The sequence below is a fragment of the Enterobacter sp. CFEC122 genome, from assembly GCF_052983755.1.
Genome location: NZ_JBRIQR010000034.1, coordinates 1 through 46666, shown reverse-complemented (window position 1 = coordinate 46666; position 46666 = coordinate 1). Strand labels below are relative to the sequence as shown.

Sequence of the window (46666 nt, the reverse complement as noted above, 5' to 3'; positions counted from 1 at the left end):
AAAGTTTGATCGAACAGCCAGTAATTCGTTACGGAGGTAAATCATTCTGGGATGAAAAAGAAACAAGCGATGTGTTAAGCCTTATGGCCTTTTTCCGACAATCAAATGATCCTCGCTTAATGAAGAGAGTATTGGCATTGTTTGGAGAACAGGAATCAGTTTTGGATGAAGTGGCATTGAGTATGAGAGGAAGAAAAGTTACTTTTGGCGACCTTGCCATCCCGGAGGACAGTTCTCTCGAAACAAAAACATTACATTCAAACTTCGTGCGCTTTACCCAGGAAAGTTCTGATAAAGTTGAGATAGCAAAACGTTTCGCCAACCTTACGAAATGGATGGAATCGTCGTCAATCAAGATGAGGAGTAATAAAGGTACAGCAACCTTAACAAAAATTGCTTTAGACACTTGTAAACAGTGGGCAGAAAAGACTGGTTGGATGAATATGATAAATCGTGCTGCTGCAATGTCATTAGGCCCTAGGAAGAAGGACGAGGAATACAGCCCAGAGAAAGTAGTCCTATCAACCTTGCATGGTTCAAAGGGTCTTGAGTGGAATAAAGTAATAATAATGAGTTGTAATGCGGATCAGATACCAAGTAAAAGATCAGTTGGGGAGGAGGCAATAGAAGAAGAAAGACGTTTGCTTTATGTTGGATTTACGCGTGCAGAAAAGCAACTTTTTGTAATGTGGTATGGTGATCCTTCTTTCTTTTTAAGAGAATGCAGTGAAGAAAAGATAAAAGAAGCAGCTAATATTCGAATTTCTCCACTTTATACAGAATAATTCGATATGGGCATTTACTTATGCTTAAAGCTATAGTATAAAAACAATGAGCTTAAATATCAGCTCCCAAATTTGAGTAACTTTGCTTAAAGTTACTTTCGCGTTAAGCGTTGATTTAGCCGTGAAAAGCGGCCAGCTTAAACAAGCTGTAAGACACCACCGGCAAAATGTCACCTTTGTCGCTGGTGCACTTCCCATGCCTGCAAAAGGCAATCTGAATTTACCAAACCGTAACTAATTTAGCTCCTCCTGGGGCTATTTTTGTTGCGTACTTCTAATGCCAGATAGTATAAATCAGGCGGTTCATAGCTTACGGGAGATGAATGACAGGCTTTGCCTTCGTGTTGAAACAAAAATTTGTTTCTTCCTTCTTACTATATATAGGTGACCCCAAATGTCTAAAAATAAAGCTCGCAGTAAAGCCCTTCATCAAACCTTTAGTGAAATTATTCCAGAGATGGATAAGGCGCTAAACAAACAGCTCTTAGAAGTTCTGATGAAATATACAGAACGTGATAATGAACTGATTGTTATTTTGAATGAGGACGGCCCAAATATCATTGAACTTAAGTCTCTTAAGCCTGTGTCTTTGTTGGCCGAAAAGCTTTCTGCTTATTCAAGCTATTATCATGTGGATGTTGTGGAGCTCGTGGTCAAGAAAATTGATTTCGAAGGAGCTTATAAGCTTCTTAAAGCTTCCCCAGATGTACCACTTTTTAAAAGCTTAACTGAACTGGATAAATATCTTGTTGAGGAGTTTGAAAAATACGGATTAAATTCATTTCTTGACGTGGATAATCTGGATTACTCACTTGAAAAAGCCAGTGAACTCAAAAATGAGCAGTTAATAAATTGGGTTTCGGACATCATTTGCAAACGTGAAAAATTAACTTTACGTAAGCGTTTTGATGTCGCAGTAAAGGCCCACTACGAAAATGTAGAAAAAATGTATGATACCATTCGTCCGTTAATGAAAAAACTGGGTTTCCCAGAAGATCTCATGACGCACACCTTTAGTGAGTTAAGCGTTTTTGAAACTAAAGGATGGGACCATGCAATAAAATCGAAAATTGAGACTCTCGCTAAGCGTGAAACTCAATATTTAGATGATGCGGCTAAAGCAGAGAATCGACGTCTTGTAACAGAGAAGTTGGAGAACTCTTTAGCGATTGCACCAACTAAACCAACAAGAAATTGGTTACATATTGCCGGAATTGCCTGTTTGGTAGTCTGCACGTTCATGTATGTAACTAATAAATTTATTTAATCCTGTTAAGGGGGAACCCTAACGGGGCTTCTCTTTGAACAAATCGAGGAGCGGAAAATGTCATATCTTGAATATATCAATGAAGTAAAAGTGTCCGGGATAGTTATCAGTGCTGTGGAGAAAAAAATGACTGACCAGAGTATAGGTTTGTTAATAAAGCTCAAAAATAGGATGAAGACAGAAGTTGATGGTGAAATCACTGAGAGAGAATTTTCAGTTCAAATCAAGGTGTCGCCTGAAATGTATTCAACCTGTTTCACTGGTATAAATCAGGGTGATGAGTTGATGGTCTCCGGTTATATTGTTGTCGATACTATTATGATTGAAGGGAGAGAACATCCTCTTGACTACATGAGAGTGGTAGCAACAAGTAAGTTGGCTCACATACCTAAACCTCTAAAAGGTTTTGGACAAAGTAGCTTTAATCAGATCTGACATTAAACCCACCCTAAAGGGGAGAAATCCCTTCATGGGATTTCTCCTTTTGGAGTCCCCATGAAACAAAAATTTAGGGCTACTGCAATAAGTAGTAATCAACTTAGTTTTTTTTCTATATTCGATATAGATGAAGATGAAATAACGCAAATAGTTGATTCACCCAAAGAGCATTTAAATGATGCATACACGTCCGGATTAAACTTTAAATCAGATGAAAGTAACATTTCTGAGATAAATTATGATTCTGAAAGGCGTGAAAATCACCTTTATGAAAAATCCAAATTACTTAAAAATCAGATTTTGCATACAATTAATTTTGCAGCAGAAACAGATTATCTATATTCGGTTGAAGAATATAACCCAGATTTGGGTGGTCTGGTAATAGAATGGACCCCTGAGGATGTGTATGTTGTTTTTCTATCCGCTATGGAAGAGTCTTTGGAAATCATTAAAGAACTAGTGTTGAGGAGAAAGTTATTCTTCAAAGATGACAATGGTAATATCACAGTGAATCCACTTTTAGAAGCTGAAACACGGTGGTATATGTCAAAATCATTTGAATACACTTGTTTATCTCATGGACTTGATGCATGTGAATTTAGAGCGGAATTAAAATCATGGCTCTATTATCATTCGCATCGTTCGATTAGTGAAAACACGAAATTAGCTGAATGCAGGAATGATGATGAAATCATTTTGCATGATTGCAATGACGATATGGGCTGGGACATCTTCTTTGATCAGGATTATTTAATGTCAGAAAAAAAACTGGCTGTTAAATGGACTGACAGGGAAATTATGGATGTTTACATAAAAGCTTTTAAATCCACATTAGAGTTGTTTGACGAGCTTGTTTCATGTGATCTGTTAACTAAACGAAACGCTTTTGGCAAGTTAGAAATAAATCCAATATTCGAAAATCATTTTGAATGGATCATGTCTGAAGCTTTTGAAATAGTGGGAAATCATCTTGGTTATAATGTGCCTCAAATCAGGAAACTGATGGCAACTATTTGCCAAATGAATCTCAAATAAAATGCCACTGGCAAACATCTGCCAGAGGGCGGTGTTTGCATTTTACCGGAGTTAAAAATGTCTAATGCCGCTATGAAGTTAAATGAAACATCTTCTGATGCTTATGAAAAATTAGAAGCTCTTCTTTCCCCGGATGTTATAAAGTTAAAACATTATGTGGATAAAGGTGAGTATCTTTTAGTTCTAGCAAAGGACCTTTTTGGTATTCCAGAAATGGATCCAAAGATGGCTGTGCCTGTTTTCAAAACTAAAACCTCGTATCGAGCTCCGCTGAACAAAGACTACATACCAAATCCCCGAATACTTGAACAAGTGGTTAAACTGCTTATCAGTCCGGATATAGATTTAAGTGTGTGTCTTAAAGGTGAGTCCGGTTCTGGCAAGACTGAAATGGTAATGTACATTAGCCACATGATGAATTGGCCGCTGACAATTAAGCAGATCAACAGCAATATTCGAGTTGATGAGCTTGAAGGTGAGCGCAGTCTTAATGGTGGTAATACAGGTTTTGTACACAGCGATTTGGTAACGGGATTTCGTAATGGTCACCTCATTCTTCTGGATGAAGTGGACAAAATCGATCCTGATACGGCAGCAAAACTTCACATGCCCATTGAACGTAAGCCCTGGTCACTCAGTGCTAATGGTGGTGAGGTTATAACTGCTAATGGCTACACGCGATTTATTGGTACTGCAAACACAAACATGAGTGGAGGCGCTCGCCGGTTCGTTTCTTCTCAACGTCAAGATGCAGCTTTTATAAAGCGGTTCTTGATAGTTGAAATGGTGAAGCCCGACAAAGTTGCTTTAACCAATGTGCTTACTAAACGATATAGCTCTTTGCCTTTTCAGGTCATTGAGAAGTTCGTAAGAGTAGCGATTGCAGTAAATGACTCTGGTACAGAAGACAGTGTGATGGATATTCGTCAATTAGTAGCTTGGGTTGGCACGTCGATGACGTTAAAAACCTTTAGTCTTCTTGACACTTTCAAAATAGCTTTTGCTTCTGCTTTACCTTTACATGTGGTCGATCTTGTTCTTCAAGCTATAGATCTTTCTCTTGGCGAAGACAAGGATAAATCGCTGGAGTATTTCACAGCAAAAAAGTCGAGTTAGATGGGATTTGTTATGAAACCTCTGATATTTGTATCTCAGAGTTATCCCATCTTGAATTTAGTGCGTTTTTAAGTACGGATGGTGCTGCTACCATTGCTATAGCAAAAAACGGAACTAATTTTACTGGACTTATGCAACTGAATAACGACTATTCTTTATTGTTTTATCATGATGGTAAAATAAATATGGAAGGTATAATTAAAGAAATGGAATTAAAAGGTTATATGTATCAGGGAGCAATGGGCAATGATGATGTTGCCGCTGAGTTTCCCGGTATTCTTTTAATTGCGCCAGAGAAGCTTTAATATCAACCCTATCGGGAAATCTTTCCCGTTGGGGAGGGTTTCCCCTTTTTTTTGGAGAAACCCATGACTTTAAATACTTCAATGCTTAACAAAGTATCTGCAAAACAAATCTCTGAGAATTTTGCAAAATCATATCCAGATTTACTGGAAGGTGCAGTTATAACAAAAATTGAAATAAGTGGCTGTCAAGGATCGCGTCGAACCGATAAAATCGATTTGTCTTATGATGGAGATGATATTACGGATCAAAAAAGCGTATCTAAAAGCGAAGTACGTTGGATTGACATAAAAGCCCTTAGCTTCAAAAGTACGATTACCAGCAGAATATCAACCCTTTGCTCACGCTTGTGCATCCGCTATAGCAATATGTGGATTTTACCAGTTTCCAGTATGGAAGAGTTTCTGGAAGGGGCCCAAGAGATTGAACGAGAGTTTCAGGCAGGTATTCAAAACGTTGTAGACAATTATGAGATGCATATTGAGGCTGAAAAAAATAGAAGCCCAAGAATGTCTTCTTTGATTGATCAGTTGAAATTAACTAAAGATGATTTCATAAAATCCTTTAGATTTAATATTGCTCACTTTATTCCTTTTACGCCTATTAGCGTTGAAGGTGATGAAACCCAGGACTACTATCAGGAACAATTGATAACAGATCTGGCAGAAGAAGCAATGAGGGTTTATGAAAAAATTAGTAAAAATAATAATTTGCGCTCAAGTACTATTGACCGACTGAAGCAAATGCAAAATAAGATCATTAGCTTCATGTTTATACATAAAGAGGCGGCAGTACTTGCAGAAGCTATAAAACACATAATGAATAATTTACCTAAAGGTGCCATTTCTGAACCTCGCGACGTTGCGGTGTTACAGCAGTGGTTTTATTTCATGAGTGATGCTTCAATGTTAAAGCGTATTATTTCAGGAGAGCAAAAGGTTACTGACTGGTTGGAATCTATTACCAGATCATTTAATCAAAGCTCACAAACAGAACCGAACGCGCTACAGAACACAGGTATTGAAGCTATTTTAGATTCAACAAATGTGTTTCAGGTTGAACCTGTCGTAGAGAACGATATAAAAAACAGCACGTTTTCAAACACTGATTCTGTAGCTGAACCTGAGAAATCAGTTTCGCAACAGGAAGACAATGCTGAAAATGGTTTTGATATCGAGCTCAAAGGCTGGTAACTGTTTGCTTTATTAAAAACCCCAGATGGGTACTTCACCATCTGGGTGAGTACCCCTTTTTTATAAAGAGGTATTCTATGAAATTAGATCTTAAATCATCGCCGCGCCATATTAAGCGTTTACAGAATATAGCAAAAGTCATTAGCGGCTTAGGCGATGTAAGAGTTGTAATAGACGACAATACCAAAGGACCGTATTTTGATCCTGTCAATAAAGTTTGTGTTTTACCAAACGGCGATTATAGCGATGATGACTTTGTCAGTCTGATTGAAGGTTTTACCTGTCATGAAGCTGGTCATGGTCGCTATACCGTCAGTGAGGTTTACAGTGACGCCTTTAATAGTGTTCTCATGTCATCTGAAGGGTTTACACGCTTCGATGACGGAATGAATGCAGAGTTTGAGAGCCTCGCTGAGAAACGTAAAGCTTATAGCAGGGCAAAACGTCTTACCGGGCTTATAAATCTGTTCGATGATGTACAGATGGAAGAGAAGGTTGGTAACGATTATCCGGATGCAAAGCGGCGGCTTGCAGCCACTTACGCACTGATGGTTAAAGCCGGAAGGATGACTCCTGATATATCTTCTCGTCCGGAAAATCCTGTCCTATTTATTGAGTGGTATCTGCTTAACTCATTGCGAGTAAAAGTCCTTCAGCAGGTAGGTCACAAAGAAACCCTCGATCCGTTTTTTGACTATGCCCAAAAGATACTTTCTCCAGTAATTTCTGATGTTGAGGAAATTTTTCATGATGCTCTTGGTTGTGAAAATACTCAGGGCTGTGAATCCCTTGCTCGTAAGACCCTGGCTCTTTTAGAGAGACTGCGGGATGAGGCAAAGGAACAACAGCAGCAGACAGAGCAGGAGGAGCAGGAGGCATATGATGAATCCGAGACCGATACCGATACCGAATCAGAAGATAAATCGCTTACGTCGACTGATAGTCGTGAGGATGATTCTGAGGACGATAGTGAAGGTCAGGCAGATGCTTCCGATAACGCTGATCTTGCTCAAGAGGGATGTTCTGAGCCTTCAGAACTTGCTGAAGATAACGAGGGAAATAATGAACCCACCGGTGGCAATCCCACGGGTGATAACATTATTGAAGACGATACTGATGCGATTAACCCTTCCGAGAGTGAATCAGATGAAGCCAGTTCGACTAACGTTGAAGATGAAAGTAACTTTTCATCGGCTCAATGGGAGATACTGGCAGATTTGTTGGATGCCTTTCTTAGCAGTGATGAGGATAGCGAAGATTATCACGATGCTTTGGCTAAAGAGATTGAAGGTATTGCATCAAAAGTATCCGATGACGTGAAAGCCGAATTCGGTGCTTCTGAATGGGATATCCCTGATCTCCTTATCGATTTGAATGTTTACAATGAGGCTTTGTCTCTGAGTCATTCAATCGGTAGCGACTTGTCTGTTTTACAGCAGGTTAAAATGCGTGGCCGAAACAAAACTCATGAGCGTGGAATTACCTTCGATGGAAATCGATTAATTCTGTCACAAATGGGAGTTCGTGATGTCTTCAGAGCTCAAAGCGAATCTAAAAATAGAGGGCATGTTGGCCTCGTATTAGTTCGTGATATTTCAGCGTCAATGGCTAATGATGAAAGATATATTCATGCCATTAAGTCAGATCTTGCTTTATCGATGGCCGCTGAAAGTTTGTCAAAAATGCATGTCTCCAATATAGTTTTTCCCTTCAAGGAAAGTGAATTTGAGATTATCAAAACGTTTGATCAAAGCGTTGAGGAATCTCTATCGAAATTCACTCTTGGATGTAAGGGTTATTATACCCCTACGGGATCTGCTTTAATGGCAGCTGTTGATCTGTTACTTGACAGCCAATTCGATAGGAAAATAATTTTTCTTATAACTGATGGTTATCCGAATAAATCGGAATTTACTATCGTCGAAGTTATGGAAAAGGCTAAATGTAATGGAATAGAAATCGTTGGTGTTGGTATTAAGACTGATGAAATAATTGGTTTTGAAACGGACACTTTCGTAACAGTTGATGATACTTCTTTATTGTCTATTGAAGTCAGTAAGCTAGTTCATCAAATACTTTCTTAATAAACTCTACCCAATCGGGGCAAAAAGGCCCCGGTGGGTCTTTTTGCTCCATGAAGGAATAAGGAGCAAAATATGACTCAGATAAAAACTTACCGTGTAGAACATGAAAAAGTCGGTGCGATGCATAAAGTCCGTATTTTCGGACGTGTTGGTGAAGTTATAAGCAATGATAGCCCTCAGGAAAGAATCTTCCGCGAAGTCACTATAGCGGAGGGTAATAGCCAGCAGGCTGCGTTACTTGTAGATAACTACATACAGCGTCTTGAGAATAATGGCTTCACGACTGAAGCATAAATGTTGAGGACCCCCGGGCCCTCTTTCTTAAATTCTGCGTTGTGGGTTTCTCCCTGTCTTCTGCACCGCAGAAGGCATTGAGAAACTCACAATGCCAGATAAGAGAGATCATCATGACTTATGCATCCCCGGCTCTTCGTCGTAAACCACAGGAAGTATCTGAACACTTTATTAAACTCGTTCATGCTCGAATTGCTGAAGTGTCTGGCTGGAAGTATATATTCGAAAGAATACCTGCTTTCAAAGACGCTTGTGCAAAAGCCCCGAGCCAGGTTCCTTGCCCGTTTACTGGCGCAGGGAAATCGAAGTTTCGTTTCCGGCAAAAAGACCTTTATACCGGATGTGCGATCCATAATGACTTTCCGGTAAATGAGTTTTGCGACGGAATTGATGTTCTGGCGAAATATTATGAATTAAGTAAAACGCAGACTTGCAAAAAGATTCTCTCAGATTTTTTCGGGATGGATCTGCATGCTCCGTTAACTGACGCCGACATTGAAAATGAACGACGCTATAAATCAGCAGTTCGTGCCACAGAAACTCTTGACCGAGAGGAAGTGGCAAAGCGAATGCGAAAACTTGATGTGATGTATCACTATACCGGTGAAATAAAGCCTAATACTCCTGTTGCTTTGTACCTCCGTAATCGTGGGATCTCCCGCTTACTGAGTCACTTACCAAAGGATTTAGGCTTTAATAACCGGATCTACTATTGGGATAAAGATAAGCAGAAATCGATTATCTATCCGGGAATGATTGCAATCTATCGTGACACCCGAGGTCGGCCTCTGACTATCCATAGAACATACGTAGACAAAAACGGTGATAAGGCACCTGTAGAAAATCCAAAGCTGATGATGAAGCCTCCTGCCGATATGACAGGTGGCTCAATTCAGTTGTTTGACCCTCACTATGATTCAGGTAGTTCGACCTGGACACTGGGAGTGGCTGAAGGGATCGAGAATGCGCTTTCTGTTGTAGAAGCGACTTCAACACCATGCTGGGCAGCCAGCTCCGCATGGTGCCTTGAAAACGTTACTGTTCCTGATTTTTTACTGCCTCCGCCGGATGTAAAATATATAAACTTTTATATCTGGGCGGATAAGGATATTGCTAACTCACAAGGCACTCGTGCCGGTATCGAAGCTGCTCAGCGACTTCAAAGCCGCATGGTTGAGTTTTTGGCTAAACGATATCCCGCATCAAAGCTGACAATTGAAGTCTTCGAACCAGCACAAGATATTCCTGATGGGAAAAAGGGTATCGACTGGAACGATGTTCTCCAGTTAACAGGGCAGGATGGATTCCCGATTCACTGGGCTCCTGAATGTCTTAATCAGCTGTAACAACGATAACTCCCCCGCATTTTGCGGGGGGGGTTATCTTATCAATATTATTTTTTAAATTGTATTGATAAGATAACCGCTTTCCTTCGTGATAATTACCTGCCTTTAAGGTCTTTTCACGGCTGAGATGCTTGCTCAGTTAAATAAATGTGCGGTACTACTGGCTATGGTCGGTTGTATGACATGGTTATTCCATAAACTATTAAAACCCATAACGGGAGTATTACCGTTATGGTGATGCTCGTCGTTTTACATCGGAGAGCATTTTAATGAATTTTCAAACTAACGAAGTTTTTAATAAATTTGCTGCTGTTATAAAATCGCGCATCGTCAATGAACCATCGTCATGCTATTTGCTGCATGATAATGAGATAGATATAACGATTTTGAAACATGGCATATTAGAAAATGACAGAAACCTGTTGTACGTAGTTCGTCCTTCAGGAACGTGTTTGTTGCGTTGTGACAAATATTTCTATCCGAAATATTATCTTCGTTGCCGTGGAGATTATAAGTCATTCATATATGTCCATCTTGATCTACATAGTGGTGAAGCTAAAGAAATCACATGGGAGCAAGCAGACGATATGCTGTCTAGTCCAGGAAAACCCCCATTAAAAGGAAATCTTGGACGATTTGAGTATATAAAAGTTGTGGTTGAGGACCTTCGTATTCGAGGTTACGCTGATTATCTTCCTGCGTATAATCTTGATGACCTTCGCCGTTTTGCCTTACAGGACGACCGCCCATCCCTTGTCAGATACATTGACAATGTAATGGCAACGGTCTGATTGGTTGCTAATTGATTTACATATTTTCCCTGATGGCCAACCTGCATCAGGGAGGCCTCAATAACGACTGGAGGCTGTATGAAGTTAGCTACGGACCTGGTAAAAGCTATTTTGATTAGAAATGGTGTTGAACCAGTAAATATAAGCGAATCATCTAAATTATCTTTGAAACAACCACTGACAGAACTTAAATTCAGTTTATATTTGCGAACTGAGCATTTATCTCACTTCCTACCCGGTTATGTTTATTCTATAAAAGAATGTCCACTGTCATATGACATCGGGATCGAAATTCAGAAAATCTTCGAAAGTTTACATTTGTTAAACGAAGAATTTGAATCCCTCGGTTTTGTTTCTGTATGGATAGAAATGCATCAAAGCATTTTTGAACAAAGTCGGTTTAAGAAAAGTAACTTTACTTTTCGGGAGGAAGAGGTCGAGCTTGCTAAAGGGCTTGTTTGTTCTCACAATTCACAAATAAGTAATGCGGCTTATTTCTGGCTTCAGCACTTTGAGGAGTTTATGATTTATGTTCGTAATAAGCTTATCGACCTCTTTCGAGAGGCCTATGACCTGATCCTTGGAATGCAGCAAGTATTTTTCATTCGGGAAAAGGAAGAGCTGTTGAAAACTATAAGTTATGGGGATGACCTGTATGAGGTGAAATTAATGGCGGCTGAGCTTTACTCTATCGAACAGAACTTAAAGTGTTCTGAATCGATAAGTACAAAATCTCAAGCTTCGGCATATATTAACCGCATCCGTGAGTTTGTGCGTTCGGGGTGGAGGCAGGGCTATATAGTCTGCCATCATAAGCGAAGTAATCAAATCTCATCATTGTCATTACCGATGTACTTGAAAGATACGTCAGGCCGAAGTGCTCGAAAGCGAGTAAAACGTCTTATATCTTCTACAGTTTGTGGTAGAAATAAAGATTTAGGTCTTACAGATTTTTAATTAAATTATACCCATGTGGGGATCACACCCCATATGGGAGTGATCCCTTTTTTATTGAGAGAGGATCACATGAAAATTATCGAAAAAATCATTAATGCCTTTTTGGTTGTTCAACATAAAAAAATACAGGTTAAAAACATTACATTTTTAGACAATGGGCAGGGCATGTTCTCTGGTATGTCTTTTGATGCTGATGTTTCACTGGAGTTTATGTATGAATCAGCAAAAGCATATAGTTCTTGTTTCTGTGATATTCCCTTTCCAGGTTTTGAAGATGCAAATCTGGAGGAAATTACGAAATTTCAATTAGATGCTTTGAAGCAAAGAAAGAATCATTCTTTCATTGTTAACCATTTGAGGTTTCCTATAGTTTTAAGGGAAGGGTGCAAAATCGAAAGAGGAGAAGTCTATTCAATTTCGAATTGCACTTATAATAAAGAAAGATTGCAGTATCTTTTTTCTCAGGATATTTACGGTAAGTTGTATAATTCCTTAGAGAAAGAATTAAGCTCGTTTTTCTCATTTATCAATGTTGAGGTGCACGAGTTGTTAAAAGATGCTGTATGCTTTGCATTAAAAATCCTGAATAAGATATCTTTGGATACACCTGAAAGACTTATTAAAGCTTTTAATTATCGTGACTGGTATTGTAGTTACGATGTTGAGCTTTTTAGGAAAGGCTTACCTGGTCATATTCTGGAAGAGCTCATTGCTCCAGATATCTTACTTTCAGACCTTAACGGTTGTAGAAAAATACTTAGAAATGCAAAACGATTTCTAAATGGACATACAAAAACCAATTGTGTTTATATTAAATATGAATGGTGGTTGGGGCCTGTGGATACCTCACACTCAGCTAAGTTGATGTCTGACAAAGAAATTAACAACCGAAGTGACTTGAAGAATTTTTCAAAGGTCTTTTTCAAAGAGTGTTTAAGTTCTGGTAAGTCGGAATATGAAAACCATCTTAGTGAAAAAGAACATGCGCTTCGCTACAATTATTAATTAAAATTATTTTCTCCCATAGGGATTTCTCCCTTTGGGAGAAATCCCTCTATTAAGAGGGTATTTAAATGAATGCGATACAAAAGTTAGTTGAATCTATTCTTGTTAAAATGGGTTTTGTTGGCGCTGTAGTGGAAAATATATATTTGGATTCAAAACCATTTCGGCATATTCGATTTGTGGCTGATATTCCAGTAATATCTTTTCTACCTCATTTGGTGAAATATCTTAAGGGCGCAGACCATCTTTACTGTGGTAACGATGATTTGCATCCTCTTTTCATTTATTTTTCCGAAGCGGCTACATTAAAAGCAGGCCCTGTAAATCTCGCGAACTTTCGTTTTGAAGTTTCTATAGCTTCAACTCATTTACGACTGGTCTCAGAGAAGCCTGATTTGCTTATCAAAGGATTTAACCGGGATAATCTAGAATACGTTTATTACCGCTCAGATTTGGCCTCTAAGGATCTTATACTAGGCCTTGTTGAACACGGTTCTCCTTTCATAAAACATCTACATGGACTTATACAAAAGCGAATTTTAAACGAGTTCTCTCTGATTTTTTCTGTTCTTGAAAAGATTTTAGAAAGCGCGAAGCCACAAATTCTTGCTTGCTTCCATAGTGTTGATTATGAAATGAACGTAAAAATAATAGCCGAAGCTATACCTGAAACTGTATCTAATCAGATAGTCACATCTGATTATATAGTTAATTCTATATCAGATGCGGACAAGTTTATAAATCATGTTCGTCGCTATTTAGCAGGCAGGGTAATGAAGAGGCGGATATACGCTGAATTAGATGTTTGTGAAGAAACATCAAATATTTCACTAGTGAACTTAGGATGCTTTACGTCTCCTCTGCTCGTTACGGAATATCAAATGTTTAAGCCACACTCTTCAGGGTTATATCGAAAAGCTATAAACAACTCCTTAAAACAGTTCAAACCAGAAATGCATGTACCTTCTGAAGAACTCTTTTATAATTAATCTAACCCATCCGGGAACTTGCTTCCCGGTGGGAAGCACTTCCTTTTTAGTCATGAGGTAGTGTAAATGTTTAAAGAATCTGACCACGTGGAATTTGTTAGTGCCTTTCTTTATCAAAATTTAGGCCTTAATGTTCCCGCTGACGATATAACCGTTCAATTATCTGATACTTCGTTCGACAAAGTAACCTTTGATTACGATGTAGATATCGATAATTTAAATTGTATGTTGGATCTCTACATATCTGAACTAATAAAGCACAACGCATCTTACTCCGATTCTATTCTTTTGAAACAAAAAATAATTTATTTTCTTGGAGTATTTAAGAATTTCGGATTTTTTACGTTTGATATTCGCGGATATAGTAATACTTTAAGCCCAGTTAAAGTTATTGATATTGTTTCAATGATTATTAATGACTGTGAAGAGTTATCTAAAGCTAATTCTTCTACTGATGCTATAAGAAATCTTTATCTCGATAAAATGAAGGTGGATGGGAAAGTGTTAGTTGCGAAATTTGCACTTAAACAGTTTTTTCATTCCGACTTTGGTGACTTTATCTCATTTGTCGAGAAAAGAATTACAGATTGTCTTAATGAAACTTTAAGGATTATCAAAGCTGTTGAACATGGCTTTGTACGTGTTGGGCAGCATAAGATTAATCGCCGTATTAATGATGACTTATAGTTATGCATTGATTTCAATACTGATGATTATCCGGCAAATATGCCAGATATATATATTAAGTTTAACGATACATTTGATGGGAACGGGGCGTTATATTGTGACAATGATGCCCTCATATCCCTCTATACCGATGTTGCTTCAATTATCAATGTGCCGGTGATGATGGAAGTAAGATTGATCAATAAAAGAGGGCGTGTTGTCTGTGATTCTTCGCATTCAACTTACGTATCTCTCGAAAGTAATGACCGATACAGAGTAACTGATCGCACATTACTAATAACTGAAGCTTTTGACGATTTTCGTAACGCGTCTCAATGATCCTTTTGCTTCAGTCCAAAAAAGTAACTTTGGTTGGCTGAAGACACTTGTCTATGACAATGTAAAATCTGTCGCTGGCATCTTCTTTTAGCTTAACCAAACTTTTATCTAACCCAGTGGGGAAGTCGCTTCCCTTCTGGGGCACTTCCTCTCAAATTTGAGGTAGTGTATATGACACATTCATCTGATGATAAAAACTATGTCCGAGCAGTTCTGAGCTATCTTGGCATAGATTTTGATGAGGCGGATATAGTATTAAGTGTTTGCCATTGTCAAAGTGACGAGCTTTCTTTTACCTGTAATATCAAAGCTATTGAACTCAAGAATGCTGTTGATTTATATGTCGATAGTATCTCTGAGAATGAAATAGAAGCTTTAAACAGAGAATCTTTAAAATCTCGACTCTGTTACTTTCTTGAGGTGTTTGACGCAGTCTCTGGTCAGTACCTTGAGATTTCAGGAAAACACTTTGCAACTAGCCGTTTTGAATATGATGATGTTTGTAGTGAAGTTCTTAGCATGTCTAATGATGTTTCTCAGTCGAAAGGTTATGACCGGGATGAATATAACAGACTGATGCAGGTTGATGGTCAGGTTATGATTGCCCGTTTTGCTTTGCAACAGTTCTGGGATACTCATTTTATTGGACTAATAACATTTGTATCTGAGTCTATAACATCGAGCCTCTATAAAGCTTATGAAACTTTTAGTGATATAAGTTTGGCTTGCTATAAACTGAGTGAATATTCTTATTCACGCTCTATCAACAGTGAATTGACCCTTAATATTTCACTTAAAGAAAATGACTTCTGTGAGGACCTATCTGATTGCTATATGGAAGATGAGGCTTTACCTTCTGGTAGGGTAATTTCTCGACACAACAATGACTCCATAATAAGTATTTATGAGAGCTATGCTGCGGCTTCTTATATTCCGATGATTGCATCTTTGGAAGTCGTTGATGAATACGGCGAAGTGGTTACTGACCTCTGCCATACCGTTTATGTTTCAGAGTTAACCGGTGGGCGGATTAAAATCCACGACCGTAATGACTTAGTATCTGAAGTTTTCGATAACCTAAGAAATTTAAATCTTGCAGTTGGAGATTCAGTTTCACAAGCTGCTTGATTCTTTCCCTGATTTTGATTTTTTCTCACATACTCTTATGGCACGGTTTCCGTGCCTTTTTTTTGCCTCGCTTACAAGCGTCTACTCCTCTTCTACCTATCCCACCTTACATCACCACTTAAAATCTATCTTTCTAATTCCATTATCCTTTTCGTAGCCTCTAATGCTCTGGTATGAACATACTCTTTAAACTCAAAAAAGTGCTATTAACGAAAAAAAATCCCTAAAGAGATTTGTATACTGTTCTCAACCAAGGAGAGCTCATGAATGAACTAAAATCCAAAAACGAGAACAGTACCAAAAGCAACTTTCCCCCGGTTGATAATCAGTTTTGCTTTTACCATGTTGATTTCAGCATAGAACGACTACTTTCAACGGCCGAGGATCTCCAGCTTGAGTACATCTTCCAGAAACCTGGAAGTGAAGTAAGAAAGGATTTGGTTGAGCGATTCGAACGTGGAGAGCGCTTTGTTACAGCTTCACACTGTGACAATTTCTGTGAAATCCTTGGTTGTCAAGGCCATCAGGAAAATGCATAAACCCATAAACCTACATTTCCACTTTTAAGGATGTTCACTAAAGAATGATTGGAGAAAGTATTTTTGACTGGGTAATTTACGGAATATCCATTTTGATATTTGCCTCAGCACTAATTGAAGGAAAGACAACTCGCTACCCAGCACTTTTTTTCTATGGGAGTTTAATTTTAATGTTAATCCTGATAGTTGCTGGAGGCCTTAACTGGTGGTTCTACAGGTCAAAATATGGCGCAGTAATCGTTATCTTCACAGTGGTCTCTTTACTGATGACTCGATTCCGCCTGGTCATATATAAATTAAGATTAAGAAAGTTAGTTTCAGAAATCAGATTTCGTATAAAAACGGGTTTTCGTATAATTCTTGTTTTGTCGGATAATGAGGATGAGCGTAATGTTCTGCTGTCTATGCTTAGCAACGTATTGCCAGAGCAAACGCTTATTCACACGCGTGATGCTCTCGGACCTCATTCAGAGCCTATCCTAAAAGCTCTTGAGCTACATCATCAACAGGGAACAGGTTACATACTCGTCTGTGAACAACAAATCTCAGCGCGTACGTGGTTGAGTATCGTAGAAAATGGGAAACCTGATACATCTATAGCTGTTAATTTTCATTCGATCCCAGAAATGGAGTGATTTTTCAATGAGTAGAACCGTTTCACAAAGTGTCACAGAAGATTGTCTTTTTGATACCCGCACACAAGTCAGATTACAACTAAGTCGAAGCGTTCATAAAACGCTGGCATCTGCTAAAGAAATTTTACAGGGAAGGGGGGTTGATTCGGTCTCTATTGAAGATCTTGTGCGAGCCTGTCTTGAAGAGAACCAGCCAATTGATCTAGCCTCACTTTACCTTGAAAATCTCTTAAAACAGAAAGGTACCAGCATTTGCGATTTTTAGTGTTTTCAAACCTATTAGATAAAATGCCGGTTGTGTTTATATAACATCAATAATTTCATGCAACAGGTAAAACATGAGTACTCAAAAGCAACTTTCCAGAACTACCGGCACTGAACGTATGTTTAAGGAAGAGCTGGCGTTATCCTTAATTTGTTGGGTTTTCACCAGTCCTTTTACCAACTGGACCGATAAAGTCTTCAGTGGTATTGAAGTTCCGTCTGAAGGACCGTCATCATTACGGGGTGAGACAGAAAAATTCTTTCGTTTTGTCGTTAATGAAGAAGGCTACGACGCAGGAAGGGCTGCTATTGGTCTTGACCTATGTTGTTTTTCACTTCCGTTGTGTTTGTTCCCGGACGCTGCCCTGTCTGAGGAAGAGGTTATGAGTAAGTTAACCGGAGAAGTTATCCATGGAATTCTTCTTTCCTTACCTGAGTTTATTGATATGCCAGAAGTGCTCGCTTACCAGGTCAGGGATGAAATTCTTGCTTTTAACACTCGCTGTGGAGACGGGATCTTTCATGGTTGGAACACGGCTTCAGAATTGTGGAAGTTTGAAATCTTTCCCCGCACCACCATCATGATGCAGCATACTTCGGCAATACATTAAAATTAGGCGGGGCAGAATGCATAAAAAACTTTTTCTTCTCGAATGGAAACCCTGTCAGAGCCGCGTATGGGCCGGTTGGATGGCCCTGTGGTTGACTATCAGTTTTCTGATGTTATCTGCCTTGCTTATGACAGATCATCTCCTGAACAAAGTCATCCTGCCGCCAACATGGTTGTTGATCTGGTTTTCGCCAATGCTGGGGTTTTTGATAAAAGTTCGCGTCGTCGAAACTCAACATTTCCTGGAGCATGACCTCTGTGTTGCAGGTTTCTCTTTTTACCGCTGGAAGAGGTTAGTTTCTCCCGGGCTTTGGTCAGTTGACTGTATAAATGGTCGTTTTCGCCTCAATCGGATCACCCAGGTGGGTAAGACTATCCACTATCCATGGCGTCTCCATTATCATCCTTTGTTCATGAGCCCTATCGAACATAAATCGCATGCTGTGAAAGCTGTTTCAAAATGACTTCTTTAGAGGTTTACATGACATTTATGTTCTGCAAGGTCAGCCTGGGCAGCAAAATTGATTGGAAATAACATGAGCCTGGAGAAACGTATGAGTTATGACGATTTGCCCTATTTTCGTGACCAGATTCTGGAACGCATCGACTCGCTCAAGTGTTTTCTTTCGAACACCCCCCCGATGATGGCAAACCTGATGACTGTCTCCACCGTATCTAGAACAGAAGAGCGCTTGAAGCAGGTTAAACCCATCAGGGTTAGTATTAAAGACGATGCTTCGGTTGAGGAAATTATTCAGGCACTTACTGACATCTGTGTGGATGACATAGAGTCATTAAGTCATGATTCCACCAAAGTAACCACTAAATACCCGGGTCTAATCATTGTCCCCGAAAGAGCAGATCTTCTCGAAAGCTTGATCACTTCTATAAACGAAGCAAAAAATGATTTTGCTGCGGCAATGAGGCGTATCGATAATAAAAAGAATGTCCGTTTTGATAAAGTGCACAAGAAGCTCCCGGGCCTTGTCGCTATGCACTCAACAAGAAATATCCTTTTCATCAAGTCCCAGCTTAAAAAAGTTACTTTTTCATGGCGGCTAAACCGAAACCAGGAAGTTAAAACAGCAGAGCAACTTGTGAGTTTGTTGGAGCGCAGGAGAGCCTCAGAAGTAAAAAATGTAGCAACTACCAATTTGAATGTCGTGTCTAATATCGATAAGGCTTTACACCGTCTTGAATTTCACCCACTGAAGCAGGGCGAATCTTATCGCCTTTGTCGAACTAACTCTTTCCCTGTTCCGATTGCTCACATTTTTGCATTTAGGCCTGAAGGGCAGGAACGAAACGGGAATAAATATGCTGAGACTGATTATTCAGTAGTAAAAGCATCCTTGCCCATTTTCGCAGCAGGCAACATACCTCAATTAAAAACGCTCTCTGACTGGGCTCCTGAAAACAGCCAGGGTCCGTCCAACCAACGGAAGCTGAGCCTGAAATATACAGAACTCGTGCCGGGGGCTGAGCTGGGCATTTTCATTGTCAGCCCCGAAAATTAAGGAACAACAATGCAATGGATTTCCACAGCCAGCCAGAAAATCGATGAGCGTCTCTATCGTGTCTGCGTCTGGGTAAAAAAATATCACGCTGATGCGATTAACCGCGTTGTGCTAACCGTTGATCTAAGTAAAGCCCGACATGACCCTGACGAGGACCAGGTAAGAGCAGAGCTGCTGTGCGGCCATTATTTTTTGCTTCGTAAGGAAAACGCTTCGAACTCTGCGCCTGACGATCAAAAGTTTGCTTTCCTGCCTGACGGGCGCAATCTGTGTTGGCAGACCGCAACCCCGGTGCTTCAGCATCTCCTACTCAATAAAAACGTTCCTGAGTCGCTGAGGTTGCTTACGGACTACATACATATGCGTCTGGCCAGGCTGACAATGGTACCTATGTCCGGAACCATCATGAACGAGGCTCTGCTGGACAGCATCAGCTGGGTTAAGGTGGATTTGACCTACTTCTGGCAGTACGAACAGCTCAGCTCTCATCTGGGACCCATCCAGATAACCCACAAGGCACTTGTACGCTTCGGGCACCTGGCAAAGAATGATGAAAACTCCAGTGCCATAAGAATTCTGCGTCAGCGTCTGTCTTCAGAATTCTTACAAGAATTTCAGATGGCTGAGGATGAGCTAAAGCGCAAACAGTCGTTGATGGGCACCATGGACGTGAAAATGCTGTTTCATGCTCATTACCCCAGCCAGAAGATGCTGGTGGCTCGATATAAAAATGGTTGGGTAATGGTGGATTGTTTTCTGTTTCACCATACCAAACCTAAGAAAAAAGCAAAAAACAAAACTACTGTGGCTAAGCCTCAACTTAAACAGACTAAAAGAGAAGGGAGTGAAAATGGAACTGGGCATTATGGTGTGCATCGTGTTGTTACTCTCAGTGGCGGCGGCGTGGATCAGTAATAAGACAGTTGATTTGCTCGAAAGATTCTATTTCAAGCGTCCGCTGAGCATGGAGTACGCGGCATGGCTACGTGTAATGTGTGCAGGCTTGTTATTAGTTTTTATTCAGGTTGCTCCCCAATTTACACTCCTGTATACCCTTAAACTTGTCACGCTTATTAATCTTGGAATCCAGACAATGAAATTAAATGGCGTGTACAAATATAAAAGGACGGGAATTTTGCCTCCGGGAGGGGCACTCTCTAATCTCACCAGACTTAACCCGTTCAAGAAAAAATAAAGTTATGCGCCCGTGAGGGCGCTATTCATCAAAGGCATTTCGCATAAGCTTGATCATGGCTTTTTTACCAGCTTCAATATTGCGAATGTAGCGCATAACCATTTCTTCATTCGACCAGTTCCCCATTTCCATAATCTGTGGTAGCGAGTAACCTTCAATATCCAGCTGTATCGCACCGCCTACACGAACGCTGTGCCCTGTCCAGTAACGGGTTTTAGTCTCATTTGGATAAAGCTCATTCCACATTTCTTTAAATGCCCGTAAAAGGGAATTTTTGCTGAGCATACCGGCATCGTCCACAGTGTCTTCCTCATCTTCATCGTTCAGAAGACTTTGTTTAGCACGGTAGGGCAGGTTATGCCGTTTAAGAAGCTCAGATAGCTCATTCCCTTTACTCCGAAGCTTCCAGCCGGGTGGCATATAGCCTGTATCATGGAAATTTACGGCCTGGAAAAGGTATTCATCCGGATGACTGTGCTGATCCATTTTCACAAGGTTCATCAATCTCAAGAGGCAGTTAGTTAACTGACGTGTCAGCCGGTAGGTAAGAAGTGTACTGATGTTCGTTTTTGTACGGTATACCGTCAGGTTAAATTCACCGGTCATACTATCCAGAGACAGATCTTTCAGACGTATACGGCGAATTTCGGATGAACGGAGCAGTGTTTCAAAACCTGTCCAGATCAGGCACAGGTCACGAAGCTTACGAACTGAGTTTGTAGTACTGCGTAACTTTATCAGAGCCTTGAGATCGCCAATAAGAAAGGGAGTTGCCTGTTTAGTCGTCTTTCGCTTCCGGGCTTCCGATTGTTTTAAGGCTTCCAGCATGTACCATGCTTCAGACGTAATAATCCCGGGCAGGTTAAGCCCTTTTTTATGGATACTGTTTAAGGCCTGAAGACAGCTGTTTATGCTGCTTCGTGACAATTTGCCTTCAAGATGCCCCATAAACGCCAGCAGAGCTTCCTCAGACACGGGGAGCGAACTTACTGGCCAGTCTGTATGCAACCGGGCATTCGCCTGATACCATTCGTTCCATACTCGTAGCCAGTGCAGATAGGTTTTAGCTGTGTTGTATCTCAGATGGGAAAAGTAACGGATCAAGCGTGAAAGCTGTTTATCATGGTTGCCGAACGTTTCCAGCTGCTGATGCAATTCGCTTTCCGAAAACTGTCTGATCACTGATTGATTCTTCATCCTGCTCACCGGGATACACTGGTTTTATTTACAGTCATTTTAGCACTCATGTACCTGGTTATGAACAGGGTGGAAACAACGAAAAAGGTTGTGAAATCGTTAGGCTTAAGTGAAAAATGATATTAAGATTATCCCTGGCCAGTTGAGGCCTGTCTAAAGAAGGTTGATTATGTCTGACACAAAGCAGTCTTATTTAATGAAATTCCGTAAGTGTAGTTCGTTCGAAACGCTCGAAAAAGTATTTGAAAGGTTATGTGAAAAAAACTCGGGTGTCGCCTCTCTTGAAATTTCTGGTGCTTATGATCATCGTAAAGCTGAACTGACAATGAAAAAGTTATATGACAAAGTTCCTGCGAGTGTGTGGACCTTTGTTCGCGAGTAATTATTGATATTGGCACAACAAAAAGACTGTGTCTGGATTTGAAAATAGTTTATGCCCCTTTCGGGGCTAAAGGCACTGTAATAGCCTGTCTTTTTAACTTTCTTATTAAGTTCGGAGAAAGACTTTAATCATAAGCCAAGCCCACTGCTAAATACATCCGATATTCTCCTTAATTTTAGAAGTTGTGATAAAAGTTACTTTACCTAAACTTCTCTCTCCATATTTGTAAGGCTCTCATTTGATTCTTGTCAAACATTAATCTGGAAAACTAAAAAATCATTTCTTTTAATTCGTTTTACAGAAATCCTCCTCCGTTATTTCGGATATAGTTTGAATAATTATCAAAAACGGGGTGCAGCCATGCGTAAGAGTTACACATTTGGTATTCCATTTGGACTCCAGAGAGAATCAGGACTCTTTTTAGATATTACAGAGGTCAGCCGGGGTATCGACTGTAACTGCATCTGCCCCGCTTGCAAAACTGATCTGTTAGCAAAGCAGGGGGAGGTCAAGCTTTGGCATTTCTCACACAGTACTGCTGTAGCCGGTGACTGTGATGGTCTGATGGAAGCCATCCGGGGAAAAATTATTGAAGTCATCAACGAGCACCAGGTTCTTGGTTTCCCAAATCTTCTCGCTGGCGACGATGGTGGGCCGGTTTCACTGAATGAGGTTATTGGAAGCGGCAGTATGTTCGGAGGCACAGCTGATCTGTTCGTAAAGGTTAATGATTTATGTGTGGCCGTCTTTCTGGACAGGGATCGTAGCATTTCTGCGAAGTTAACCTTTGACCACCTTCATCCTTCCGAAAGAGTTGCCGCATTGCGTATCGATCTTCCAGATATTGAATATGAAATCAGTCAGGTGCAGCTCGGGCGACGTAAAACAACATACAGTGAGTGCATTGAAAGCCTGATCATTGATGAGACCAGTTCCCGGGAATGGCTATATCATCCATTAATGCATGAACTTGAATCTGAACCTCTTCAGGAGTATCGGGGACGGGAGCCTTCAGAGGAAGGGCCTCTTCTTCAGCGCCTTGCTGACTGTAAGATGAAATTGCCTGATATCCTTCCGGGCAGTCATAACGCGTTAGTCAGGTTACAGCAGGATACGATTGTATGTCTGTGTCGGTTAACGGTTCGGGCTTATGACATCGCTCAGACCGATGAATTTCCTTTGTTCCTTCGCTATTTCAGGTTGCACTGCCTGGAAAACAGCGAACATGTCAGTTACGAAAGACTGATCTGCTGGCAGGAAATGATTTCAAAAACCCAGGAAGGCCAGTCCTTGACACAAAACGAACTTGAATATCTTCATGAGATTGTCCGCATCGCCTTATACAATCACCGGCTTAACAATGTCAGTATTTCAGATGTTAAAAACCATGACACAGGAAAGGAGAGCGGCAGGGTAGAGCCACAAAACTATTCACTCTTATAAATAAATTGGGCTTTGCGCATTAAACCCTTGCCGCAGGAGGTGTACCGCATATCCGGCACAGACAGTCAGTTTTTCTGGCAGCTTAAATTTGACACAGCTTAATATAGTGATTCATTAAACAGGTTCAGTATGCTGCCAGAACGTTTTAGTCGTTATGGGCGTCCGTTAGTTTTCTACTAACTGAACGACGACCAGCCTGCCGCCTTCCTCCTTTGACAGAACAAACTGAGCGTTATTCGTCAGTTCAATTTTTTCCCCAATGGCAATCTGTCGTTTATCCGGTAATGACATAAGCCCATTTATGCCTTCATTTACTAACCACCACTGATCGTTATGGAAAACAAAATACCCAACTCGTTTCCTTTGCAAATCGGTTGTACGCTCATTTGGCGCAATGAGGCGATTCACATGCCACGCATAGATTGACTGCCCGCTCCACACCATCAACCGGTGGTCGTCAGGACGATAACTGCCTTCCTTTCGGGAAGAATATAAATTTAGAACCGGTAATTTACCCTTGTATGGCGTACCGCAGTAGGGACAAACCGGCTTTGTCTTACCCGAGAAAACGTACCATTTCTGTTCACACGCCTTGTTCTGGCAGGGCTGTATCAGATCGACTGTTTTAACCAGGGCGCTTTCCCACTCATCGGCGGTCGGGCGTTTAGTGGCATCGTGTAAGCCATCTATAAAGGCGCGCTCAAACAAAGGTGTCAGATAAGGGCCCATGATGGTGTAAGGAATTTTCTCCGGGTCAGCCCAGGGCAGTGAAAAGGACGATAGCTGACTGACTTTGACTGCATTGCTTTTGTCTGTCGGATGTTCAATGAAGAGTGCCTTCTCACCCATAGATAAGGTCTCATCACGTACTTCATCCGACATGTCATGTATTTTTCCGCCACGTAGCGGATGACGGAAGAACAGATACATGTAGATAAGCACCGACAGCGCATGACGGTCAGTAGTAATGCTTGGCAATACGCGGTTCGGATCCTCTTTGGAAAGATGACTGGTTTTCACCACTTCCGGAGCGATAAAATCCGGGGTGCCCACCACGTCGGGAGGATACTTTCCAGGGACAACCAGGCCGTCTACGTCAATGATGCAGGCATGTCCCATTTCTGGATCGATAAGCACGTTTTTATAGCTTAGATCGCTGTGACAGAGACCTGCCGCATGCATCCTTCTGACGGCTCTTGTCAGCAGCAGACAGACCTTGAGATAGGTAAGCGTATTGCCTCGTTCACGTGGGTCGAGAAATTTGTTCTGGTTGCTGGCGCTGGCAAACCATTTGCCTTCCTTTTCACGACCTTTTATGCCAAGAAAATCATCGTTTTTAGAGCCGTATTTAAAGAAAAAGTAGCTTTTGTAGGTTGGAACCACGATGCCGATTTTATGCCCATGCTCAACAACATGGGTCGGCCAGCAAAACAGGTCCTTCCAGTATTCACCTCCGGACTGGCCAAAAATGTTTTGCCTGTAGCGTCCGGTGATCATATCAATCCGATCCCGGGCCTGCTCGTTCTGCGGTTTATGATAAAAAGCGACGACGTATGATTTATCAGGCGAAAAGTAAACATCCTTCATCGAGCCCGAACCAATTACCTCGTCAACATACTGGACTGTTTCGCCGTCCTTTGTTTTGCACGTAACGATATTTGCCATATTGATCACCGAAAAAGCGTATCCCTTACCACAACACCGCAATAGTGCGGTCATCATGGTTCCCTGTGGAGAAAAAGTTAAGCCAGTCGCCTAACCTCTCAGGCGCAATACTGGCGTCTGTAAGGACAGGGTTGAGCTCATCAACGAGACGGGTCCATTTTTCGTCACTGCGAAGCCCATTATCCGTCTCAAACAGAGGGTCTGAGACGCCGTCTGTCATGAGGATCAAGTGAGATACATCATTCCATTTACCCACGCTGATGCGGCCGCTAAACGAGGGGTCTGCGATAATGCTCTGGTCAAGGAAACGGGTTTGTCCTGCGTATTCTCCGCTATCGGGATTTCCCAGTATCCTGACTTTACCGGAAGGGCTGTATGCACCTATCGCACCATCACCAAGCCAGAATGCAGTCGCAAACAGCTCGTTATCAGTTCGTAGCGCTACAGTTGCCAGAAGGGTTGTTGAATAGGATTTCACAGGTTGTTCTGCACAAATGGCTTCGTTCTGGATACTGTTGACCGCGAGCGTAGCTGCCTGTTTAAAATGATGAAGCATGGCGTTTATTGTTGCCTGCTGATCGCTCCCTTCCCACGCCGTGATGTGCTGCTTTAAATGGACGCCTTTCACACCACTGAGCTGATTTAAAAGGTAATCGCCAGCCGTTTTGACTGCAATCCGGGAGCCTTCCCGGGAATTTACCGCACTACCGGCTCCGTCTGCGACCAGCATGACAGACCATCCTGTTTCCTGGCAGTGGTTGATGTAGAAGTCGTCATCTCTGAAGCTTCCGGCATGCTCATGAGAGCGTCCCCGGCGACTGGCGGCAGCAATACGTATATCACCCCTGACCAGGCCAGCAGCGTCCAGATGGGACTTAGGGTAGGGAGCGTCTGCTGGTGGCTCTACCACCTTCCACAGGCTTCTCGGATCGGGATTGATTATAAATAGCTGTTTTGTTTCACATTCGTCGTGCGACGTGCATGACCAGATTACTGAAAGCTCTATATCGCCGCTTTCGGTGGGAGTACCTGTCAGCAACTCCTGTTCTTTGTCAAAAGACAGGCCAATGTTCCGGGGAAAGACAACGTCCCTGACAGTAGCCTGCTGGCCCTCACCCAGAACGATAGCAACCGGCGAAGAGAAACGTTCGCCTGCGCGGGCGTTGGGGATCGTTATTTTAGCTCTCGGGGGAACGGCAGGTGGCACAGCTAAGCTGGCCCGCTGCTGGCCTGTCGGTATCTGCCCGGGTTTTAATACCAGGGAAGACAGGTTTTCGTCTTCCCTCTGTGCTGGTTTATCAAATTCGTAATAAGGCATCAGCTTCCAGAACGGAGGATGAGGCTCATTTTCTGGCAGGGGTTGCAGTGCTGATGTATCGGTAGCGTCAATGCCCGGGTTATCAGCAACACTTACGACCGTTTGTTGCTGATCGGAAAGACTGGATGCTGACGAGGCGGCAATCTCTGCGTCGTTATCACCTTCGCTAACCCGCGCAGATAAACCCTGTGCAAGGCTCTCAATCCGCTCTTTAAGCCGCATAATTTCTTCGGTAAGGGATGGGTCCTGCGATAGAAGTAAAAGCCGCTCACCTTCAACAGGGTGGCCCAGCTCAGACAGAACTAAGCGGATAATCTTCTCTTCAAGTAAAGCATTTTGCGACATCAACCTCTCCCTCTGTTTACGTCGAAGTTAGTGTTTCCGCCATCATTGCTGAATGACAGGCCTGTTTCACACCACGGGCAGATCACGTCATCCGGGCCGTCAATACACAGCAACTTTCCGCATGAGCACAGGGCAAACGCACTGGCATTACCGCAGTGGGGGCAACCCGGTACGCCATGCAGTTCGCTGGTATTTACCTGCAAACCGGTAGCGGTGGCATCTGACCACGCAAAATAGTCCTCATCGATGGGATAGCATCCGGCAATATTAAAGCTGTTCAGGTTCAGACTGAAATCGAGCCCGGAAACCCTTGCTGGTGGCCGTTCATACTTCATCAGGTACGGACGACGGGTCTTGCTGCAACGGCCGGTAAGCGTAACGCAGTTTTCGTCGTACGCTTTTACTGGCTCGTCCTTGGCCAGCCGGACTATGTATTCAGTCTGGCTGAGCTCAGGTTGTTTGTCGTCCCCGACGCTGCGGCTGTGCGCCGTAACCGAGGCCGTGATCCATTTGATGAAGCGGGTAAAGTCCCCTTCCTGAGATTCGGTGAACAGCATGACATTCTCTGTCAGTTGCCGCAGGATATTCAGGTCCGCTGACGGCCCCAGGCCAACGGCAATGAGATTCACTTTACTCGCGTAGTGATCCTTCCAGCGCTTCACTTCTGCGGTTGTGTCGTCAGTCGGACGTCCGTCGGTAAGGAGATACACGACGGGTTTCCAGTCGCCTTTAGCCTCATGAGTGGTTTTTCTGACCTGGGTATCAATTTGCACGGTCAGCTCACGCAATGCAGCTCCAAGGCTCGTACCGCCGCCAACGGGAAGGCGGGGAGGGTAGAACGAGGCAATTTCGTGAAGAGGTACAATCGTACGGGCTACACCGGCAAATGCGATTACCGAGACCCAGGCTGTTTCAAGTGCGTGTGGATCCTTTCTTAAATCTCCGACGATCATTTGCAGACCATCAGTCATTTTTTTCAGGTTTTCACCAATCATGGACTCTGAACAGTCCAGGACAAAAAACACGGGAAGGCGTCTCATAATTTTCCTCGTACGGCTGGTACGGCCAGCAGAAAACGTTGCTGTACAGAAAGGTGCTGCCCGGAAACAGCACCTTTCTGTCTGTCAGAGCACCAGCTGGATTTCTGGTGGAGGAGGGGGAAGGGTATCAGTTCCGTTATTAATCCCCGCGCTTGTGCTGCCGGAAGACACGCTGGCCGATACCCATTTAAAGAAACCTGCAAACGCGGTTGAATCTAGCGTCTCCAGAGACACAACCTTATCGGTGAGCTGTTTTAAGTGCTCATGGCCTGCTTTAGGACCAACGGCGCAGGCAATGATGGATCCGAATCCCCGGCCGCGAATCGCTTTTACCGCTTCACCGTACGCCAGGGCATCAGAAGGGGTTCCATCAGTCATCAGGAATACCAGAGGACGCCAGTCTCCTTTGGTATCACCATCTGAGCGACGTACATCCCGTTCAACACACTGCATCAGACATTCAAGGGCAGCACCGGTGAACGTCCCGCCTGCGCTTGGCACAACGATGTCAGAAAACTGGAAGTCTTCCAGCGGCGTGAGAGGAATGAACTCACGCGCCTCATTGTCATAGGTGATAATGGAGATATGAACGCTTTCGAGGGCGTAGGGATCCTGGCGAAGAGCGCTAAGCATCGCCTGAATTCCAACGTTAACGGAATGGATTGACTCACCGCGCATCGAGCCGGATGTGTCGATAACAAGGTAAACAGGCAGGCGGCGCATCACATGTAATTCCTCAGGTGCGAGACAAACGAATCTGATTCTGAAGGCTCACCAATTGCCCTGAGTTTCCAGCCTGTAGCCTCGCGTATCAGCTCGGCAAAGACCATGGAGCGCTGGCTGGCGAAGGCGGGTCCGCCAGAAAGATCGAATCGTGCCATTTCAATATTACGGGCATCTACTGCCCGGATGAAGGCATTCTGAACTTTACCAAAGTGCTGCTGGAGCTTTTCACCATTGTAGATCTGAACGATGAACACAATTTTCTCGTACTGAGCGTCAAGGGAATTCAGGCGCACAATAATTTGCTCATCGTCACCGTCACCGGCTCCGGTTCGGTTATCGCCCGTCAGCCAGATATTGCCTGACTTATGGCGAAGGCTGTTGAAAAAGATGATATCGCCATTCACAAGCGTTGGTTTACCATTTTCCACATTGCCGAGATCGGTCACCTTTCCGGCTGAATTACACAGGAAAGCGATCACATCAAGGTCGTATTCTTCTTCTTTTTTACCAAAGATCCCGCCGAGAAAACCTTTCTTTTCCTCATTAATATCCCAACCGAGGCCGATAGTAACGGACGAGAGATCGTATTCATTTTTTTTCAGGCTTACGCCCTGGCCTTTGCTCAGACTGACAGACATGATATCCCCTTAATCAATAAAATTATAAGACCACATTTACTTCTGGCGGCGGCGGTGGCAGGTCTTCAAGACCGATCACTTCTTTTTTGCTGGACTCCACTTTCTGACTGCCTACCGAAATGCTCGCACTGACCCATTTAAAGAAAGCTTTAATCGTCGAACTGTCAGCTGTATCGAGCTGAACCACGATTTCAGTGATTTCTTTGAGGACGCTGGTATCGGCATCATGCCCGGCTGCACATGCCACAACAACGCCGGTTCTGGCCGCTTTAAAGTCATTCAGGCCTTTACGCCAGTCATCATTCGGACTTCCATCCGTCATCAGGAATACAAGGGGACGCCAGTCACCTTTAGTGTCAGCCGTCGTTTTCTGTACTTCTTTGGCAATGGAGCTGGCCGTGAGGGAAAGCGCTTCGCCAAGAGACGTGGTGCCGCTGGCTGTTAGTGCTGGCATCTGGAAACTCAGGAGGTCTGTCAGGGGGACTGCCTGTCGGGCTGAAGAATCAAAGGTGATCACTGACACGTGAGCCGTTTCGAGTGCATACGGATCCTGTTTCAGCGTGGTAAGCAGCGTCTGAACGCCATTTTTAACCGCTTCGATAGGCTCTCCGTGCATAGAGCCGGACGTGTCGAGTAGCAGATATACGGGTAAGCGTCTCAAATGTAATTCCTTCTTAAGAGATCGGAAGAGGAGAGTAGTTTCAGGAAGAGGCCAGGGTTTGTTGATTTGATAAAACGGCACGACATCTGTCGGGTGGAGATTAAATACTCAGAAGCGGCATTAAAGAAATAAGTTAACCACCATAGAATTACCGACATGTGAATGGCCTCTTATCAACAGAAAAATAATTCAGACCGGACTGGAATATAAGATTTCTGAAAAAACTCGGACAAATAAACTGTCTTATGTATGAAATTCATCATACATCACAGATCTGCATGAATGGAGTGTAAAACGCCCAAAGATTGATGTGTAGCACAAGAGGATGTCAAGACACCAGGTTTTGTAGTCAGTAAGGCGCTGCTGGCATTGCGGGAGGAGAATAGATCAAAACTACGTCACGCCAATACAGAGGTAAAATATGACAAAACCGGGGTTTTCACCCCGGTCTGAGATTTAGCGTCAGGACTTTTTAGCGCTGTATTCTTTTATCAGTTCGTCAACGGAGTGCAGAGCCAGCTTCTCTACCGCTTCACTTCGGGTCGAGCCACTCAGCGCAGCCAGACGGTCAATTTTTCTTAAGATCCGCATGCGTAGCGATAAGGACACGGCTGTTTTTTTATCCTTATCGAGTACGACCTTCCCTGTAGACTCACCGGTTTTCAGTTCAGCATTCTGTGCGAGCGCTTCATTCATCCGGCGAAGGGTCTTTTTATCCAGCTGGCCCGGATTAACGAGATGGTAGGAATGACCTGCCTTGCTGTATTTGATCTCCGCAGAATATGACTCGCGTAGCTCTTTGAGGGCCCGGGTTAATGTCGGCTCTGAGCATTCCAGACTGGTTATAATGTCGGCAGCGGAAACGGGCTTGCCGGTGCCCAGTAAGTTGGCAAGCTTAAAAATCCGGGCCTGTCTGGTATTTAATTGCATCGTAAGATTTAGCCTGCTTAAAGGGTTAGTGGTTCAATAGGCTGAAAAATGAAGGTACTGCTCATCTTTCGAATAACCGGGTGATCGCCTAACGCTTCAACCGGATCAATGTGTTCTATGCCTGCAAAATTTACTGACGACATCTGGCTGCGAGTGCATTTGCAGGACAGGATATACTCATCCTCCAGATAGCCGGTCCGCTTACTGACCCGTTGCGTAAAGCCTGACACAATCACGTTGTCGAAAGGTAGCGTATGTAAAACGATACCGACCAGGCGGAACAAGCAGCCATGGACGTGGCGGGCATAGTTTTCGCGTACGGCTTTTTGCGTCATGGCTTTTTCCGTCAGCTCCGTGCCCCGGGCATTAACGCCGTAAATCTTATCAGGGAAATCTTCAATCTCAGCTAAATCAACGTCCAGCAGGACTGCTGATAGCTCCGGCTTTACTTCAAATGCAACAATCGTTTCACGCGGCCATTCAGTTTCTGCCAGCACACCCGCCAGGTATGATTCGAAAAACGCGGCGTCTGTCCGGAACTGCTGCCGGGCATCTGCCTGAGCCGTGGCGAGCCGTTTTTCATGTTCTTCTGCTTCAAACTTCCAGTTTGCATACTGTTCGGCCCAGGCCGTCCGTTGTTGCTGGTACCGGTGCTGTCGAAGGGTATTCTCACGCTCCACATCAATCAGCTCCTGCTGCCACCGGCGAAGATTTTCGGCGTGGCGCTCAGCTTTAGCTGATTCCGATTCAAACCATTTACCCAGAAAACTAATGCCTTCGCTCTCGGCAGGCTTTTCCGGCAATGCAAGGTAGTCTGGCTTTTCTGGACGCACCGGTGCCGGAACCTGAAAAGGCGACGTTCTGTTATGCAGGTATACTGCTTCCAGCTCTGCCCAGCTGATGCCTGTTTTTGGATCCGGCGTCAGCTCGTGAATATTACGGATTGCGGTTACCGCTGACATGAGTTCAGCGGCTTCCTGCTCAAGCGCCTGTCTGAGCCCCGGGTCGGTTGCCGTCCGGTTTCCACCTCCGGAACGCGCGGCCCGGTCAAGCCGGGTACGGTAACTCAGCCCGGTACCGGGCAAGCCCAGATTGGCATAGGTCCCCCGGCTACCAAAAGAAACGGAAGCACCTCTCGGCCCGACACTCAGGCTCGGTGCACCGTTACTCAGGTTGAGGCGAACGCCAGGAATAATGTTGATCGACTTTCTGAACCTGAACCCCATTATGATTTCCTTAATGATGCTGGGTCACGGTAAGTAATCTGATTCCATCAGCGCTTTGCTCGTTCTGTAACCCATAAAAACGAGCTCTGTCCAGAATGCCAGCCGCCCAGCGGCGATGTGTGGCGGGTTCACACATTGCTCCCTGCGACTTAAACACGGCCTGGGTAGAGTTCAGGATCCGCAGAGCGTCAGAATACTCACCCTGAGTGACCATCAGCGCGTTTTGAATGACCTCTATCTGACCCGGGTGAATGGCCGTTTTCCCAACAAGCCCATGTGCCATATCAAGAGCCAGCTCTCTGGCCATAACGGCATGATCGTCAATATGCTCACATACGGGCGCGGTCAGGGCAAAATCACGCGGGCCGAAGACTGAAACGAGCATTTTGATGACGTAGCCCATCGGGCTGTCATACAGCGTCAGGTCCCGGGGGCGGCGAAGCGACACAACGTTCATAAGATCGTTGCCGCCGATTCGAAGCGCAATAATGCGGTCGTGGCAGGGATGTTCCACCAGGCGAGTGGCCAGCTCGCGCATCTGAACCACGTCAAAGACGTCTTCTGTTTCCAGCGTTGGCATCATGCACAGGTGAGTCCCGCCCATGATATCCCACCATTCAGCTAACGAACTGAGGGTAAATTTCGGCAACACAAACCCATCGACAGCGGAAAGATCATAATGCGCTTTTAACCATCTGCCCATGTCGGCATGCCGGGGGCGAATGAACACCAGAGGCCAGTCATTTTTACCCAGGCTACGCATGCTGTTACTGAGCTCGTGCAGCAGGTGCTCCAGATTTTTGAGGGCGATGGGGATGTCTGCTTCACTGACAGCATCCTCCAGGCAAATCACCAGAGAGCGCAAACCCGGGATTTTCCCGTGCAGGACGGCATCAGCAATATCTTCCCGTGTTGCAGGCATGTATAGCGTGGCTCCCAGATTCCAGGGAGAAAGACGATTTTTCATCAGAGTACCTTCTTGATAATGGTTACAGCCCGATACTGGCCGAGGGTTCCCCCCATTTCTGTAACAACTATTCCCTTTTCACGAGCAAGCCCTACAAGCAAGGCAACGTCCGGGTCGTCAATAGAACGCACAAATACATGGTCCGGTACCCGACGTAATACAGCCCGGGTTGCTTCAGCAATACCGGGTTTAATACGATTGACGCTGTCCACTTTAAATTCATCGGCCAGGAACGCGATAACGTCGCGACTTGTCTGCCATAAGACCCGGGCTGACTCCATATTCCAGCTCAGGGTAGCGAGGGATGACGGGGTTAACTTCTTACGGAAATGGGCGACGGTATCGACAAGCATCCGGCTGCATTCGAATTCACTGAGATGCTCGCAAACCATGCACCCATGTAATCCTTCAGAGGACCATACTGACCGGGAGATCAGGCCTGATACCGGCGCACCCATGATGCCAAAAGGAATGAGCCAGTCATCATCACTGGCTGCAAGCCAGGAGCAGCCACAGGGATCGGCCAGGACAACCAGTCGCGGCTGCTCAGGATAGCCCGGGCGATCTTTCAGTGCGCGTACAAGCTCTCCGGTAATTGCGCCTTTACCTGTCCATCCGTCAACAAAGACAATACCGCTGGTACCATGGCGCTCTTCAATGACGTCGAGGGCTGCACCGTCAATTCCACGATCCCGGATAATGCTGATACCGTAATGCCATGAGGTTTTCCCCATGTCACGCAGGGCCTGGTGCAGCATAACGCCGAGCGGCACGCCAGCTCTGACGAGACTGGCCAGTACAATGGGCTCATCACCGAAGCGTTCGGCCAGAGCAATAGCGAGCTGTGTGACTTCTTTTGCAAGTCTCTCTGCGCCCCGATCCAGCGCCCGGTGAAACAAATCAAGATGCCATTGTGTTGGCGCTGGCTCCTGACTGAGCATGTCCGAATAATGTTTCTTCCCTGACTGAATCAGCTCTTCTTTTTGCTCAACCGGCGTCATCTCAATGACTACCGGCTTTAGCAGAAATTCCACGTCACCGGGCTGGTATGAGCCGGTAAATGTGTCATGTGGCTGCATTTTAATTTTCTCCAAAAATTCGCTGTGAAATGGCATCTGCAAACTGACTCTGACGCGGGATGCCAAACCAGCTGCACAGTTTCATAAAACGATGATCGCTCAGGCTGTCGCCCAGACCAATTACGGGGAAGACTCCGCGTTCAGCCCGAAGTTTTTCAAGAAGCCATCTGACTGCCAGCCCTTTCTCAACCGCGGTGGGAAGCCAGGCCACGTTATTACTGTTGCGGTGGATGTAGAAGCCCTCGGTCGGAAACACCGTTTCTATCTCATCTGCAATGGCATTGAGCTCGTCAAGGCGGGTGCTGTCGCGGTGCTTCATCACCATATAAACCGCCGTTTCACCGTATTCGAAGTTCAGCCTTGCCCAGGCATTGATCCCTTTTGCGTCCATCATTTCAGTGATCAGACGCTGCATCGATGTCAGCTTTTCCTGATAGGGAGCCAGCTGGCCGAGCATATGGGCCTTCCACTCCTCGTCGGGTTTGCCTTCTGGCGTGAGAATGACGGCCCCGTGAGTGGTGATTGCCCAGGAGTGGAAAGGGATCCGTACGCGGCTGATTTCTTCAGTTCCCCGTGCGGTAACGGGTATGAGTTCAGCCTGCTCCAGGAGCCAGTCCACCAACATGGACTGTTCTTCCGTCATAAAGCTTCGTGGATTCAGGGTGCGATCAACGGCACCGGTACGGAATGGCTCCAGGGCCAGCTCGTCCACCATTTTACGACGGGTCTGAAAGAGCGTGTCGTCAAGGTCGCTCAGAACAACGGGTTTATTCATAGGTAACAATCTCCACGACGGCCGCAACCTCAGCCAGCGCTTTAAGAAGCTGCGTGTCAATACTTTCTGCGGGTGTCTCAGTACACACAAGAATGCGGTCAAACTGCTGGTGGGCGACGTTATAGACAAAATTGGGGATGCCCAGCCCGTAGTTATCCGTAAAGGAAATGGCGGACTCAATGGCATAACCAACGGCGATAGGGGAGCGGGTGGTCGATCCATAAAATGCCTGTGCTCCGGCAGCTTCGAGCCGTTCAGCAAGCAGGAACGGCTCCCAGACGAATTCCCCGGTCCCGAGAACCAGAATACGTTCCCCCTTGTGGACGGAGACCTCATGGCCGAGATCGGCCGCAGGTGCGAGCATCCCCAGTCGGCCCCAGGACTGTTTTCCCTGGATGTCCCATTCTCCTCGTGAAGTTACGTTGACTTTCGGCATGTCCGGGACAGGTGCATCAGGTAATGGGGTCCATCCCCACTTACCGCTTACAAGAGAAACCGAAGTGACTGGTAAGGTGCTGCGCTCGGACAAGGCTTTGCCACTCCAGTCGGTAAGCGTAACGGCTATAACCTGTTCAATATGTTGAAGCTTGCCGGTATTACGCAGGGCTGAAAGCAGGTTAATAAAGGTATTACCGGTGGTTGCCTCGTCATCAATCAAAACCAGCGTTCGTGCGTTGGTAACACGACGTCTTTTCTCTTCATCATCTGGCAGATAGATCAGATGATCGGTGGCGTGGCTGTGTTCTTCCTTGAACTCGCAAAGCAACGTGCCATCAACCGGGTGACGGGTAGAGGTCAGATAGACAGATTCAGGATGCTGGTGGCGCACTTCATCAAATACACCGGCCCCAAGCCCAACGGCGGTTTCAGCCATACCGATAAACAGTACGGGTCCTGTCAGTGTCGAGGGGAACTGGCTGGCAAGCTGTCTGTAGGCCTGCCGCATGACTGAGGGTGGCACGGGAATGTGCCTGCCGAGTACTTTGCTGACAAACAGAAAGGCGCGTTTCGGGTTACGTCTTTCAGCGATGTCAAACAGGTCATCGAGCGAAACTTCACCCTGGTCGCGGGTTACCTGAATCGTACCGCATGAGAGGGTACGGCGATAAATCATATCTTCGAGGATATCAGACATAAATACGCCTTAATTCAGAAGGTTAGAGAGTGATTCCGGGTATGCAATTACATCCGTAATGGATCTCACCGCAACCGGAGAAAAGGTGTTTTTAGCGCTCTGGCGCACCATATCTTCAGACATCAGACCGAGCTTAAAGGCAGCAAATAACCCAGGAAGGTTCACCCCGCTGTGAAGGGTATAACCCACCCCCCCTGACGGACGCATGTTGGTTTCAAGCAGCACCGGGTTGCCATTCACATCGTTTCGCGTCTGAACATTCACCAGCCCGTCGGCCTTCATAACCCTGGCGCAGTCACACGCCAGTTCCCAGGCGCTTCCTTCGTTTACCAGATACTGGATAACCCCTTCCTTACGGCGTCCCACGGCTGCGAGTATTTCGCCCTTATCCGCGAGGATATCGACGGAAAATTCCGGGCCTGGCAGGTACGGCATCAAAACAAGGGGTTTAAACGACTCAGCAGCTGATGCTGCTGCAATATACTGTTGCGGACTGACCAGACGATGTTCGGGATGATTAAAGACGGCCATAGGCGAAGCACTGTCATCAAAGCGCCAGAATCCCATGCCATAGATACCCGTCACCGGCTTCACGCATACCGGGCTGTCAGTGAACGGCGGGGCCGCGAGGTGTGTTTTTAATTCTGCCAGCGTATTCACCCGCCAGGATGGTACGACCGGGAGACCCTTTTGCTCCATAAACTGAGCAAAAGTAACTTTTTCGTCAGCCAGAGTTAACCAGTCGACGCCCGTTGCACCGGTAGTAAGGGTGGCACCGGTCGATTCAATGGCTGAACGGTGTTCTTCAAACCACTGGCTGTTACGGCCAGTATGAATATGGTGGATGCCGTAGGACTGAATGGTTTCCTGGATAAACTGAAGACGTTTTTGAGGATCTTCAGGTTCAGTCAAAGAATAGTCGGCAACGGAAAGGATTTCATTTCTTTCGTTACGGTGGGAGGCAAAAACGGTAATGGCAAAATTATTTTTTTTTGCAAATGATTTTACCCCCTGAATAATATCTCGCTGGGAGGATAAACCTTCCATAAACCAAATTTTCTTGTTCATTTTTTTTAATTATCCGGAACGCCATGCAAATTTATGATTGAGAAGTGAGTCTATGAGTGTCTAAGCTACATGTCAATCATAATATGATTTATAACTCCTGTGGTTATGGAGTGCGTCAGGTTTTTTGGATTCCTGATAACACATTGATATTTAAATTAAACTTAGAAAATTAACACCCTGAAAAGGATTTCTTTTTGTGTTTTTACAGAAAACTACCAAAATTTCCCTTGTCAGAGAACTTCATCATGATATGATTTTCTTCGTCAGTTACTAAATATACCTTTGATTGTCTCGGTCATTACCATTTTAAGGAATAAAACATGGTTTCATTAGTTAAGAACCAGACGGTATCACTCAGCAAAGAATCATCTGCATTAAGCCAGCTTCATTTCGGTCTCGGTTGGGATCCGGTTAAGAAAAAAGGTCTTCTTGGAGGATTGTTTGGAGGCAACGACTCAATCGATCTCGATGCTGGCTGCGTATTAATGGACAGCACCGGTAAAACAATTGACACCATCTGGTTCCGCAAACTGGAATCCACCTGCGGCGCTGTTGTGCACAGTGGCGATAACCTGACCGGTGAAGGTGACGGTGACGATGAGGTGATTAATGTCAACCTCTCCCGACTGCCTGCAAACGTTGAATACCTGGCGTTTACGGTAAACAGCTTCCGTGGTCAGTCGTTCAATGACGTCGAAAACGCGTTCTGCCGCGTTGTCGATCAAACCGGCAAAGAGCTGGCTCGCTACAAGCTGACTGAGCAGGGCTCACATACCGGGATCGTTATTTCTTCGCTGCGCCGTAATAACGGCAACTGGGACTTTACCGCCCTTGGCCATGCCTGTCGCGGCCGCACAATTGACGATATGCACTCCGATATCGTTTCAGCGGTTATTCGCTAATGAACCTGACGCCGGGGGGCAATGCCCCCGTTCCAGCCCAGGAGTTGCGGGTCCGGATCACCTCGGGCGGCCAGGTGGATGCTTCGGCGTTTCGCCTGTATGCCGACGGGAAGGTGCAGGGTGATGCGGACATGGTGTTTTATGGTCAGCCACGTAACGATGATGGTACCGTCAGCCTGGTCAGTGAAGGCCAGTACTCAACCTTTACTGTCGCGCTCAACCGGCTGAAACCTGATGTCCAGAAAATTGCGTTCACCGTGACCTGTGACGGTGGGCAGACGGTGTCCGGTCTTCGTAATCTTTCCATCGACGTGGAGCAAGGGGCTACCGGCCTGGTTAGCGGCAGTGTCGAACTGAGCGGCCGTCAGGAAGCAGCCTTAATTCTGGGTGAATTTTACCGTCGTAATAATGACTGGAAATTCCGCTTCGTTGCGCAGGGGTTCAACGGTGGACTTAAACCGCTGGCAGAGCATTTCGGCGTAAATATTGCCGACGAACCGGCTCCCGCAGCCCCGACTCCTCCGGTTGTAACCCCTCCGCCAGTTGAGACAAAAATCAGCCTGAGCAAGGTATCGCTGACAAAAGAGAAGCCTGCAATCAGCCTGACCAAACGGGATAACTTCGGTGAAATCCGGATCAACCTGAACTGGCACCGGGGCAGCGGCAAATCAGGCTTTGCAGGCATGTTCGGCTCCAAAGGAATCGACCTGGATCTGGGGGCCTTTGTTGAGCTTCAGGACGGGTATAAATCGGTCATTCAGGCGCTCGGTAATGCATTCGGTGATTATCGCGATGAACCGTATGTTCAGCTCAAGGGCGATGACCGGACGGGTGATGTATCAGACGGCGAGTGGCTGCATATCAATGGACGTGAATGGAAGCATATCCGCGAAGTGCTGATTTACGCCTTTATTTATGAAGGTGTTCCCAGCTGGGACAAGACTGATGGTGTGGTCACCATTCATGTGCCGGATCAACCGCCCATTGAGACCCGCCTGACCGAAGGTGAAAACCGTCGCACATTGTGCGCCATTGCCAGACTCGTAAACGAAAACGGCGCAATTAAAGTCGAGCGAATTAACCAGTACTTCAAAGGCCAGGACGAAATGGACCGGGCATTTGGCTGGGGATTTCGCTGGAGCGCCGGTTCTAAATAACACAGCAACAAAGGAAACAGGTATGAGCTTTTTCGACAAAGTTAAAGGTGCCATTAACTCAGGCCGTGACGAACTGACCCGCCAGGTTGGCCGTTTCAAAAACAAAAAATTCATGCAGGGCACCGTTGCTGTATGTGCCCGTATTGCCGTATCGAGTGACGGCGTAAGTTCGGAAGAAAAGCAGAAAATGATGGGCTTTCTGCGCTCTTCAGAAGAGCTGAAGGTCTTCGATACCAATGAGGTGATTGAGTTCTTCAATAAACTGGTTTCAAGCTTCGATTTCGATGTTGAAATCGGCAAGGGCGAAACCATGAAATACATCCTGGCGCTGAAAGATCAGCCTGAGGCCGCTCAGCTGGCCTTACGTGTTGGTATTGCCGTTGCGAAAAGTGACGGTAACTTCGATCAGGACGAGAAACTGGCCTCCCGCGAGATCGCTATCGCGTTGGGCTTCGACCCGGCTGAATTTGGCCTCTGATCCACATCCCTAAGGGTAAAATATGGTTTCCACACACATCGGCTTCCCGACTGAAACGGTCATTGTTTTTATTGCGCTTTCAGTCGGTGCCATCTTTATTGACCTGTTTATGCACCGTGATGACAAGCCTATTTCGCTGAAGAGTGCGGCGCTCTGGTCCGTATTCTGGGTTGTGGTTGCGATGGCATTTGCCGGTTTCCTCTATATCCACCACGGTGCTGAGGTTGCCAGTCTGTTTGTCACGGGTTATGCGCTGGAGAAAGTGCTGTCGGTCGATAACCTGTTCGTCATGATGGCCATCTTCTCCTGGTTCGCCGTTCCGGATCGTTATCGCCACCGTGTTCTCTACTGGGGGATCATTGGTGCCATTGTCTTCAGGGGCATCTTTGTCGCCATCGGTACGAGCCTGCTGAGTCTGGGGCCGTATGTTGAAGTTGTCTTCGCTATTATCGTTGCCTGGACAGCGGTCATGATGCTTAAAAGCGGTGATGACGATGATGAAATTGAGGATTACTCCCAGCATCTGGCTTACCGCATGGTTAAACGCTTCTTCCCTATCTGGCCGAAGCTCAGAGGGCATGCCTTCCTGCTTAACCAGAAGGAAGTGGATGCTGAACTGGCGAAACCAGAAAACAGCGATGTCACCATTGGCCGTGGTAAAAAAGCGGCGCTGTATGCGACCCCGCTGTTCCTGTGTGTGGCTGTGGTTGAACTCTCGGACGTAATGTTCGCGTTTGACTCGGTACCGGCAATCATTGCCGTCAGTCGTGAACCGCTTATCGTCTATAGTGCCATGATGTTTGCTATCCTGGGCCTGCGTACTCTGTACTTTGTCCTTGAGGCACTGAAACAGTACCTGGTTCATCTGGAGAAGGCCGTTATCGTGCTACTGTTCTTCATCGCGGCAAAACTCGGCCTGAATGCGACCGATCACATCTGGCATCATGGTTACAGCATCGCGGCAACAACCAGCCTGTATGTTGTACTGGGTGTACTGGCGCTGGGCATTCTCGCAAGCGTCATGTTCCCGGGCAAACCTGAATCTGAGGAAAAGGGGAGTTAATCCCCTTAAGTGTTAACCTGAACAATTACTAATCGAAGAGGTTATTTTATGAGTGTTTCTCTTTCCAAAGGCGGGAACGTCTCCCTAAGTAAAGCAGCTCCGTCAATGAAAAACGTCCTGGTGGGCCTTGGCTGGGATGCGCGTTCAACAGACGGTCAGGACTTTGACCTGGATGCTTCAGCATTCCTGCTGGCCTCAAACGGCAAAGTGCGCGGCGATTCAGATTTCATCTTCTATAACAACCTGACGTCATCCGACGGTTCCGTAACGCACACCGGCGATAACCGCACCGGTGAGGGCGATGGTGATGATGAATCGCTGAAAATTAAACTGGACGCCGTCCCGTCTGAAGTTGACAAGATCATCTTCGTTGTGACCATCCACGATGCTCAGGCTCGTCGCCAGAGCTTTGGTCAGGTATCCGGTGCGTTTATTCGTCTGGTTAATGACGATAACCAGACTGAAGTTGCTCGCTACGATCTGACCGAAGATGCGTCCACTGAGACTGCCATGCTGTTCGGCGAGCTGTATCGCCACAATGGTGAGTGGAAATTCCGCGCAGTAGGTCAGGGTTATGCTGGTGGTCTGGCATCTGTATGTGCTCAGTACGGCATTAACGCGTCCTGATCAAAAAGTAACTTTTCTACCCGGGGCTGTTAATGCAGCCCTCATTCAACTGTTTGCAGGAGCTAAAAATGGCAGTTTCTCTCGTAAAAGGCGGCAATGTATCTCTGACCAAAGAAGCACCAACCATGAATGTTGCTATGGTTGGCCTAGGCTGGGATGCCCGTGTAACCGATGGTCAGGGTTTTGACCTGGACGCTTCCGTGTTCGCAGTAGGCGAAGACGGTAAAGTGTTGTCAGATGCGCATTTCATTTTCTTCAATAACAAAACCAGCCCTGATGGCGCGGTAGAGCACCAGGGCGACAACCGTACCGGTGAAGGCGACGGCGACGATGAGCAGGTCAAAATCGATCTGACCAAAGTCTCAGCAGATATCAAAAAACTGGTGTTTGCCGTTACCATCTATGATGCAGAAGCGCGTAAACAAAACTTCGGCATGGTGAGCAACAGCTTCATGCGCGTTTACAACAACGACAACGGCACGGAAATTGCCCGTTTCGATCTGTCTGAAGATGCCTCAACCGAAACCGCTATGGTCTTCGGTGAACTGTATCGTCATGGCGCTGAGTGGAAGTTTAAAGCTGTCGGTCAGGGCTTTGCCGGTGGCCTGGCGGCTCTTGCCTCCCAGCACGGCGTTAACATCTAAAATAACGCTGAATCATACCCCGGCAATGCCGGGGTTTTTTTTGGTTGCGATCCGCTATCAGGAGGGGGGGGGCAGAAAGGGTTCGGGAATCTCAGAAAGCAGAGAGATGTTAATTCTGACGTGAGCCTTTTAAAGGCAGGAAACGGATTTTTCTCTGGTTGCTGGTTAAAGCCTGTATTCCGTGCCTTATATCAACAGCATGCCCCTCTGATATATGTTACGTTTGCGACTTATGAAGGCACGGGTTCTGGAAGATAAAATACCCGACCAATGGAAATTCCAATTCAACAGGTATAGAAACTTCAACGTGATGAAATATGGTGTCACACCATATATACGCCTCACCAGAAATCCAGCGTCCTGAACTAAGCCAGGGGAACCTATATAAACGCTGCGCTTTAAAATAATCAAAAATCAGGAGAGTTAATGTGAATCTACAATCCGGACAAAACATACCACTTCAGCAATCTGCGATCAGGCTGAATCTTCAGTACCCTACCAAATCCGGCTTTAAAGGCGAACCCGATACCTGCCTGTTCCTGCTTAATGCTCAGGGAAAGGTCAGCGGCGATTCTGACTTTATCTTTTACAATAATCTGTCTTCTCCTGAAGGGGCAGTAAAGCTCGTTACCGGTTCTCAGCAGTCCAGCATTGAGATAGCACTGGATCGTGTTCCTGCGAACATCAGTAAAATTGCAATCACAGTTGTCATTGATGGTGAAGATACCATCAGTGGGCTCAGTTCGTTGAGCATGCAGGCTCAAGGAATCGCTGAGTTCCAGGCTGAGACTCAGGGCCGCAGTGAGAAAGCAATTATCCTGGGTGAAGTATATCGGCACAATGGCGCCTGGAAGCTTCGTGCGCTCGGGCAGGGTTTCAACGGTGGTCTTGAGCCTCTGGCCATTAGCTATGGCGTTGATGTCGCACAGCCAGCTCCGCAGCCAGCAAAGCCTGCTCGTATCAGTCTGGAAAAGAAACTGGAAACCAGATCTCCGCGCCTTGTAAGCCTCGCTAAAAAAGCCTCGGTCAGTCTTACTAAAAATAAACTGGACACCCTTGAGGCAGCGGTTGCATTTGTACTTGACGCATCCGGCTCAATGAGTGGCCAGTTCAGTAAGGGTAACGTTCAGTCTGTGCTGGACCGCATCGCCGTTCTTGCCGCCCAGTTCGACGACGACGGTGAAATGGATGTCTGGGGATTTGGAGAGAAGCATAAGAAGTATCCAAACGTCACACTGGACAACCTGGACACATATATTCAGTCCATTCGCGGGGCTGGAAAGCGTTCAGCCTGGGAGAACCTGCCGGGCCTCGGAGGGACAAACAACGAGCCTCCTGTGATGGAAGAAATAGTCGACTACTTTAAGGACTCGAAAATCCCGGTGTATGTTGTATTTATTACCGATGGCGGGATCAGCAAGACCCGGGCGATTAAAGATGCAATCCGGCGTTCTGCCAACTACCCCATCTTCTGGAAGTTTGTCGGCCTGGGTGGTTCAAGCTACGGTATCCTCAAAAATCTGGATGACTTTACTGACCGCCGGGTTGATAACACCCACTTCTTTGCCATGGATGATTTCGGTTCGATTAGCGATGAAAAGTTATATGATAATCTACTGGAAGAATTCAGACCGTGGATCGATGAAACAAAAAGGTTAGGCATCCTTTAATACGCACAGTTTGAGCTTGGTTGAATGAGCTCTACAGCAGCTTAATACTGTAGAGCCTTTGTTCATTGGAAATCGTACAGGGAGGCGCATATGGACCGCATCAAGTACCTGAAATGGATAGCTGAAGAATCACCAAGTACGGCTCAGCAGCTGGTGGCCTGGTTAAACAGAGCAAGGCACTATACGCCCGACATGAAAGAGCATCAGGCAGGTGTACAGATTCAAGAAAAGGGGATTGTTGTAGGGCTTAGACAAAGTACTAATCGTTATCATGGAGATTGTCTGACCATACATGTGGTACGGCTTCCGGAAGAAATACAAAACAAGGGATGGTTTAAGTCTTTTCTGAAGCTTTGCTGTGAATCGAATCCCTGGTGCGATGTTGTAATAGAAGACGTGAAAAACCCATATTTATTAAGCTTTTGTAAGAAACTAAACTTTACTGTATTAGATGAATTTTACCCGAATACTTACATAGTAAACACAGATGCCATTATGAGTTTACCTATCCCACCCTTAGGGAGATACGAAACCTATCTTTATTAAACCTGCGAACCTTTACCGGTTGCGTGGGGAGCGGATGGACTTCGGCTAAAGAAAAATCACATCGTCTATTTTGACCAGAAAAAGCTAATCTGCTTGATGTAATGCAGAAACGCATTACATTAATATCTTCTCCCAACAATCACCTGAACAATTCCCTGATTGCTTTTCACCTCATACCAGTGCTGGCTCATAGTTAGTCCTTAAGCAAATTTGTTATCGGAATAAAGAACGAAGCCAGCCTCATCGAGGCGCATAACCTTCTTCCCTTAACGCCTGTTGTAATTTTTCAATTGCGCTTTTCATTACCCAGGCTTCTTCGTCACTCACAGCACAGCCACGAAGATCGCTCCAGCTCAGACGTTTAACTAATTGAGCAAGGGCCATAGTTTCATTCTCATCAAGCTGCAAACTCAGTGTCTCAATACCTTCCACTATCTAACCTCCCTTATACTGAAAAATGGCGCTTTATTTCTGACCAGATGCCGAAGCCTTGAATGCGGCCGGAACTGCCGTTGTTTCTACTTTACAGAAATGGAATTAAAAAGTGGTGGTGCTGGGCACGTTTCTTTTCCAGTCGGGGTTTAAGCCAGAGCCGAAACTCATTCAACTTCTCAGCAGCCAAAACCGCTTCAACGGGGAAAACTTTATATTTACCCTGCTGCTGAGGTTCACCCAACCATCGCCTGATGGCTCCGTCAGTCCATAAACGAGTCTCTTTGAGCCTGGTTACAGTGACCCATTTCCTGGACCATTCATCAAATTGTCGCTGGCGATCCCGATAACGTTGTTCTTCCTGCTGACGAAGCCAGTCGCGATCAACAGCGAATTTTCGGTATCCAACAAAGAGCCCTTGTACTTTGGCCATGACAACATTCCGGTTTGCTTAGAACTGTTCAGACAGACATGTCAGGGATAAAGCTGAAGAAAAAGGTACAACGAAGAATAACCAAGACATAGGCCTGCCGGGTAAGTGGTGCGGTGCACAGGACTGTCGGAAAGTACGCTCAGAGAGGGTCGTTTAAGCATGATGCACCACCGCCAGCCAGCCTTAATAATGGTAATGTACCACTGGGTTACCAGACAGACCAGTAACGCATCAAACATAAAACTGTTTTTTAAAAAACGTCAGGAACGTAGCCTGACCTTTTAACCAGTGGTGTAAAAAACATACAGATTGCTCTGAGGTATGAGGTTCAGCAACTAGCCTTGTCGACGCAGAAACATTAAGTAATCAATAGCAGCTATCGCAAACAATGGTGAAAACCACCACGTGCTTTTCAACAAGCCAAGCGGCAGAAAGAGTACAGTTGCCATCGAATAAACAAAAACACGAACCATACCATCTGTAATAAACATAGGCTATTTGCAATCTGAGGTTGGATTGTAGATTTTAGTTAGAAATGGATCAAAGTCCGTTTTGTGCAAAACTTGGTTGACAACCCTCTTTTGGAAGATGTGCCGTTTCGTGCAAAAGTTGGTTGGAGGCCAAGATGGCAGAGTTCGTAGGTTCGGCTGCTTCGCAAGCTGATTTCATTTGGAAGAACGCGGAAGACCTGTGGGGGGGGATTTCAAGCATACCGACTTCGGCAAGATCATTTTGCCGTTTACTCTGCTGCGTCGATTGGAGTGCGCACTGGAGTCTACACGGGAAGCATCGCTCGATAGCCAACCAGCCACGATTGAGTTCTTAGAAGCAGAGTTCAGTGTTGATTTCGATGCGCTGCTATCTTGACCGCCAATCAGACCCGCATGGTTCAGGTTTGTGTATGAGAGTCCCCAAATGGCTGTAGTTCTAACCAAAGCCTTGATTGAAGCCGGCCGCGCCGGAAATAGTGGGTACAGAAAAGGCAGTTGCTTGCGCTGGGCGTAAGTTACCCGCCGAAAAGCGGCTGGATCGAACGACTGATCGGCACTGAGGTATCTGACGAGCAGTACGAACGCTTTCTGGGGCACAGCACGAGCAAGCAGGCTGAACAGATCCTACGCGGAGAGCAGCCAGCCAAGGGGCTTCAGTATGCAAAGCGAGCGAAGAAGCTCGCTTCTGAAAGAAAAGCCACAATTGATCTGGATAACGAGCACCTGTCTGAAATCGAAAAGTATCGGTAGCCCTAGACTTTTAGCCGCTGAAGATCTCTTAGATACCATTGGTGAAACTTGCTGAAGTCAGCCTTCTGTTTCTCTACCGTGCTGTTATAGATCGCATCACTGGTAACCGCACAAGCAGTCCAGCCAGCCTCATAGACGAAGCGAGTAGCTATCGGTGACTTCTTCGGGGTGCTATCCCAGCGGTTTTTGAGCCACCGCGCAAGCCCTTCATCAAGAGGGACCACCAGATTTAGCTGCTGTTTTGTGCGAGTGATACCGACATAAAACAGCCGACGTTCCTCCTCGATTTCCTCTTCGGCCGGAGGGGTGTTCATCGATGTGCGAACGCTGTAAACATCATCGGGTTTGCCGCCAGGAAATTCCTGCTCATTCAGCCCGATCA

Annotated in this window: 51 protein-coding genes and 2 pseudogenes; 36 read left to right on the top strand and 17 right to left on the bottom strand. The window is 45.3% G+C overall.

Annotation, left to right across the window (positions count from 1 at the left end; translation table 11 throughout):
* The 24 genes and pseudogenes from trhI to ACVCAM_RS20070 all read left to right on the top strand — a co-directional run.
* Positions 1-785 (top strand): annotated as a pseudogene (gene trhI, locus ACVCAM_RS20185) (IncHI-type conjugal transfer helicase TrhI); the annotation flags it as partial.
* A 394-nt stretch (positions 786-1179) separates the two neighbouring features.
* Positions 1180-2052: a hypothetical protein gene (locus ACVCAM_RS20180; protein ID WP_000041927.1), complete on the top strand. Its 873-nt coding sequence runs from the start codon at positions 1180-1182 to the stop codon at positions 2050-2052.
* A 57-nt stretch (positions 2053-2109) separates the two neighbouring features.
* Positions 2110-2487 (top strand): hypothetical protein, encoded by a 378-nt coding sequence (locus ACVCAM_RS20175; RefSeq protein WP_000120822.1) that lies wholly within the window; start codon positions 2110-2112, stop codon positions 2485-2487.
* Positions 2488-2547: 60 nt separating this feature from the next.
* Entirely contained in the window at positions 2548-3525 is a 978-nt protein-coding gene (locus tag ACVCAM_RS20170) for a hypothetical protein (RefSeq protein ID WP_000810361.1), read from the top strand.
* A gap of 57 nt (positions 3526-3582) precedes the next feature.
* Positions 3583-4641, top strand: a complete 1059-nt coding sequence (locus ACVCAM_RS20165; RefSeq protein WP_031942298.1) for an ATP-binding protein — start codon at positions 3583-3585, stop codon at positions 4639-4641.
* A gap of 131 nt (positions 4642-4772) precedes the next feature.
* Entirely contained in the window at positions 4773-4946 is a 174-nt protein-coding gene (locus ACVCAM_RS20160; protein ID WP_031942299.1) for a hypothetical protein, read from the top strand.
* A gap of 63 nt (positions 4947-5009) precedes the next feature.
* Positions 5010-6137, top strand: coding sequence for a DUF3150 domain-containing protein (locus ACVCAM_RS20155; protein ID WP_000174396.1), 1128 nt, complete (start codon positions 5010-5012; stop codon positions 6135-6137).
* A gap of 77 nt (positions 6138-6214) precedes the next feature.
* Complete coding sequence (locus ACVCAM_RS20150) at positions 6215-8221, top strand: VWA domain-containing protein (protein ID WP_447093651.1); 2007 nt, start codon at positions 6215-6217, stop codon at positions 8219-8221.
* Between the two features lie 72 nt (positions 8222-8293).
* Positions 8294-8515 (top strand): hypothetical protein, encoded by a 222-nt coding sequence (locus ACVCAM_RS20145; protein WP_000192120.1) that lies wholly within the window; start codon positions 8294-8296, stop codon positions 8513-8515.
* A gap of 113 nt (positions 8516-8628) precedes the next feature.
* Complete coding sequence (locus ACVCAM_RS20140) at positions 8629-9861, top strand: DUF7146 domain-containing protein (RefSeq protein ID WP_000220379.1); 1233 nt, start codon at positions 8629-8631, stop codon at positions 9859-9861.
* A 269-nt stretch (positions 9862-10130) separates the two neighbouring features.
* On the top strand, positions 10131-10652 hold the full coding sequence (locus ACVCAM_RS20135; RefSeq protein WP_001011130.1) for a hypothetical protein: 522 nt from the start codon (positions 10131-10133) through the stop codon (positions 10650-10652).
* A 78-nt stretch (positions 10653-10730) separates the two neighbouring features.
* Positions 10731-11609: a hypothetical protein gene (locus ACVCAM_RS20130; protein WP_000762003.1), complete on the top strand. Its 879-nt coding sequence runs from the start codon at positions 10731-10733 to the stop codon at positions 11607-11609.
* A 69-nt stretch (positions 11610-11678) separates the two neighbouring features.
* On the top strand, positions 11679-12614 hold the full coding sequence (locus ACVCAM_RS20125; protein WP_000691119.1) for a hypothetical protein: 936 nt from the start codon (positions 11679-11681) through the stop codon (positions 12612-12614).
* A 68-nt stretch (positions 12615-12682) separates the two neighbouring features.
* The gene (locus ACVCAM_RS20120; protein WP_031942300.1) at positions 12683-13603 is read left to right on the top strand and encodes a hypothetical protein; all 921 of its coding nucleotides are present in this window, start codon (positions 12683-12685) and stop codon (positions 13601-13603) included.
* A gap of 66 nt (positions 13604-13669) precedes the next feature.
* Positions 13670-14290 carry a hypothetical protein gene (locus ACVCAM_RS20115; RefSeq protein ID WP_031942301.1) on the top strand — a complete coding sequence of 207 codons (621 nt, stop codon included), beginning with the start codon at positions 13670-13672 and terminating at the stop codon, positions 14288-14290.
* Positions 14291-14779: 489 nt separating this feature from the next.
* The gene (locus tag ACVCAM_RS20110; RefSeq protein ID WP_447093650.1) at positions 14780-15736 is read left to right on the top strand and encodes a hypothetical protein; all 957 of its coding nucleotides are present in this window, start codon (positions 14780-14782) and stop codon (positions 15734-15736) included.
* 263 nt (positions 15737-15999) lie between these two features.
* Complete coding sequence (locus ACVCAM_RS20105) at positions 16000-16275, top strand: hypothetical protein (RefSeq protein ID WP_001004201.1); 276 nt, start codon at positions 16000-16002, stop codon at positions 16273-16275.
* Positions 16276-16319: 44 nt separating this feature from the next.
* Positions 16320-16910 (top strand): hypothetical protein, encoded by a 591-nt coding sequence (locus ACVCAM_RS20100; RefSeq protein ID WP_000578891.1) that lies wholly within the window; start codon positions 16320-16322, stop codon positions 16908-16910.
* A 7-nt stretch (positions 16911-16917) separates the two neighbouring features.
* Entirely contained in the window at positions 16918-17175 is a 258-nt protein-coding gene (locus ACVCAM_RS20095; protein ID WP_001371933.1) for a hypothetical protein, read from the top strand.
* A 73-nt stretch (positions 17176-17248) separates the two neighbouring features.
* Entirely contained in the window at positions 17249-17785 is a 537-nt protein-coding gene (locus ACVCAM_RS20090; RefSeq protein ID WP_000107167.1) for a hypothetical protein, read from the top strand.
* A 16-nt stretch (positions 17786-17801) separates the two neighbouring features.
* Complete coding sequence (locus tag ACVCAM_RS20085; protein WP_000549069.1) at positions 17802-18248, top strand: hypothetical protein; 447 nt, start codon at positions 17802-17804, stop codon at positions 18246-18248.
* 90 nt (positions 18249-18338) lie between these two features.
* Positions 18339-19301 carry a DNA replication terminus site-binding protein gene (locus ACVCAM_RS20080; RefSeq protein WP_000119428.1) on the top strand — a complete coding sequence of 321 codons (963 nt, stop codon included), beginning with the start codon at positions 18339-18341 and terminating at the stop codon, positions 19299-19301.
* Between the two features lie 9 nt (positions 19302-19310).
* Positions 19311-20216 carry a hypothetical protein gene (locus ACVCAM_RS20075; RefSeq protein WP_001198595.1) on the top strand — a complete coding sequence of 302 codons (906 nt, stop codon included), beginning with the start codon at positions 19311-19313 and terminating at the stop codon, positions 20214-20216.
* Positions 20152-20496: a hypothetical protein gene (locus ACVCAM_RS20070; protein WP_001805195.1), complete on the top strand. Its 345-nt coding sequence runs from the start codon at positions 20152-20154 to the stop codon at positions 20494-20496. Before ACVCAM_RS20075 ends, ACVCAM_RS20070 begins: the two co-directional genes overlap by 65 nt.
* Before the next feature lie 21 nt (positions 20497-20517).
* On the opposite strand, the gene ACVCAM_RS20065 is transcribed toward ACVCAM_RS20070, so the two are convergent.
* Positions 20518-21693 (bottom strand): tyrosine-type recombinase/integrase, encoded by a 1176-nt coding sequence (locus tag ACVCAM_RS20065; protein WP_000795949.1) that lies wholly within the window; start codon positions 21691-21693, stop codon positions 20518-20520.
* Positions 21694-21862: 169 nt separating this feature from the next.
* Here ACVCAM_RS20065 and ACVCAM_RS20060 point away from each other — a divergent pair, with 169 nt between their 5' ends.
* Both ACVCAM_RS20060 and ACVCAM_RS20055 read left to right on the top strand, forming a co-directional pair.
* A complete protein-coding gene (locus ACVCAM_RS20060) occupies positions 21863-22075 on the top strand; it encodes an Hha/YmoA family nucleoid-associated regulatory protein (RefSeq protein WP_001285422.1) in 213 nt (70 codons plus the stop codon).
* A gap of 360 nt (positions 22076-22435) precedes the next feature.
* Positions 22436-23518 carry a competence protein CoiA family protein gene (locus tag ACVCAM_RS20055; RefSeq protein WP_001232447.1) on the top strand — a complete coding sequence of 361 codons (1083 nt, stop codon included), beginning with the start codon at positions 22436-22438 and terminating at the stop codon, positions 23516-23518.
* 165 nt (positions 23519-23683) lie between these two features.
* Here ACVCAM_RS20055 and ACVCAM_RS20050 read toward each other — a convergent pair whose 3' ends face one another.
* The 13 genes from ACVCAM_RS20050 to ACVCAM_RS19990 all read right to left on the bottom strand — a co-directional run bounded on the left by ACVCAM_RS20050 (position 23684) and on the right by ACVCAM_RS19990 (position 37091).
* Positions 23684-25183, bottom strand: a complete 1500-nt coding sequence (locus ACVCAM_RS20050) for a helix-hairpin-helix domain-containing protein (protein ID WP_001284318.1) — start codon at positions 25181-25183, stop codon at positions 23684-23686.
* A 25-nt stretch (positions 25184-25208) separates the two neighbouring features.
* Entirely contained in the window at positions 25209-26846 is a 1638-nt protein-coding gene (locus ACVCAM_RS20045) for a PP2C family serine/threonine-protein phosphatase (protein WP_000081060.1), read from the bottom strand.
* The gene (locus tag ACVCAM_RS20040; RefSeq protein WP_001253656.1) at positions 26846-27886 is read right to left on the bottom strand and encodes a TerY-C metal binding domain-containing protein; all 1041 of its coding nucleotides are present in this window, start codon (positions 27884-27886) and stop codon (positions 26846-26848) included. Before ACVCAM_RS20040 ends, ACVCAM_RS20045 begins: the two co-directional genes overlap by 1 nt.
* A gap of 84 nt (positions 27887-27970) precedes the next feature.
* A complete protein-coding gene (locus tag ACVCAM_RS20035; protein ID WP_001253658.1) occupies positions 27971-28609 on the bottom strand; it encodes a vWA domain-containing protein in 639 nt (212 codons plus the stop codon).
* On the bottom strand, positions 28609-29250 hold the full coding sequence (locus ACVCAM_RS20030; protein WP_000116681.1) for a TerD family protein: 642 nt from the start codon (positions 29248-29250) through the stop codon (positions 28609-28611). Before ACVCAM_RS20030 ends, ACVCAM_RS20035 begins: the two co-directional genes overlap by 1 nt.
* Before the next feature lie 22 nt (positions 29251-29272).
* Positions 29273-29911 (bottom strand): vWA domain-containing protein, encoded by a 639-nt coding sequence (locus tag ACVCAM_RS20025; protein WP_001253657.1) that lies wholly within the window; start codon positions 29909-29911, stop codon positions 29273-29275.
* 462 nt (positions 29912-30373) lie between these two features.
* Positions 30374-30841, bottom strand: a complete 468-nt coding sequence (terW, locus tag ACVCAM_RS20020) for a tellurium resistance protein TerW (protein WP_001176767.1) — start codon at positions 30839-30841, stop codon at positions 30374-30376.
* A 17-nt stretch (positions 30842-30858) separates the two neighbouring features.
* A complete protein-coding gene (locus ACVCAM_RS20015; RefSeq protein WP_011152964.1) occupies positions 30859-32067 on the bottom strand; it encodes a DUF4236 domain-containing protein in 1209 nt (402 codons plus the stop codon).
* Positions 32068-32077: 10 nt separating this feature from the next.
* Positions 32078-33034, bottom strand: coding sequence for an HpcH/HpaI aldolase/citrate lyase family protein (locus ACVCAM_RS20010; protein WP_031942304.1), 957 nt, complete (start codon positions 33032-33034; stop codon positions 32078-32080).
* Positions 33034-34113 carry a cysteine protease StiP family protein gene (locus tag ACVCAM_RS20005; RefSeq protein WP_001585166.1) on the bottom strand — a complete coding sequence of 360 codons (1080 nt, stop codon included), beginning with the start codon at positions 34111-34113 and terminating at the stop codon, positions 33034-33036. The genes ACVCAM_RS20010 and ACVCAM_RS20005 overlap by 1 nt, the downstream gene beginning before the upstream one ends.
* Before the next feature lies 1 nt (position 34114).
* Complete coding sequence (locus tag ACVCAM_RS20000; RefSeq protein WP_001040058.1) at positions 34115-34888, bottom strand: HAD family hydrolase; 774 nt, start codon at positions 34886-34888, stop codon at positions 34115-34117.
* Entirely contained in the window at positions 34881-36023 is a 1143-nt protein-coding gene (locus tag ACVCAM_RS19995; RefSeq protein ID WP_001280115.1) for a phosphoribosyltransferase domain-containing protein, read from the bottom strand. The genes ACVCAM_RS20000 and ACVCAM_RS19995 overlap by 8 nt, the downstream gene beginning before the upstream one ends.
* A 9-nt stretch (positions 36024-36032) precedes the next feature.
* Positions 36033-37091 carry an ATP-grasp domain-containing protein gene (locus ACVCAM_RS19990; RefSeq protein ID WP_012695441.1) on the bottom strand — a complete coding sequence of 353 codons (1059 nt, stop codon included), beginning with the start codon at positions 37089-37091 and terminating at the stop codon, positions 36033-36035.
* A gap of 320 nt (positions 37092-37411) precedes the next feature.
* On the opposite strand from ACVCAM_RS19990, the gene ACVCAM_RS19985 reads away from it, so the two are divergent.
* From ACVCAM_RS19985 to ACVCAM_RS19950, 8 genes are all read left to right on the top strand, one after another.
* The gene (locus tag ACVCAM_RS19985) at positions 37412-37993 is read left to right on the top strand and encodes a tellurium resistance-associated protein TerZ (RefSeq protein ID WP_000254137.1); all 582 of its coding nucleotides are present in this window, start codon (positions 37412-37414) and stop codon (positions 37991-37993) included.
* Entirely contained in the window at positions 37993-39150 is a 1158-nt protein-coding gene (locus ACVCAM_RS19980; protein ID WP_001054786.1) for a TerD family protein, read from the top strand. Before ACVCAM_RS19985 ends, ACVCAM_RS19980 begins: the two co-directional genes overlap by 1 nt.
* A gap of 22 nt (positions 39151-39172) precedes the next feature.
* Positions 39173-39628, top strand: a complete 456-nt coding sequence (locus tag ACVCAM_RS19975) for a tellurite resistance TerB family protein (RefSeq protein ID WP_000007449.1) — start codon at positions 39173-39175, stop codon at positions 39626-39628.
* Between the two features lie 22 nt (positions 39629-39650).
* Positions 39651-40691 (top strand): tellurium resistance membrane protein TerC, encoded by a 1041-nt coding sequence (gene terC / locus ACVCAM_RS19970; protein ID WP_000255079.1) that lies wholly within the window; start codon positions 39651-39653, stop codon positions 40689-40691.
* A gap of 48 nt (positions 40692-40739) precedes the next feature.
* Positions 40740-41318, top strand: coding sequence for a tellurium resistance membrane protein TerD (terD, locus tag ACVCAM_RS19965; protein WP_000116680.1), 579 nt, complete (start codon positions 40740-40742; stop codon positions 41316-41318).
* Positions 41319-41386: 68 nt separating this feature from the next.
* On the top strand, positions 41387-41962 hold the full coding sequence (locus ACVCAM_RS19960; RefSeq protein ID WP_000301247.1) for a TerD family protein: 576 nt from the start codon (positions 41387-41389) through the stop codon (positions 41960-41962).
* Between the two features lie 428 nt (positions 41963-42390).
* Positions 42391-43632, top strand: a complete 1242-nt coding sequence (locus tag ACVCAM_RS19955; RefSeq protein ID WP_001053340.1) for a vWA domain-containing protein — start codon at positions 42391-42393, stop codon at positions 43630-43632.
* A 90-nt stretch (positions 43633-43722) separates the two neighbouring features.
* Positions 43723-44178 carry a hypothetical protein gene (locus ACVCAM_RS19950; protein ID WP_000374058.1) on the top strand — a complete coding sequence of 152 codons (456 nt, stop codon included), beginning with the start codon at positions 43723-43725 and terminating at the stop codon, positions 44176-44178.
* A gap of 240 nt (positions 44179-44418) precedes the next feature.
* Here ACVCAM_RS19950 and ACVCAM_RS19945 read toward each other — a convergent pair whose 3' ends face one another.
* Both ACVCAM_RS19945 and ACVCAM_RS19940 read right to left on the bottom strand, forming a co-directional pair.
* The gene (locus ACVCAM_RS19945) at positions 44419-44610 is read right to left on the bottom strand and encodes a DUF7706 family protein (RefSeq protein WP_000398479.1); all 192 of its coding nucleotides are present in this window, start codon (positions 44608-44610) and stop codon (positions 44419-44421) included.
* Between the two features lie 91 nt (positions 44611-44701).
* On the bottom strand, positions 44702-45043 hold the full coding sequence (locus ACVCAM_RS19940) for a hypothetical protein (RefSeq protein WP_001151572.1): 342 nt from the start codon (positions 45041-45043) through the stop codon (positions 44702-44704).
* Positions 45044-45668: 625 nt separating this feature from the next.
* Here ACVCAM_RS19940 and ACVCAM_RS19935 point away from each other — a divergent pair.
* Together ACVCAM_RS19935 and ACVCAM_RS19930 are read left to right on the top strand one after the other, a co-directional pair.
* Positions 45669-45889: pseudogene (locus ACVCAM_RS19935) on the top strand (type I restriction-modification system subunit M N-terminal domain-containing protein); the annotation flags it as partial.
* A 140-nt stretch (positions 45890-46029) separates the two neighbouring features.
* On the top strand, positions 46030-46284 hold the full coding sequence (locus ACVCAM_RS19930) for a hypothetical protein (RefSeq protein ID WP_000880375.1): 255 nt from the start codon (positions 46030-46032) through the stop codon (positions 46282-46284).
* A gap of 2 nt (positions 46285-46286) precedes the next feature.
* On the opposite strand, the gene ACVCAM_RS19925 is transcribed toward ACVCAM_RS19930, so the two are convergent.
* The coding region (locus ACVCAM_RS19925) for a 3'-5' exonuclease (protein ID WP_275146578.1) at positions 46287-46666 on the bottom strand (380 nt) is incomplete at its 5' end.

What these genes read in the sequence shown, in the direction of transcription:
- ACVCAM_RS19980 (WP_001054786.1), top strand. Translation starts at nt 37,993, where the DNA reads ATGAACCTGACGCCGGGGGGCAATGCCCCCGTTCCAGCCCAGGAGTTG.
- ACVCAM_RS20180 (WP_000041927.1), top strand. Translation starts at nt 1,180, where the DNA reads ATGTCTAAAAATAAAGCTCGCAGTAAAGCCCTTCATCAAACCTTTAGT.
- ACVCAM_RS19960 (WP_000301247.1), top strand. Translation starts at nt 41,387, where the DNA reads ATGGCAGTTTCTCTCGTAAAAGGCGGCAATGTATCTCTGACCAAAGAA.
- ACVCAM_RS20150 (WP_447093651.1), top strand. Translation starts at nt 6,215, where the DNA reads ATGAAATTAGATCTTAAATCATCGCCGCGCCATATTAAGCGTTTACAG.
- terW (WP_001176767.1), bottom strand. Translation starts at nt 30,841, where the DNA reads ATGCAATTAAATACCAGACAGGCCCGGATTTTTAAGCTTGCCAACTTA.
- ACVCAM_RS19950 (WP_000374058.1), top strand. Translation starts at nt 43,723, where the DNA reads ATGGACCGCATCAAGTACCTGAAATGGATAGCTGAAGAATCACCAAGT.
- ACVCAM_RS20160 (WP_031942299.1), top strand. Translation starts at nt 4,773, where the DNA reads ATGCAACTGAATAACGACTATTCTTTATTGTTTTATCATGATGGTAAA.
- ACVCAM_RS20000 (WP_001040058.1), bottom strand. Translation starts at nt 34,888, where the DNA reads ATGAATAAACCCGTTGTTCTGAGCGACCTTGACGACACGCTCTTTCAG.
- ACVCAM_RS19975 (WP_000007449.1), top strand. Translation starts at nt 39,173, where the DNA reads ATGAGCTTTTTCGACAAAGTTAAAGGTGCCATTAACTCAGGCCGTGAC.
- ACVCAM_RS20095 (WP_001371933.1), top strand. Translation starts at nt 16,918, where the DNA reads ATGAGTAGAACCGTTTCACAAAGTGTCACAGAAGATTGTCTTTTTGAT.
- ACVCAM_RS20100 (WP_000578891.1), top strand. Translation starts at nt 16,320, where the DNA reads ATGATTGGAGAAAGTATTTTTGACTGGGTAATTTACGGAATATCCATT.
- ACVCAM_RS20125 (WP_000691119.1), top strand. Translation starts at nt 11,679, where the DNA reads ATGAAAATTATCGAAAAAATCATTAATGCCTTTTTGGTTGTTCAACAT.
- ACVCAM_RS20175 (WP_000120822.1), top strand. Translation starts at nt 2,110, where the DNA reads ATGTCATATCTTGAATATATCAATGAAGTAAAAGTGTCCGGGATAGTT.
- ACVCAM_RS20170 (WP_000810361.1), top strand. Translation starts at nt 2,548, where the DNA reads ATGAAACAAAAATTTAGGGCTACTGCAATAAGTAGTAATCAACTTAGT.
- ACVCAM_RS20110 (WP_447093650.1), top strand. Translation starts at nt 14,780, where the DNA reads ATGACACATTCATCTGATGATAAAAACTATGTCCGAGCAGTTCTGAGC.
- ACVCAM_RS20040 (WP_001253656.1), bottom strand. Translation starts at nt 27,886, where the DNA reads ATGAGACGCCTTCCCGTGTTTTTTGTCCTGGACTGTTCAGAGTCCATG.
- ACVCAM_RS20045 (WP_000081060.1), bottom strand. Translation starts at nt 26,846, where the DNA reads ATGTCGCAAAATGCTTTACTTGAAGAGAAGATTATCCGCTTAGTTCTG.
- ACVCAM_RS20015 (WP_011152964.1), bottom strand. Translation starts at nt 32,067, where the DNA reads ATGGGGTTCAGGTTCAGAAAGTCGATCAACATTATTCCTGGCGTTCGC.
- ACVCAM_RS20005 (WP_001585166.1), bottom strand. Translation starts at nt 34,113, where the DNA reads ATGCAGCCACATGACACATTTACCGGCTCATACCAGCCCGGTGACGTG.
- ACVCAM_RS20055 (WP_001232447.1), top strand. Translation starts at nt 22,436, where the DNA reads ATGCGTAAGAGTTACACATTTGGTATTCCATTTGGACTCCAGAGAGAA.
- ACVCAM_RS19995 (WP_001280115.1), bottom strand. Translation starts at nt 36,023, where the DNA reads ATGTCTGATATCCTCGAAGATATGATTTATCGCCGTACCCTCTCATGC.
- ACVCAM_RS20105 (WP_001004201.1), top strand. Translation starts at nt 16,000, where the DNA reads ATGAATGAACTAAAATCCAAAAACGAGAACAGTACCAAAAGCAACTTT.
- ACVCAM_RS20050 (WP_001284318.1), bottom strand. Translation starts at nt 25,183, where the DNA reads ATGGCAAATATCGTTACGTGCAAAACAAAGGACGGCGAAACAGTCCAG.
- ACVCAM_RS19940 (WP_001151572.1), bottom strand. Translation starts at nt 45,043, where the DNA reads ATGGCCAAAGTACAAGGGCTCTTTGTTGGATACCGAAAATTCGCTGTT.
- terD (WP_000116680.1), top strand. Translation starts at nt 40,740, where the DNA reads ATGAGTGTTTCTCTTTCCAAAGGCGGGAACGTCTCCCTAAGTAAAGCA.
- ACVCAM_RS20165 (WP_031942298.1), top strand. Translation starts at nt 3,583, where the DNA reads ATGTCTAATGCCGCTATGAAGTTAAATGAAACATCTTCTGATGCTTAT.
- ACVCAM_RS20120 (WP_031942300.1), top strand. Translation starts at nt 12,683, where the DNA reads ATGAATGCGATACAAAAGTTAGTTGAATCTATTCTTGTTAAAATGGGT.
- ACVCAM_RS20115 (WP_031942301.1), top strand. Translation starts at nt 13,670, where the DNA reads ATGTTTAAAGAATCTGACCACGTGGAATTTGTTAGTGCCTTTCTTTAT.
- ACVCAM_RS20065 (WP_000795949.1), bottom strand. Translation starts at nt 21,693, where the DNA reads ATGAAGAATCAATCAGTGATCAGACAGTTTTCGGAAAGCGAATTGCAT.
- ACVCAM_RS20085 (WP_000549069.1), top strand. Translation starts at nt 17,802, where the DNA reads ATGCATAAAAAACTTTTTCTTCTCGAATGGAAACCCTGTCAGAGCCGC.
- ACVCAM_RS20080 (WP_000119428.1), top strand. Translation starts at nt 18,339, where the DNA reads ATGAGTTATGACGATTTGCCCTATTTTCGTGACCAGATTCTGGAACGC.
- ACVCAM_RS20135 (WP_001011130.1), top strand. Translation starts at nt 10,131, where the DNA reads ATGAATTTTCAAACTAACGAAGTTTTTAATAAATTTGCTGCTGTTATA.
- ACVCAM_RS20145 (WP_000192120.1), top strand. Translation starts at nt 8,294, where the DNA reads ATGACTCAGATAAAAACTTACCGTGTAGAACATGAAAAAGTCGGTGCG.
- ACVCAM_RS20070 (WP_001805195.1), top strand. Translation starts at nt 20,152, where the DNA reads ATGGAACTGGGCATTATGGTGTGCATCGTGTTGTTACTCTCAGTGGCG.
- ACVCAM_RS20130 (WP_000762003.1), top strand. Translation starts at nt 10,731, where the DNA reads ATGAAGTTAGCTACGGACCTGGTAAAAGCTATTTTGATTAGAAATGGT.
- ACVCAM_RS19985 (WP_000254137.1), top strand. Translation starts at nt 37,412, where the DNA reads ATGGTTTCATTAGTTAAGAACCAGACGGTATCACTCAGCAAAGAATCA.
- ACVCAM_RS20030 (WP_000116681.1), bottom strand. Translation starts at nt 29,250, where the DNA reads ATGTCTGTCAGTCTGAGCAAAGGCCAGGGCGTAAGCCTGAAAAAAAAT.
- ACVCAM_RS20035 (WP_001253658.1), bottom strand. Translation starts at nt 28,609, where the DNA reads ATGCGCCGCCTGCCTGTTTACCTTGTTATCGACACATCCGGCTCGATG.
- ACVCAM_RS20010 (WP_031942304.1), bottom strand. Translation starts at nt 33,034, where the DNA reads ATGAAAAATCGTCTTTCTCCCTGGAATCTGGGAGCCACGCTATACATG.
- ACVCAM_RS20140 (WP_000220379.1), top strand. Translation starts at nt 8,629, where the DNA reads ATGACTTATGCATCCCCGGCTCTTCGTCGTAAACCACAGGAAGTATCT.
- ACVCAM_RS20060 (WP_001285422.1), top strand. Translation starts at nt 21,863, where the DNA reads ATGTCTGACACAAAGCAGTCTTATTTAATGAAATTCCGTAAGTGTAGT.
- ACVCAM_RS20075 (WP_001198595.1), top strand. Translation starts at nt 19,311, where the DNA reads ATGCAATGGATTTCCACAGCCAGCCAGAAAATCGATGAGCGTCTCTAT.
- ACVCAM_RS19990 (WP_012695441.1), bottom strand. Translation starts at nt 37,091, where the DNA reads ATGAACAAGAAAATTTGGTTTATGGAAGGTTTATCCTCCCAGCGAGAT.
- ACVCAM_RS20155 (WP_000174396.1), top strand. Translation starts at nt 5,010, where the DNA reads ATGACTTTAAATACTTCAATGCTTAACAAAGTATCTGCAAAACAAATC.
- ACVCAM_RS20090 (WP_000107167.1), top strand. Translation starts at nt 17,249, where the DNA reads ATGAGTACTCAAAAGCAACTTTCCAGAACTACCGGCACTGAACGTATG.
- terC (WP_000255079.1), top strand. Translation starts at nt 39,651, where the DNA reads ATGGTTTCCACACACATCGGCTTCCCGACTGAAACGGTCATTGTTTTT.